This window comes from Brevundimonas sp. FG128 (assembly GCF_057809775.1).
In genome coordinates, this window is record NZ_JBMDKP010000003.1 from 1 (window position 1) to 54,229 (window position 54,229).

Annotated in this window: 60 protein-coding genes (1 of these 60 cut by a window edge); 24 read left to right on the top strand and 36 right to left on the bottom strand. The window is 67.3% G+C overall.

The annotated features are described in order from the left end of the window. Positions 1-162 precede the first annotated feature (162 nt). From ACODSC_RS08490 to ACODSC_RS08505, 4 genes are all read right to left on the bottom strand, one after another. Positions 163-363: a hypothetical protein gene (locus tag ACODSC_RS08490; RefSeq protein ID WP_488813469.1), complete on the bottom strand. Its 201-nt coding sequence runs from the start codon at positions 361-363 to the stop codon at positions 163-165. Positions 364-418: 55 nt separating this feature from the next. After that, entirely contained in the window at positions 419-709 is a 291-nt protein-coding gene (locus ACODSC_RS08495; RefSeq protein ID WP_488813470.1) for an ACR/YggU family protein, read from the bottom strand. A gap of 78 nt (positions 710-787) precedes the next feature. Further along, positions 788-1,717, bottom strand: coding sequence for an electron transfer flavoprotein subunit alpha/FixB family protein (locus ACODSC_RS08500; protein ID WP_488813471.1), 930 nt, complete (start codon positions 1,715-1,717; stop codon positions 788-790). Beyond that, complete coding sequence (locus tag ACODSC_RS08505; protein WP_488813472.1) at positions 1,718-2,482, bottom strand: electron transfer flavoprotein subunit beta/FixA family protein; 765 nt, start codon at positions 2,480-2,482, stop codon at positions 1,718-1,720. Positions 2,483-2,598: 116 nt separating this feature from the next. Between ACODSC_RS08505 and ACODSC_RS08510 the strand changes: the two genes are divergently transcribed. Further along, complete coding sequence (locus ACODSC_RS08510) at positions 2,599-2,940, top strand: hypothetical protein (RefSeq protein ID WP_488813473.1); 342 nt, start codon at positions 2,599-2,601, stop codon at positions 2,938-2,940. A gap of 21 nt (positions 2,941-2,961) precedes the next feature. Here the strand turns inward: ACODSC_RS08510 and ACODSC_RS08515 are convergent, their stop codons facing one another. Together ACODSC_RS08515 and ACODSC_RS08520 are read right to left on the bottom strand one after the other, a co-directional pair. Beyond that, the gene (locus ACODSC_RS08515) at positions 2,962-3,534 is read right to left on the bottom strand and encodes a cob(I)yrinic acid a,c-diamide adenosyltransferase (RefSeq protein ID WP_488813474.1); all 573 of its coding nucleotides are present in this window, start codon (positions 3,532-3,534) and stop codon (positions 2,962-2,964) included. A 1-nt stretch (position 3,535) separates the two neighbouring features. Then, the gene (locus ACODSC_RS08520) at positions 3,536-3,739 is read right to left on the bottom strand and encodes a twin transmembrane helix small protein (protein WP_488813475.1); all 204 of its coding nucleotides are present in this window, start codon (positions 3,737-3,739) and stop codon (positions 3,536-3,538) included. A gap of 113 nt (positions 3,740-3,852) precedes the next feature. On the opposite strand from ACODSC_RS08520, the gene ACODSC_RS08525 reads away from it, so the two are divergent. Further along, complete coding sequence (locus ACODSC_RS08525; protein WP_488813476.1) at positions 3,853-5,007, top strand: hypothetical protein; 1,155 nt, start codon at positions 3,853-3,855, stop codon at positions 5,005-5,007. Between the two features lie 140 nt (positions 5,008-5,147). After that, positions 5,148-6,158, top strand: a complete 1,011-nt coding sequence (locus ACODSC_RS08530) for a type I restriction endonuclease (RefSeq protein ID WP_488814050.1) — start codon at positions 5,148-5,150, stop codon at positions 6,156-6,158. Position 6,159: 1 nt separating this feature from the next. Here the strand turns inward: ACODSC_RS08530 and polA are convergent, their stop codons facing one another. The 5 genes from polA to ACODSC_RS08555 form a co-directional block, all read right to left on the bottom strand. Continuing rightward, a complete protein-coding gene (polA, locus tag ACODSC_RS08535; RefSeq protein WP_488813477.1) occupies positions 6,160-9,072 on the bottom strand; it encodes a DNA polymerase I in 2,913 nt (970 codons plus the stop codon). Positions 9,073-9,109: 37 nt separating this feature from the next. Next, complete coding sequence (locus ACODSC_RS08540) at positions 9,110-9,730, bottom strand: DUF6655 family protein (protein WP_488813478.1); 621 nt, start codon at positions 9,728-9,730, stop codon at positions 9,110-9,112. Continuing rightward, entirely contained in the window at positions 9,730-10,170 is a 441-nt protein-coding gene (locus tag ACODSC_RS08545; RefSeq protein ID WP_488813479.1) for a VOC family protein, read from the bottom strand. Before ACODSC_RS08545 ends, ACODSC_RS08540 begins: the two co-directional genes overlap by 1 nt. A gap of 82 nt (positions 10,171-10,252) precedes the next feature. Continuing rightward, positions 10,253-10,492 (bottom strand): zinc-finger domain-containing protein, encoded by a 240-nt coding sequence (locus ACODSC_RS08550; RefSeq protein ID WP_488813480.1) that lies wholly within the window; start codon positions 10,490-10,492, stop codon positions 10,253-10,255. A 56-nt stretch (positions 10,493-10,548) separates the two neighbouring features. Then, positions 10,549-10,842, bottom strand: coding sequence for a hypothetical protein (locus tag ACODSC_RS08555; RefSeq protein WP_488813481.1), 294 nt, complete (start codon positions 10,840-10,842; stop codon positions 10,549-10,551). A gap of 186 nt (positions 10,843-11,028) precedes the next feature. Here ACODSC_RS08555 and ACODSC_RS08560 point away from each other — a divergent pair, with 186 nt between their 5' ends. After that, the gene (locus ACODSC_RS08560) at positions 11,029-12,003 is read left to right on the top strand and encodes an ABC transporter ATP-binding protein (protein WP_488813482.1); all 975 of its coding nucleotides are present in this window, start codon (positions 11,029-11,031) and stop codon (positions 12,001-12,003) included. Here the strand turns inward: ACODSC_RS08560 and ACODSC_RS08565 are convergent. The 3 genes from ACODSC_RS08565 to ACODSC_RS08575 all read right to left on the bottom strand — a co-directional run bounded on the left by ACODSC_RS08565 (position 12,000) and on the right by ACODSC_RS08575 (position 14,544). Further along, positions 12,000-12,881: an alpha/beta fold hydrolase gene (locus ACODSC_RS08565; protein WP_488813483.1), complete on the bottom strand. Its 882-nt coding sequence runs from the start codon at positions 12,879-12,881 to the stop codon at positions 12,000-12,002. The genes ACODSC_RS08560 and ACODSC_RS08565 overlap by 4 nt on opposite strands. Positions 12,882-12,949: 68 nt before the next feature. Continuing rightward, positions 12,950-13,459, bottom strand: a complete 510-nt coding sequence (locus ACODSC_RS08570) for a D-glycero-alpha-D-manno-heptose-1,7-bisphosphate 7-phosphatase (protein WP_488813484.1) — start codon at positions 13,457-13,459, stop codon at positions 12,950-12,952. Further along, complete coding sequence (locus tag ACODSC_RS08575; RefSeq protein ID WP_488813485.1) at positions 13,456-14,544, bottom strand: AGE family epimerase/isomerase; 1,089 nt, start codon at positions 14,542-14,544, stop codon at positions 13,456-13,458. Before ACODSC_RS08575 ends, ACODSC_RS08570 begins: the two co-directional genes overlap by 4 nt. A gap of 176 nt (positions 14,545-14,720) precedes the next feature. On the opposite strand from ACODSC_RS08575, the gene ACODSC_RS08580 reads away from it, so the two are divergent. The 4 genes from ACODSC_RS08580 to ACODSC_RS08595 all read left to right on the top strand — a co-directional run bounded on the left by ACODSC_RS08580 (position 14,721) and on the right by ACODSC_RS08595 (position 18,409). Then, positions 14,721-15,878, top strand: coding sequence for a DegT/DnrJ/EryC1/StrS family aminotransferase (locus tag ACODSC_RS08580; protein ID WP_488813486.1), 1,158 nt, complete (start codon positions 14,721-14,723; stop codon positions 15,876-15,878). Between the two features lie 5 nt (positions 15,879-15,883). Next, entirely contained in the window at positions 15,884-16,816 is a 933-nt protein-coding gene (locus tag ACODSC_RS08585) for a Gfo/Idh/MocA family protein (RefSeq protein ID WP_488813487.1), read from the top strand. A gap of 48 nt (positions 16,817-16,864) precedes the next feature. After that, a complete protein-coding gene (locus ACODSC_RS08590; RefSeq protein ID WP_488813488.1) occupies positions 16,865-17,368 on the top strand; it encodes a hypothetical protein in 504 nt (167 codons plus the stop codon). Between the two features lie 243 nt (positions 17,369-17,611). Further along, positions 17,612-18,409 carry an exodeoxyribonuclease III gene (locus ACODSC_RS08595; RefSeq protein WP_488813489.1) on the top strand — a complete coding sequence of 266 codons (798 nt, stop codon included), beginning with the start codon at positions 17,612-17,614 and terminating at the stop codon, positions 18,407-18,409. Between the two features lie 6 nt (positions 18,410-18,415). Here the strand turns inward: ACODSC_RS08595 and ACODSC_RS08600 are convergent, their stop codons facing one another. Continuing rightward, complete coding sequence (locus ACODSC_RS08600; RefSeq protein WP_488813490.1) at positions 18,416-19,825, bottom strand: SLC13 family permease; 1,410 nt, start codon at positions 19,823-19,825, stop codon at positions 18,416-18,418. 89 nt (positions 19,826-19,914) lie between these two features. On the opposite strand from ACODSC_RS08600, the gene ACODSC_RS08605 reads away from it, so the two are divergent. The 9 genes from ACODSC_RS08605 to ACODSC_RS08645 all read left to right on the top strand — a co-directional run bounded on the left by ACODSC_RS08605 (position 19,915) and on the right by ACODSC_RS08645 (position 29,716). Continuing rightward, the gene (locus tag ACODSC_RS08605; RefSeq protein ID WP_488813491.1) at positions 19,915-20,751 is read left to right on the top strand and encodes a hypothetical protein; all 837 of its coding nucleotides are present in this window, start codon (positions 19,915-19,917) and stop codon (positions 20,749-20,751) included. 238 nt (positions 20,752-20,989) lie between these two features. Then, positions 20,990-21,895: a tetratricopeptide repeat protein gene (locus ACODSC_RS08610; RefSeq protein ID WP_488813492.1), complete on the top strand. Its 906-nt coding sequence runs from the start codon at positions 20,990-20,992 to the stop codon at positions 21,893-21,895. Positions 21,896-21,950: 55 nt separating this feature from the next. Beyond that, a complete protein-coding gene (locus ACODSC_RS08615) occupies positions 21,951-22,607 on the top strand; it encodes an LON peptidase substrate-binding domain-containing protein (protein ID WP_488813493.1) in 657 nt (218 codons plus the stop codon). 25 nt (positions 22,608-22,632) lie between these two features. Continuing rightward, a complete protein-coding gene (locus tag ACODSC_RS08620) occupies positions 22,633-22,827 on the top strand; it encodes a Trm112 family protein (RefSeq protein ID WP_242077553.1) in 195 nt (64 codons plus the stop codon). A 93-nt stretch (positions 22,828-22,920) separates the two neighbouring features. Then, positions 22,921-23,877 carry a glutathione synthase gene (gene gshB, locus ACODSC_RS08625; RefSeq protein ID WP_488813494.1) on the top strand — a complete coding sequence of 319 codons (957 nt, stop codon included), beginning with the start codon at positions 22,921-22,923 and terminating at the stop codon, positions 23,875-23,877. 15 nt (positions 23,878-23,892) lie between these two features. Beyond that, positions 23,893-24,579 carry a hypothetical protein gene (locus tag ACODSC_RS08630; RefSeq protein ID WP_488813495.1) on the top strand — a complete coding sequence of 229 codons (687 nt, stop codon included), beginning with the start codon at positions 23,893-23,895 and terminating at the stop codon, positions 24,577-24,579. Positions 24,580-24,639: 60 nt separating this feature from the next. Continuing rightward, positions 24,640-26,259, top strand: a complete 1,620-nt coding sequence (locus tag ACODSC_RS08635) for a YifB family Mg chelatase-like AAA ATPase (protein ID WP_488813496.1) — start codon at positions 24,640-24,642, stop codon at positions 26,257-26,259. Positions 26,260-26,343: 84 nt separating this feature from the next. Further along, positions 26,344-27,906 carry a response regulator gene (locus tag ACODSC_RS08640; protein WP_488813497.1) on the top strand — a complete coding sequence of 521 codons (1,563 nt, stop codon included), beginning with the start codon at positions 26,344-26,346 and terminating at the stop codon, positions 27,904-27,906. Between the two features lie 43 nt (positions 27,907-27,949). Further along, positions 27,950-29,716: an AmpG family muropeptide MFS transporter gene (locus ACODSC_RS08645; RefSeq protein WP_488813498.1), complete on the top strand. Its 1,767-nt coding sequence runs from the start codon at positions 27,950-27,952 to the stop codon at positions 29,714-29,716. Positions 29,717-29,720: 4 nt separating this feature from the next. Here ACODSC_RS08645 and ACODSC_RS08650 read toward each other — a convergent pair whose 3' ends face one another. Both ACODSC_RS08650 and ACODSC_RS08655 read right to left on the bottom strand, forming a co-directional pair. Then, positions 29,721-30,125 carry a YidB family protein gene (locus ACODSC_RS08650; RefSeq protein WP_488813499.1) on the bottom strand — a complete coding sequence of 135 codons (405 nt, stop codon included), beginning with the start codon at positions 30,123-30,125 and terminating at the stop codon, positions 29,721-29,723. A gap of 106 nt (positions 30,126-30,231) precedes the next feature. Continuing rightward, on the bottom strand, positions 30,232-30,369 hold the full coding sequence (locus tag ACODSC_RS08655) for an entericidin A/B family lipoprotein (protein ID WP_055754663.1): 138 nt from the start codon (positions 30,367-30,369) through the stop codon (positions 30,232-30,234). 274 nt (positions 30,370-30,643) lie between these two features. Between ACODSC_RS08655 and trmD the strand changes: the two genes are divergently transcribed. Both trmD and rplS read left to right on the top strand, forming a co-directional pair. Then, entirely contained in the window at positions 30,644-31,369 is a 726-nt protein-coding gene (gene trmD, locus ACODSC_RS08660) for a tRNA (guanosine(37)-N1)-methyltransferase TrmD (RefSeq protein WP_488813500.1), read from the top strand. A gap of 1 nt (position 31,370) precedes the next feature. Beyond that, a complete protein-coding gene (rplS, locus tag ACODSC_RS08665) occupies positions 31,371-31,793 on the top strand; it encodes a 50S ribosomal protein L19 (RefSeq protein WP_488813501.1) in 423 nt (140 codons plus the stop codon). Between the two features lie 241 nt (positions 31,794-32,034). Here rplS and ACODSC_RS08670 read toward each other — a convergent pair whose 3' ends face one another. From ACODSC_RS08670 to ACODSC_RS08705, 8 genes are all read right to left on the bottom strand, one after another. Next, positions 32,035-32,520 (bottom strand): PA2169 family four-helix-bundle protein, encoded by a 486-nt coding sequence (locus tag ACODSC_RS08670; RefSeq protein ID WP_488813502.1) that lies wholly within the window; start codon positions 32,518-32,520, stop codon positions 32,035-32,037. A gap of 73 nt (positions 32,521-32,593) precedes the next feature. Continuing rightward, on the bottom strand, positions 32,594-33,391 hold the full coding sequence (locus ACODSC_RS08675; protein ID WP_488813503.1) for a tryptophan 2,3-dioxygenase: 798 nt from the start codon (positions 33,389-33,391) through the stop codon (positions 32,594-32,596). A 40-nt stretch (positions 33,392-33,431) separates the two neighbouring features. Continuing rightward, a complete protein-coding gene (locus ACODSC_RS08680; protein ID WP_488813504.1) occupies positions 33,432-33,899 on the bottom strand; it encodes a CHAP domain-containing protein in 468 nt (155 codons plus the stop codon). A 111-nt stretch (positions 33,900-34,010) separates the two neighbouring features. After that, positions 34,011-35,138 (bottom strand): acyltransferase family protein, encoded by a 1,128-nt coding sequence (locus ACODSC_RS08685; RefSeq protein ID WP_488813505.1) that lies wholly within the window; start codon positions 35,136-35,138, stop codon positions 34,011-34,013. A gap of 58 nt (positions 35,139-35,196) precedes the next feature. Continuing rightward, complete coding sequence (locus tag ACODSC_RS08690; protein WP_488813506.1) at positions 35,197-36,303, bottom strand: serine hydrolase domain-containing protein; 1,107 nt, start codon at positions 36,301-36,303, stop codon at positions 35,197-35,199. A gap of 86 nt (positions 36,304-36,389) precedes the next feature. Next, positions 36,390-37,199 (bottom strand): helix-turn-helix domain-containing protein, encoded by an 810-nt coding sequence (locus ACODSC_RS08695; RefSeq protein ID WP_488813507.1) that lies wholly within the window; start codon positions 37,197-37,199, stop codon positions 36,390-36,392. Positions 37,200-37,419: 220 nt separating this feature from the next. After that, positions 37,420-38,106, bottom strand: a complete 687-nt coding sequence (locus tag ACODSC_RS08700) for a response regulator transcription factor (protein ID WP_488813508.1) — start codon at positions 38,104-38,106, stop codon at positions 37,420-37,422. A 69-nt stretch (positions 38,107-38,175) separates the two neighbouring features. Continuing rightward, the gene (locus ACODSC_RS08705; protein WP_488813509.1) at positions 38,176-38,886 is read right to left on the bottom strand and encodes a YggS family pyridoxal phosphate-dependent enzyme; all 711 of its coding nucleotides are present in this window, start codon (positions 38,884-38,886) and stop codon (positions 38,176-38,178) included. Here ACODSC_RS08705 and ACODSC_RS08710 point away from each other — a divergent pair. Continuing rightward, complete coding sequence (locus ACODSC_RS08710) at positions 38,885-39,532, top strand: thiamine phosphate synthase (protein WP_488813510.1); 648 nt, start codon at positions 38,885-38,887, stop codon at positions 39,530-39,532. The two genes, ACODSC_RS08705 and ACODSC_RS08710, sit on opposite strands and share 2 nt — an antisense overlap. 14 nt (positions 39,533-39,546) lie before the next feature. Here the strand turns inward: ACODSC_RS08710 and ACODSC_RS08715 are convergent, their stop codons facing one another. Further along, positions 39,547-39,840, bottom strand: coding sequence for an NtrZ family periplasmic regulatory protein (locus tag ACODSC_RS08715; RefSeq protein WP_488813511.1), 294 nt, complete (start codon positions 39,838-39,840; stop codon positions 39,547-39,549). A 456-nt stretch (positions 39,841-40,296) separates the two neighbouring features. Here ACODSC_RS08715 and ACODSC_RS08720 point away from each other — a divergent pair, with 456 nt between their 5' ends. The 4 genes from ACODSC_RS08720 (at position 40,297) to holA (ending at position 45,043) form a co-directional block, all read left to right on the top strand. Beyond that, positions 40,297-40,764: a DUF3576 domain-containing protein gene (locus ACODSC_RS08720; RefSeq protein WP_488813512.1), complete on the top strand. Its 468-nt coding sequence runs from the start codon at positions 40,297-40,299 to the stop codon at positions 40,762-40,764. Positions 40,765-40,920: 156 nt separating this feature from the next. Beyond that, the gene (leuS, locus tag ACODSC_RS08725; protein WP_488813513.1) at positions 40,921-43,500 is read left to right on the top strand and encodes a leucine--tRNA ligase; all 2,580 of its coding nucleotides are present in this window, start codon (positions 40,921-40,923) and stop codon (positions 43,498-43,500) included. Then, a complete protein-coding gene (lptE, locus tag ACODSC_RS08730; protein WP_488813514.1) occupies positions 43,500-43,994 on the top strand; it encodes an LPS assembly lipoprotein LptE in 495 nt (164 codons plus the stop codon). Before leuS ends, lptE begins: the two co-directional genes overlap by 1 nt. Continuing rightward, positions 43,991-45,043, top strand: coding sequence for a DNA polymerase III subunit delta (holA, locus tag ACODSC_RS08735; protein WP_488813515.1), 1,053 nt, complete (start codon positions 43,991-43,993; stop codon positions 45,041-45,043). Before lptE ends, holA begins: the two co-directional genes overlap by 4 nt. A gap of 16 nt (positions 45,044-45,059) precedes the next feature. Here the strand turns inward: holA and ACODSC_RS08740 are convergent, their stop codons facing one another. From ACODSC_RS08740 to hemH, 10 genes are all read right to left on the bottom strand, one after another. Beyond that, positions 45,060-45,242 (bottom strand): hypothetical protein, encoded by a 183-nt coding sequence (locus ACODSC_RS08740; protein WP_488813516.1) that lies wholly within the window; start codon positions 45,240-45,242, stop codon positions 45,060-45,062. A 25-nt stretch (positions 45,243-45,267) separates the two neighbouring features. Beyond that, positions 45,268-46,158 (bottom strand): ParB/RepB/Spo0J family partition protein, encoded by an 891-nt coding sequence (locus ACODSC_RS08745; RefSeq protein ID WP_488813517.1) that lies wholly within the window; start codon positions 46,156-46,158, stop codon positions 45,268-45,270. Between the two features lie 23 nt (positions 46,159-46,181). Continuing rightward, positions 46,182-47,003, bottom strand: coding sequence for a ParA family protein (locus ACODSC_RS08750; RefSeq protein WP_488813518.1), 822 nt, complete (start codon positions 47,001-47,003; stop codon positions 46,182-46,184). Next, positions 46,984-47,616 carry a 16S rRNA (guanine(527)-N(7))-methyltransferase RsmG gene (gene rsmG, locus ACODSC_RS08755; protein ID WP_488813519.1) on the bottom strand — a complete coding sequence of 211 codons (633 nt, stop codon included), beginning with the start codon at positions 47,614-47,616 and terminating at the stop codon, positions 46,984-46,986. Before rsmG ends, ACODSC_RS08750 begins: the two co-directional genes overlap by 20 nt. Further along, positions 47,616-49,499 (bottom strand): tRNA uridine-5-carboxymethylaminomethyl(34) synthesis enzyme MnmG, encoded by a 1,884-nt coding sequence (mnmG, locus tag ACODSC_RS08760; RefSeq protein ID WP_488813520.1) that lies wholly within the window; start codon positions 49,497-49,499, stop codon positions 47,616-47,618. Before mnmG ends, rsmG begins: the two co-directional genes overlap by 1 nt. A gap of 94 nt (positions 49,500-49,593) precedes the next feature. Further along, the gene (gene mnmE, locus ACODSC_RS08765; RefSeq protein WP_488813521.1) at positions 49,594-50,901 is read right to left on the bottom strand and encodes a tRNA uridine-5-carboxymethylaminomethyl(34) synthesis GTPase MnmE; all 1,308 of its coding nucleotides are present in this window, start codon (positions 50,899-50,901) and stop codon (positions 49,594-49,596) included. Positions 50,902-51,026: 125 nt separating this feature from the next. Next, positions 51,027-51,254, bottom strand: coding sequence for a DUF6489 family protein (locus ACODSC_RS08770; RefSeq protein WP_488813522.1), 228 nt, complete (start codon positions 51,252-51,254; stop codon positions 51,027-51,029). Between the two features lie 40 nt (positions 51,255-51,294). Continuing rightward, complete coding sequence (gene rho / locus ACODSC_RS08775) at positions 51,295-52,728, bottom strand: transcription termination factor Rho (RefSeq protein ID WP_488813523.1); 1,434 nt, start codon at positions 52,726-52,728, stop codon at positions 51,295-51,297. 207 nt (positions 52,729-52,935) lie between these two features. Then, positions 52,936-53,403: a CopD family protein gene (locus ACODSC_RS08780; RefSeq protein WP_488813524.1), complete on the bottom strand. Its 468-nt coding sequence runs from the start codon at positions 53,401-53,403 to the stop codon at positions 52,936-52,938. Next, a protein-coding gene (hemH, locus tag ACODSC_RS08785; protein WP_488813525.1) for a ferrochelatase crosses the window boundary here: on the bottom strand, positions 53,400-54,229 show its 3' portion. The gene runs 232 nt beyond the window's last position; 830 of the gene's 1,062 nt are visible here — the last part of the coding sequence; the start codon falls outside the window, past its right edge; it ends in the stop codon at positions 53,400-53,402. The genes ACODSC_RS08780 and hemH overlap by 4 nt, the downstream gene beginning before the upstream one ends.

Genomic DNA, 54,229 nt, shown 5'->3' on the forward strand with positions numbered 1-54,229 from the left:
CCGAGCGAGGCGGCTCTATACGGAGACCCCGATTTGTCAGCAAGCGGATTCTGACGGATTTGCGAAATTTCTCGCCGACTCGCGATCAACGACCCTGAATCCGGGCCGCGCCGGTCGTCAGCCCGCTATGTAAGCTGGAAGATTTTAGGCAGCTTGCCTGCCTCAGGCCCCACCCAAACGCGACATCAGCTCCGGGTCCTGCTCGGAAGCCGTGACCTCGCTGTCGAACGCCAGTTGGGCCTCGGATACATCCGTGAAGGTGAACGGCTCCGACAGGCGCAGGCTTGAGACCGCGTAGTCTTCACCCCTCTGTTCAAGAACGACGCCGCTGCGGGCGTGCAGGATACGGGCGTCCGTGGTCATGGGTCTGTTCTCCGGCTTTTTGGGAGAATGCTCCAATCACCGAAAGGGGTCGCTCTCAGTCGCCGGAAAGGATTTCGGCGATTCGTGCGCCCAGCGTCTCGTCATCCAGGCCATCGACGACAACCATCTTCGACCGCGACTGGCCGCCGCGCACCACGGTCACCGACGACTTCGACACGCCGAGGTTCTTGGCCAGCAGCCGGATCAGGGCGTCATTGGCCTCTCCGTCTATGGGACGGGCGCGCACGCGCACCTTAAGCACACGCCGTCCCTCTGCGTCCGCCTCCCAGCCTTCGATGCGATCCACCGCCGCGACGGGCTGCAGCCTTATGGGCAGGTTCGCCATCAGATCCTCTACGGGCAAGAAAAAAAGGGCGCGGCTCCATCCGGCGCCGCGCCCTCCTCCTATTGATCTAATCCAGGCTTAGCCCAAGGCCGTCATCAACTCCGGCACGATGGTCTTGTAGTCGCCGACCAAGCCGTAATCCGCGACCTGGAAGATCGGTGCGTCGGGGTCCTTGTTGATGGCGACGATGGTCTTGGAGTCCTTCATCCCGGCCAGATGCTGGATCGCGCCCGAGATGCCGATGGCGATGTACAGGGCCGGGGCCACCACCTTGCCGGTCTGGCCGACCTGGTAGTCGTTGGGGGCGTAGCCCGCATCCACGGCGGCGCGACTGGCGCCGACGGCAGCGCCCAGCTTGTCCGCCAGCGGATCCATGACGGCGTGGAACTCCTCGGCCGAACCCAGGGCGCGGCCGCCGGAGACGACGATCTTGGCGGCGCCCAGCTCGGGGCGGTCCGACTTGACCATTTCCTCGGAGACGAAGGCGGTCTTGGGCGCGTCGGCGCCGGCCACCGTCTCGACCGAAGCCGAGCCGTCGTTGGCCGCCGCATCGAAGGCGGTCGGGCGCACGGTGATCACCTTCTTGGCGTCCGCAGACTGGACCGTTTCTAGGGCGTTGCCGGCGTAGATCGGGCGCACAAAGGTATCGGCCGACACCACCTCGACGATGTCGGAAATCGGCGCGACGTCCAGCTTGGCGGCGATGCGCGGGGCGTAGTTCTTGCCGTCCGTGGTGGCCGGGGCCAGGATGGCGTCGTAGCCGTCGGCCAGCGGAAGCACGGTCGCCTCGACCGCCTCGGCCAGCGCCTTGCCCAGACCGGCGCTCTCGGCCAGCAACACCTTGCGCACGCCGGCGATCTTGGCGGCCGCGTCAGCAGCGGCCTGAGCCCCCTGCCCGACGACCAGCACGTCCACATCGGACGACAGGGCCAGGGCGGCGGTCACCGTCTTGTTGGTGGTGTCGCGGACGGCCGAACCGTCGTGATCGGCGATGACGAGGACAGCCATTTACAGCACTCCTGCGGACTTGAGCTTGGAAACCAGTTCGGCGGCATCGGCCACCTTGACGCCGGCCGAGCGCTTGGGCGGCTCGGTAACCTTCAGGACCTTCAGACGATCAGCGACATCGACGCCATAGTCGGCGACCGCCTTGACGGCGATCTCCTTCTTCTTGGCCTTCATGATGTTGGGCAGCGATGCGTAGCGCGGCGTGTTCAGCCGCAGGTCCACCGTCACCACCGCCGGCAGTTCGGCGGCGATGGTCTGCAGGCCGCCGTCGACTTCGCGGGTCACCGTGGCCTTGCCGCCTTCGATCACCAGCTTGCCGGCGAAGGTGGCCTGGGGCCAGTCCAGCAGGGCGGCCAGCATCTGGCCCACCGCATTGTTGTCGCCGTCGATCGACTGTTTGCCCATCAGGACCAGGTCGGGCTTTTCTTCCTCGACCACCGCCTTCAGCAGTTTGGCGACCGCCAGCGGCTCAAGGTCCGTGTCCGACTGAATCAGCAGGCCCCGATCCGCGCCCATGGCCAGGGCGGTGCGGATGGTTTCCTGGGCCTGGGTCACGCCGATGGAGACCACGACGATCTCGGTCGCCGTGCCGGCGGCGTGATGTTCCTTGCCTTCCTTCAGACGAACCGCCTCTTCGACGGCGATTTCGTCGAAGGGATTCATGCTCATCTTGACGTTGGCCAGATCGACGCCTGACTGGTCCGCCTTGACGCGGGCCTTGACGTTATAGTCGATCACCCGTTTGACGGGGACGAGTACCTTCATGGGTCTATCCGTGAAATCGCCTGAATGTGTGGGCAGGACATGGAGCGGTCGCGAAGGCCTGTCAACGTAACGCCGCGTCAGGTTCGCAGACCGACGCGCCTATAACGGACCAAGAGATGAAGCGTTTCCTGACCTTTCCGCGCCTGGCGATGTTGTTCGGCGCCAGCTTCGCCGTCGTCCTGGGCGGCATCTTTGTGCTGCAGACCTATTGGATCAATCCCGGCGCGCGCTGCGAGGCCAAGGGCAACTGGTACGACATCGACAGCCGCACCTGCGCCACCCCCATCTATATCCCTGACATCACCGGCCGTCCGGCCGGCATGACGCGGGCCCAGGCGTCGGCCGACAAGAACAAGGACCTGGTGAAGCTGGAGGACCAGGTGAACGCCCAGCAGCGCGCCGTTCGCGCCGAAGTCGCCCGCGAAAAAGCCGAGCTGGCCGCCCGCAAGGGGAACTGACGCAATGGGCGACGCCTCGGCTTAGCGCGTCGCTCCCGGCTTCCACTTCACGTCATTGGCGCCGTTCGCATTGGCGCGTCGGGCCGCGACGAACAGATGGTCCGACAGGCGGTTCAGATATTTGACCGCCTCCACATTCACCGCCTCGCCGGTCTCGATCAGCCGCACAGCCTCGCGCTCTGCGCGGCGGCAGATGGTGCGCGCCACATGCAGATGGGCCGACAGCGGCGCGCCGCCCGGCAGGATGAAGCTGTCGAGGGCCTTGAGGCTCTCGTTCATCCAGTCGATCTCTTGTTCAAGCCGCTCCACCTGGCTCTCGACGATCCGTAGCGCCTCCCAGGCCGGAGGCGGATCAAGCGGCGTCGCCAGATCGGCGCCCAGGTCGAACAGCTCGTTTTGGATACGGCCCAGCATGGCGTCGATGCGGTCGTTCTGGCCGCTGTTCAGCCGGGCGACGCCGATCACGGCGTTCAGCTCGTCGACCGCGCCATAGGCCTCGACCCTTCGGTCGGTCTTGGAGACCTGCGCGCCCGACGCCAGCCGCGTCTGGCCGCTGTCCCCGGTGCGGGTGTAAATCTTGTTCAGCACCACCATGTTAGCCCCCCCGCGTCGCTTTCCACATCATGCCGACGACCAGCAGCACCACCGCCAGCGCCTGCAGCCCGACACGCAACCGCATCAGCCGGTTGGAATGGGTCCGCGCATAGTCCCCGCCCCGGAACAGCGAATAAAGGCCGAAGCCCAAGGTCACGGTCACGGCGGCGATGGCGACGAGGATCAGGATGTCGAAGATCTGCATGCCGCCGTTCTAGGCTCCTGCGGTCGGGCGCGCCAGCGGGGGACGGCGCGAGCCTGTTCCGTTCCGGGACGCAGCTAAGCCATTAGTCATCATTCTGGTGCAATCTACGCGACATGACCGATCGCGCTGTCCGCAATCTCGAGCATCTTCGCAGCTCCGCCTCCACCGCCCGGGTGCTGAACCTGCTGCGGGTGTGGGAGGAGAACGGCGACAGTTCCGCCGACGGTGCGGTGCGCAACCCCGACTGGGCCGCCCGCCCGATCTTCCGCACCTCGGCCCTGAACCGGGCCCTCGTCATCAAACACCGCCTGCGTCGCAACGAGACCGACCTGTTCACGGGGCGTCGCCAGGTGGCCACCAAGGTCGTCATTCCGATCGACGACGAGGACCTGAAGACCGGCGGCCGCTACGTCTTCGTCAACCAGATCGGCTTCGAGCGGATGATGATGGAGGCGTTCGGCGTCGCGGCGACCCATCCCGACATCGAGACCCTGCGACTGATCGACAAACTGCCGTCGCTGGATCCTTTCCTGCTGCGCGAACAGCTGCGTCGCGGCGGTCTGGACCCGGCGCCCTGTTATTTCTCCATCAGCGAAAGCGACCTGCAGCGGATGCTGGCCTTCGTGCGCAGCGAGATCGAACCCCTGGTCACCCTCAGCCTGGGGGGCGACACCATCGCCGTGGGCTCGGATTCGGCCGGCCGGATGGCGGCCAAGATATTGTCCAACACCCCCGGAGACCAGCTGGAGGCCCTGCGCCTGACCCTGCGCCTGGCGCCCGAGCAGTATCAGGAGGGCGTCTTCTGCTGGAAGGGCTTCCTCTATTACAAATGGACGCTCGCGGCCCTGCTGAGCGAGGTCGCCGCCGTCGCCGAGGCCGTGCGCACCATCAAGCCCGTCGGCAAGACCGACCGCGCCGCCCGCGAATATCTGGCCCGCAGCCGCGATGTGCTGCGCGGCCGCATCATCAAGACCTGCGACGAGGTCAGCCGCACCCTGCGCGTCTATGACGACGCCTACGCCAAACTGACCCAGGAAGGTCGCCCGACCGCCTTCCGCGACTTCCTGCTGGACGCCCCGTCGATGTTCGCCAAACTGGGCGACCAGCTGGGCGCCGTGCAGCACATCGTCAGCTACTGGCGTTTCCGCTTCGGCCCCGCCGCGGCCCCGGTGAACGTGGAAGAGCTTATGGACATCTTCATGGACTTCGAAACCGGCCTGCTGGGCCGCGGCGAAGTCCCCGACGACATCGGGATGATCGCGGCCTGATCGGCCCGGCCTGCGCGCAATAAGATATATAGACTCTCTCAATGGTTGCGGCTTAGCTGTCGCCGTTCACCTAGGGGGAAGTCTTGGACATTCAAACGAAGCTCGCCGAACTCCAGAAACGCACGATGGAGCACCGGGAGGTGCTCTTGACCGAAGAGGCCGCCAAGACGGCCCTGGTCATGCCCTTCATTCAGGCTCTCGGCTATGACGTGTTCAATCCGTCGGAGGTGATTCCGGAATACACGGCCGATGTCGGCACCAAGAAGGGCGAGAAGGTCGATTACGCCATCTGCCACGGCGGAAAGATTCGCATTCTGATCGAATGCAAGCCCAGCAATGTCGCGCTGAACCTCAACCACGCCAGCCAGTTGTTTCGCTATTTCTCGGTCACGGATGCGCGTCTAGCCATCCTGACAAACGGGGTCGTCTATCAGTTTTATTCGGACGTCGAGGCAACCAACAAGATGGATGACAAGCCGTTCTTCACCTTCAGCATGGACGCGCTGAAGCCGACGGACGGTCGCACTGTGGAGAAGTTCACCAAGCTCACCTTCGACATCGACAAGATCGTTCAGGAGGCCGGGCTTCTCAAGCTGCAGTCCCTGCTCCGCAAGGAACTGGAGAAGGAGATGGCGGAACCGTCCGAGGAATTCGTGCGGATGATGGCCGCCCGCGTCCACGAAGGCCGGGTCACAGCCCAGGTCCGCGAGAACTTCGGCAAGATGGTTGTGGCGACCTTTTCCTCGATCATCCGTGACAAGGTCAATGAACGCCTGTCGACAGCCCTCAACGCCACTGGCCCCTCAATGACCGATCAGGATGAAGCGCCGCCGAGCGACCCCGAAATGGTCGTGACGACGGAGGACGAGGTTTCCGGCTTCCACATAATTCAGGCCATCGCGTCGAAGTTGGTCAAGCCTAGGCGGATCGTCATGCGAGACGCCCAGTCCTATTGCGCGATCCTATTGGACGACAACAACCGCAAAACCATCGCTCGGCTGCACTTCAACGGCGTCACCAAGAAGTATGTCGGCACCTTCTCCGACAAGGACGAAACCCGCCATCTGATCGGCGACCTGACGGAAATCTATCAACTGTCAGACCAGATTGAGAAGCGGATCAAGGACCTGGAAGGCGCTCTGCCGGCCTAGCTCAGTGGGCGGCGTCCCAGTTCGACGCCGCCCGCGCATCCACCACCAGCGGCACAGTCAGAGCCACCGCCGGATCCGAGGCGTTCTCCATCACGCGCCTGATGACGACGATGGCGCGGTCGGCTTCGGCCTCGGGGGCTTCGAAGACCAGTTCGTCGTGGACCTGGAGCAGCATGCGGGTGTTCAAGCCGGCCTCTGTCAGGGCGGCGGGCATGCGGATCATGGCGCGGCGGATGATGTCGGCGGCGGCGCCCTGGATCGGGGCGTTGATGGCGGCGCGCTCGCCGAACTGACGTTCGGCGCCCGACTTCGAATGGATGGCGGGGATGTGGATGCGCCGGCCGAAGACGGTCGAGACATAGCCCGCCTGGCGCACCTCGGCCTTGGTCTTGTCCATATAGGCGCGGATGCCGGGGAAACGTTCGAAATAGGTCTTGATATAGGCCCCGGCCTCGCCCTGATCGATGCCCAGCTGGTTGGCCAGGCCGAAGGCCGAGATCCCGTAGACGATGCCGAAGTTGATCGCCTTGGCGCGGCGTCGCGTCTCGGACGGCATGCCCTCGACAGGGACGCCGAACATCTCGCTGGCCGTAGCGGCGTGAATGTCCAGCCCGGCCTTGAAGGCGCGCTTCAGCTCGGGGATGTCGCCTATATGGGCCAGCAGACGCAGTTCGATCTGGCTGTAGTCGGCGCTGATCAGGACGTTGCCGGGCGCGGCGATGAAGGCCTGGCGGATCTCGCGGCCGGTCTCGGTGCGGATCGGGATGTTCTGAAGATTGGGGTCGCTGGACACCAGACGGCCGGTGGTGGCGGCGGCCAGTTGATAGCTGGTGTGGACGCGGTCGGTCTTGGGGTCGGCGGCGGCGGTCAGGGCGTCGGTATAGGTGCCCTTCAGCTTGGACAGCTGGCGCCAGTCCAGCAGGACGCGCGGCAGGTCGTGGCTGAGCGCCAACTCCTCCAGCACGCTGGCGTCGGTGCCCCATTGGCCCGAGGCGGTCTTCTTGCCGCCCGGCAGGTTCAGCTCGCCGAACAGGATCTCGCCGATCTGGCGCGGCGAGCCGATATTGAAGGGCCGCCCGGCGATCTCGTGAGCCTGGGCCTCCAGCTCGGCCATGCGCAGGCCGAACTCGCTGGACAGCCGCTTCAGTCGGTCAGGATCGATGCGGACACCGTTCAGCTCCATGTCCGCCAGCACCGTCGGCATGCCGCGCTCCAGGGTCTCATAGACGGTGGACAGACCCTCGCGCGCCAGTCGGGGTTTCAGGATACGCCACAATCGCAGGGTCACGTCCGCATCCTCGGCGGCGTATTCCGCCGCGGGTTTCAGGGCGACGTGCTTGAAGGATTTCTGGCTCTTGCCGGTCCCCGCCACGCTCTTGAAAGGGATCGGTTCGTGACCGAGGTGCAGGCGCGACAGCTCGTCCATGCCATGTCCATGCAACCCGCCCTCAAGCACGTAGGAGATCAGCATGGTGTCGTCATAGGGTGCGACGCGGATGCCACGACGCGCCATGACGGCGATGTCGTATTTGGCGTTCTGCAACACCTTCAGAACCGAAGGATCTTCCAGCAGCGTCTTCAGCTTGGCCAGGGTCGTCGGCTTGTCGAGCTGACGGATCGGCTCGCGCGCATCGCCGGGCTCGCCGAACAGACCGCCCTCGTTCGCCTGCGGCTCGTGCTCGTGCGTCAGGGGGATGTAGCAGGCCTCGTTCGGCCCAACGGCCAGCGACACGCCGCACAGGCCCGCATGGGTCGCCGACAAGGCGTCGGTCTCGGTGTCGAAACCGACGACGCCGACCTCGGTCGCCCGCGCGATCCAGCGATCCAGCGCCTCTTCGGTCTGGACGCATTCATAGAGGGCGTGGTCGAAGGTCTGGACCTCCGCCGGGCTTTCCACGACCTGCCCGTAACGGGGCGTGGCGACGGGGGCGTTCAGGTTAGGCGCACGCTTGGGCGCAAAGGCCGAGACCTCGCTGGGGCCGGCCTTGCCGTCGCCGACGCGGCGCTGAAGCGAGCGGAACTCCATCGTCTCCAGGAAGGCCGACAGGATCTCTGGATCGGGATCGCGCACGGCGAAGTCGTCGATCAGCTCGGGCGCCGGCGCATCGCAGGTCAGGCGCACCAGTTCGCGCGACAGACGGATCTGATCGGCGAAGGCGATCAGGGTCTCGCGGCGCTTGGGCTGTTTGATCTCGCCGGCGCGGGCCAGAAGCGTGTCCAGATCGCCGTATTCGTCCAGCAGCTGGGCCGCTGTCTTGGGCCCAATGCCGGGGGCGCCGGGGACGTTGTCCACACTGTCGCCGATCAGGGCTTGAAGATCGACCATCTTCTCGGGGCCGACGCCGAACTTCTCGAACACCTCGGCTTCGGCCAGACGGCGATCCTTCATCGGGTCCCACATCACGACACCGCCGCCGATCAGCTGCATCAGGTCCTTGTCGGACGAGACGATCACCGCCTCGCCGCCGGCGTCGCGTGCCTTGCAGGCGTATGTGGCGATCAGGTCGTCGGCCTCATAGCCGGGCAGTTCGACGCAATGGACGCCGAACGCCGCCGTCGCCTCGCGCACCAGCGGGAACTGCGGGATCAGATCCTCGGGCGGCGGCGGGCGGTGGGCCTTGTACTGGTCGTACAGGGTGTTGCGGAACGTCTTTTCCGAATGATCGAAGATGGCCACCAGATGGGTGGGGCCGTCGGCGCCCTTCATGTCTTTCAGCAGCTTCCACAACATGTTGCAGTAGCCCTGGACCGCACCCACCGGCAGGCCGTCCGACTTGCGCGTCAGGGGCGGCAGGGCGTGATAGGCGCGGAAGATATAGGCCGAGGCGTCGATCATCCACAGCCGCAGCGCGGGGCCATCCTGCGTCAGCGGGCGTTCGGTCTCGGTCGTTTCGGGCGCAGTCGTCTCGGTCATGGCCGGAACATAGGGGTCGAAAGCCCCCGCGTCAGCGTCAGAATTCGGTCCAGCTCGATCCGGGATCGCGCTGACCCGGCTGGGCCTGCTGCTGACCCCAGGCCACGACCATGAAGGCCTTGTGGCTGCGGATGCGATAGGTGCCGATCATCGGCACCACCGCGCCCAGCGGCGCGCCCGTCTTGGCCTCGTAGAGGAAGCCCGAGAACTCCGCCACGCCGACCCGGTCGCGGTGGCTGTAGACCGACAGCTCGGGCAGGGAGACGACGTTCAGCGTCTCATTGATCGGGATCCGCATCTCGGGAATGCCGAACACGCGCCGCATCTGCTCCAGCGACAGGGCGCCGGCGCGGATTTCGAACACCGCGTTGGCCTCGTCCTTGTTCCGCGCCAGGCTGAAGCCGGCGTCCGAGATCGCGCCGCGAAGGGCGCTGACGGCGTAGCGCGTGCCTTCACCCTGGAAATAGGCGTCGTCAACGAAGACAGAGGCGCCTATCGGCAACGGAAGGACCAGGCCCTCGATCGCCTTGTCGGAGGCGCGGGCCAGCAGCAGCTGTTCGGTGGCGGTGCGCCCCGGATTGGTCTCGGTGGTCGAGGCGCAGGCCGAAAGCGCCAGGGCCGCCGCAAATGTCGCGAGAAGGCCGCGCCCTGCGCGCATCACCACGTTCCGGTATTGCCCATCGAGGCCCAGGGCTCGGCCGGCGCCAGGGCCGAACCGTCCTGAAGCAGTTCGATGGAGATGCCGTCGGGCGAACGGACGAAGGCCATGTTGCCGTCGCGCGGCGGGCGGTTGATGACGACTCCGCCGTCCATCAACGTCTGGCAGGCGGCGTAGATGTCGTCGACCTTGTAGGCCAGATGGCCGAAGTTGCGCCCGCCCTGATAGTCTTCGGGATCCCAGTTGTAGGTCAGCTCGACCTCGGGGCAGCGCTCCGCCGCTGACTGGGCGAGGTTCTTGGGCGCCGCCAGGAAGACCAGGGTGAACCGGCCCGCTTCGTTCTCCATTCGCCGCACTTCCTGAAGACCCAGCAGGTCGCAGTAGAAATGCAGAGAGGCGTCGAGGTCCTTCACACGGACCATGGTGTGCAGATAGCGCAAGGCTCGTCTCCGTCCGAACAGCGTGTCAGCGGTCCTATAGCGGCCGGACGGTCACGCGGCGATTGAACTGAGGTTACGAACCTCAGTGCGCCTCGGGCGCGCGCGCCGCAGGGCTCAGATATTCGTTCTCGTCGTGCGGATGGGCCGACAGGACGAAACGCCGGTCGCAATAGCCGCACTCGACGAAGTCGTCCTCGCCCATGTCCATATAGACCAGCGGATGGCCGAGCGCGCCGCCGCCGCCGTCGCAGGCCACGCGCTTGGTCGAGACGACCATCTCTTCGGGCGGCGGGATGAGGGCTTCGGGGTGGCGGGGGGGCATGGTCCGGTCCGGGTCTGGAAGGCTTGCGGGCTTCCTAGGCGGACCGGACCCGAAGGTCAAACCTCAGCAGGCGCGGCGGGGCGGCGACGCAAGAGGCGATCCAGCATGGCCTTGCGCTTCTTGAACAGGGTCAGGCCCAAGCAGGCGGCGCCGACCCACAGGCCGACCTCCCCCACCAGCGCAAGGCCTGCTGCGGCGATCGCGGCGTGGGTCATGTCGATCTGATCGGTCTTGCCGGCTAGCAGCGCCAGGCCGGCCCCCGCATAGCCAATGGCGCAGACGCCCATGGCGGCGAACCCGATCAGACGGGTCTTTGTCAGGGGCTTCCTGGGTTTTTGAAGGTCGGTCATAGCTCATCTCCATCAAGCAAGGTTGTCTTTGTGACAAGCAAGCTAGACATCATTGCTGTTGTCGTCAAGCGTCATTGACATAACGACAGGCGCGCTTGTCGCCGGCCGTCTGGTTGCATGGCTTGGCGAACCCGACCACGCGCCCTACCTATGCCGCTCGCCGTTCCGCCTGAGTGAATTCCCGACATGCCCGAGACCCTCGCCCTGCCCGACAACGCCATCGAGGTGCGGGGCCTGAAGAAGACCTACGCCGGCTCCAAGAAGGCGGCGCCCAAGACGGCGCTGCGCGGCGTCGATCTGGTCATTCCGCGCGGCTCGGTGTTCGGCCTGCTGGGTCCGAACGGCGCCGGCAAATCGACCCTGATCAACATCCTCGCCGGGGTGGTGAAGAAGTCGGAAGGCTCGGTGACCATCTGGGGCCGCGACATCGACAGGGAGCCGCGCGACGCCGCCGCCGCTCTGGGCGTCGTGCCGCAAGAGATCGTCGCCGACGTCTTCTTCACCCCGCGTGAATCTCTGGAGGTCCAGGCCGGCTTCTATGGCGTGCCCAAGAACGAACGCCGCTCGGACGAACTGCTGGCGGCGCTGGGCCTGTCGGACAAGGCCAACGCCTATGTCCGCGCCCTGTCCGGCGGCATGAAGCGTCGCCTGATGGTGGCCAAGGCCCTGGTCCACAATCCGCCCATCCTGATCCTGGACGAGCCCACGGCCGGCGTGGACGTCGAACTGCGTCGCCAGCTGTGGGCCTATGTCCGCCGCATCAACGAAGAAGGGGTGACCATCGTCCTGACCACCCACTACCTCGAAGAGGCGCAGGAGCTTTGCGACACCATCGCCATCGTCAACCGGGGCGAGGTCGTGGCCTGCGAGCCGACGCCGCAACTGCTGCGCCGCCTGGACAGCCGCAACGTCGTGGTCACGCCGGAAACGCCCCAGGCGACGCCACCGGTTTTGGCCGGCTTCGAGGTCACGCCGCGCCCGGGCGGCGCCTTCGCCGTGGCCTACAAGAAGGGACAGTCGTCGGTGGAACAGGTCATCAACGCCGTCCGCGCCGCCGGCGTCACCATCGCCGACATCACCACCGAGGACCCGGACCTGGAGGACGTCTTCCTGGCCCTGACCTATGGCGATGCGTCCCAGGTCGATCCGACGAAGGACTAATCGATCTCGGACAGAAACTCGAAGATCGCCGCCTTGGCCTCCGGCTCATCCAGCATCGGCGCGTGACCGACGCTGGGAACCTCGACATAGGCCATGGCCGGGGCCGCCTTCTTCATCCGCCCGGCGATGTCGGCGCTCAGCAGATCCGAGTTCGCGCCGCGCACCAGCAGGGTCGGCTTCTTGCGCGCCAGTCGCCGGAACATGGGCCACAGGTTCGGGACCAGCGCCTTGGCGCCCGCCGTACGGATCGGCACGGAAATGTCGGTGTCATAGTCCAGCCCGATCTCGCCATCCGGCTGCTGGCGGAAGATGCGCCGCGCAAAGGCGTCCCAGTCCGCATCCGAATAGTGGGGGAAGGCGACGGCGTTGATCCGCTTCGCATAGGCCGCCGCATCGCCCCACGACCCGATCTCGACCGGCTGACCGCTATAGGCGGCGATGCGCGCCAGGCCCTCCGGCGCCACTTCCGGGCCGATATCGTTCAGGATCGCCGCGACCACCGCCTTGGGCTTCATCGCCGTCAGGGCCATGGTGATCAGCCCGCCCATGGAGGTGCCCAGGAAGACCGCGCGGTCGATGCCCGCCTGCGCCATCAGGGCCAGCACGTCCCGCGCATAGACGTCCGGCGTATAGGTCATGGGATCGGGCGCACGATCCGACAGGCCGCGCCCGCGCACGTCCACCGCCAGCACACGCCGTCCGCTCTGGGCCAGCATGGGGGCGATGGCTTCGAAATCGGCGCTGTTTCGGGTTAGGCCGTGGATGGCGATGACCGGCGGCCGCGCGACCCCCGGACCAGGCGCATAGTCGCGCGCGAACAACGTTAGTCCGTCCGGCGAGGTCCAGCGGCGGTCTGCAAAGGGATGTGGCGCGCTCATTGGCGATCTCCTCCGGTTTCAGCCAGAGTAATTCATCGCGCGAGGAAATGCGACGCCTCGGCCTGAAATCAGAGGCCGACGACCTCGCGCACGAAGGCGTCCAGATCACCGCCCTTGAACAGATGGCCCGCCACCCCGGCCCGTCGCCCCGCCTCCAGATCGCGTTTCTGATCACCGATGATGAAGGATCGCGCGGGATCGAGGCCATGCTCAGCGATCGCGCGAAGCAGCATGCCGGGGTTGGGTTTACGGTCCGGATGGTCGGGATGCCGATAGCGCGCCTCGACCGCCTCAGCATGGAAGGGGGCGGAATAGACGGCGTCGATGATCGCCCCACCCTCGGCCAGCCGCTCGACCAGCAAGGCGTTGAAGGCGTGCATCTGGTCTTCACTGAACAGACCCCGCGCCACGCCCGACTGGTTGGTGACGATGACGGTGCGATAGCCGCCCGCCTTCATGCGCCGCACCGCCGCCGCCGCGCCGGGGATCAGCTTCAGGTGTTCGGGCCGATGCGGATAGCCGCTGTCCTCGATCAGCACCCCGTCCCGATCTAGGAACGCTGCCGGAACGCCGGTCATGCGCCCTGTCTCAGCAGTTCGGAGAAGGCCGTCGTCAGGTGGTAGAAGCTGGAGGCAGGCACGGCCTTGTCGTGCGACCGGCCGTCGGCGTCGTAGCTGTCGATCCACAGGCCGGGAACGGCGGTGATCAGATGGGTGTCGAACGTCGCCTCGATCAGATCGACGGCGGCAGACTCGCCGAAGGCCAGGGCGGTGCGGATCGCCTCGGTCTGGGCCCACAGACGCCGCCCCGCATCAAGGGGCGCACCCGAGGCGCCCACCTCGCGGATCATGAAGCCGATCTTCATCCCCTGGGCGACCGCGCGGCGATGCAGGCCGGGAGCCGCCTCCGCCGTCCCGAGCCCGGCGGCCTCGGCCTGGCGCAGCAGCCAGGCCCATTCCTCGAAATGGCCCGGCTCGACGATATGGCCGGTGGCGGGATCGGGCGCCCAGGCCTCGGTGAAATACTCCCGGATCGCGCCGTCGATCAGAAACCGGGTGCGGCACAGCTCCAGCGATACCCGCGCCGCCGCCTCGAACGCCGGGTCGGGCGCCGTCGCCTGCCAGGCCAGCATGGCTTCCAGCAGATGCATGTGCGGGTTCTGACGACGCGGCAGGCGGGGCGGCAGCGCCTCCTGCCAGCCGCCGTGCGGCGCGGCCATCTTGGCGTCGATCGCCGCCAGCGTCTCCAGCGCCAGCGGACGCGCGCGCGGATCCTCCAGCACACGGTGCGCGGCGGCCAGGGCGAACAGCACGAAGGCCAGGTCGTAGAGATCGGCCGTCTCGTCCGTTACAGCCCCCGCGTCGTCGGTCGCGGCGACCCACAGGCCGTCGTCGCGCCGGCAGGTGGCGATCATCCCCTCCAGTCCGGCCTGCGCCACCGCCCGGCCTGCGCCCCAGCCCAGGGCGGCCGCCTCGCAGAAGACGTAGATCTGGCGGGCCTGGACGCGGGTGCGGCGGCGCGCGCCTGTCACCGGCCGGCCGTCGAAGTCCAACAGTTCGAAGAACCGCCCATCGGCGTCCACGCCCCGCTCCGCCCACAGCGGCAGGGCGTGATCGAACAGCCAGTTCGAGACCTTGGTCTGGGCAACGGAAAGCGCGGTCATGGCGCTGGCTTAAGGCGCATCCCGACAGGCGCCAAGAGGCGCAGGGCGTAGCAAAGGGCAACGCGATGTGACGCCGACCGATTTGGCCCCTGCGCGCGATCTTGCTAGGACGGCCCGACATTTTGCGGTCCATCCCCATTGGGCCGCCGCACGATCCCCCGTGGAGAGCGTCCCTCATGATCCCCTTCATCGACCTTCAGGCCCAGCGCCTGCGTCTCACCGGCAAGATCGAGGCCGCCGTCCAGGAGGCCGTCGTCGGCGGCGCCTGGGTCATGGGCCCCCAAGTCCGCCAGTTCGAATCCGACCTCGCCGCCTTTGGCAAGGCCAAGCACGCCCTGGGCTGCGCCAACGGCACCGACGCCCTGGCCCTGCCGCTGATGGCCTGGGGGATCGGGCGCGGCGACGCGGTCTTCGTGCCCAGCTTCACCTTCGCCGCCACCGCCGAGGTCGTGCCGTGGTTCGACGCCGAGCCGGTCTTCGTCGATGTGGACGAGAACACCTACAACATGGATCCCGTCGCGCTGGAGCGCGCCATCGAAGGGATCAAGGCCGAGGGCCGCCTGACGCCGCGCGTGGTCATCGCCGTGGACCTGTTCGGCCAACCCGCCGACTATCCGGCCATCAAGGCCATCTGCGACAAACATGGGCTGAAGCTGATCTCGGATTCGGCGCAAGGATTCGGCTGCACCATCAACGGCGAGCATCCGCTGAAATGGGCCGACATCACCACCACCAGCTTCTTCCCGGCCAAGCCGCTGGGCTGCTACGGCGACGGCGGGGCGGTGCTGACCAATGACGACGAACTGGCCCAGTTGATCGATTCCGTGCGCGTGCACGGCAAGGCCGTGGCCGTGGACCTGAAGGATCGCACCTTCGACCATGACCCGAAGTATCTGAACATGCGCATCGGCCTGAACAGCCGTCTGGACACCATCCAGGCCGCCGTCCTGATCGAGAAGCTGAAGGTCTTCGGCCAGGAAATCGAATGGCGAAACGCCGCCGCCGCCCGCTACAACGAAGGTCTGCGCCCCCACGTCGCCAAAGTCCCGGACGTGCCGGCCGGCCGTATCTCCAACTGGGCGCAATATACGGTCGAACACCCGGACCGCGACGGCCTGATCGCCCATCTGAAGGCCAATGACGTGCCGACCGCCGTCTATTACCCCATCCCGCTGCACCTGCAGCCGGCCTATGAGCATTTCCCGCGCGGGGCCGGCGGCCTGCCGGTCACCGAGCGTCTGAAGGACGTGGTCTTCAGCCTGCCGATGCACGCCGATCTGGACGCGGCGACGCAGGACCGGGTCATCGCCGCCGTCGCCAGCTACAAGGGTTGAACCTGATGCCGAACACCCCCGTCCTCAAGATCGGCGTCGCCGGCGTCGGCGTCATGGGCCGCAACCATGCGCGCGTCGCTTCCGAGATGCGCGAGTTCGACCTGACCGCCGTCTTCGACCCCGACGCCGTGACGGCCGAGGGCGTCGCCGCCGCCTATGGCGCCTCGCCGGTCACGACGGCCCAGGCCTTCGTCGACGCCGGCCTGGACGCCGCCGTCGTCGCCACGCCCAACCGCTTCCATGCCGAGATCGGCGTGGCCCTGCTCGAAAAGGGCGTCCACGTCCTGGTCGAAAAGCCCATCGCCGCCACCGTCGCCGACGCCCAGCGCATGATCGACGCCGCCAAGGCCAATGACCGCGTCCTGATGGTCGGCCAGGTCGAGCGCTTCAATCCGGCGGTCGAGACGGTCAAGCGCGCCGTCGCCGACGACGACATCATCTCCATCCAGATCACCCGCGTCGGCCCCTTCCCGCCGCGCATGGGCGAGGTCGGGGTCGTCATCGACCTAGCCGTCCACGACATCGACATCATCCGCCACCTGACCGGCTCGGAAATCGTCGAGGTCCAGCCGCAACTGGCCCGCACCCGCGCCGACCGCGAGGACACGGCCCTGCTTCAGTTCCGCCTCGACAATGGGGTGATCGCCCACATCACCACCAACTGGGTCACGCCCTACAAGACCCGCACGCTGCAGGTCGCCACCAAGACCAAGTTCGTGGTCGCCGACCTGATCACCCGCCAGGTCACCGAATATTTCGGCCAGCAGCCCGACGGCTCCTATTCCACCCGGATGTTGAACTCCTGGCCGGCCGAGCCGCTCAGGAAAGAGCTGGAAGCCTTCGCCCGCGCGATCGCCACCGGCGAGACCCCGGCGGTGACCGGCGAGGACGGCCTGCGCAATCTCGAGGTCGCCCTGCGTTGCCTGGGCGAGCACTGATCGGACGAAAGCCGCGTTCTCGCCGCAAAACCCGACGAAGAGGTTCGCATGCGCCGTTTCATCGCCTCCGCCCTCGCCCTGACCGCCGTCGCCTCTGCGGCGGCGCCGGCCCAGGCCGACACGCGCTTTCTGGCCTATAATGCGTCCGACCGGATCACCCAGGCCCTGACCAAGGGGGTGACGCTGGAAGTCCGGCGCGGCCTGTTCGGAGCGGTGCGGGTCGAGCGGCTGTTCTCCACCACGGCGCGCGGAACCGCCGGCTTCGAGCGCGGCGGCCCCCAGGACGCCATCCGCGCCCTGCCCGAAGGCGCCCAGGAGAGCGACATCTACGCCGTGGATCAGCAAGGCGACGGCCGCGGCCTGGCGCGCGCCCTGTGTCCCGGCGCCGATCAGGTCTGGCTGGTGATGGGCCGCGTGCGCGCGCCCCGACCTCTGACCATGCAGGCGGTGGGCCGGTGGTCCGACGGCGCCTATCGTCATTGCGTGACGCTGAGCTACGAATGGCGCGGCGAATGGGCCACAGCGCCGGTGTCGCGCACCACGCCAGACTGATCCGCGACCGGACGAAATCCCTCATGTCTCCCGGCCGCCACAGGCAAGGGAAGATTATGACAGTTTGACCTTTTCAGTTTGGCGTGACACTTTGGGCACATGAACGGCGGCGGCCGTTCTACCGCTGCGGATCATATCCCCCTCCCCGGCGGCGAGAGAGAGACGAACCTCCCAGTGCCCGGCCCGTAGCGGCCGGGCCTTTTTTATGGCGCCAAGCCCGCGCTCGGCCTGCTAGAGCGGGGCATGACCCTTCGCCTCGCCACCTGGAACATCAACTCCGTCCGCCTGCGCATCGACCAGGTCGCCCGCTTCGTCGAAGAGCGCGCGCCCGACGTCCTGGTGTTGCAGGAGATCAAATGCACCACGGACCAGTTCCCGCGCGGCGCCTTCGAAGAGATGGGCATGCCCCACCTGCGGGTGGCGGGACAGAAGGGTTGGCACGGCGTCGCCATCGCCAGCAGTCTCCCGCTCGAGGACAGCGACACCTTCCAGGTCTGCAAGCTGGGCCACGCCCGCTGCGTCTCCGCCCGCGTCGCCGGGATCGACATCCAGAACTTCTACATCCCCGCCGGCGGCGACGTGCCCGACCGGGCGCTGAACCCCAAGTTCGATCACAAGATGGACTTCTACGAACAGCTGACCGCCATCGTCGCCAGACAGGACAAGTCACGTCCCCTGGTCATGGCCGGCGACTTCAACATCGCGCCGGGCGAAGGCGACGTGTGGAACCACCGCTACATGTCCAAGATCGTCAGCCACACGCCGATCGAGGTCGAGACCCTGAACCGGCTTCAGGAGACGGGCGGTTTCGCCGACGTGCTGCGCGATCGCTTCCCCGAGCCGCAGAAACTGGCCAGTTGGTGGAGCTATCGCGCCGCCGATTTCCGCAAGTCCAACCGCGGCCTGCGCCTGGACCATATCTGGACCTCGCCCGGCCTGACGCCCGCCGTGGTCATGGACACCGCCCGCATCCACGACGACGTCCGCGAATGGGAGCGTCCCTCCGACCACGCCCCCGTGACGGTCGATCTGGACGTCTGATCCGCCTCAGAACGGGAAGAAGATCGGGATCGCCACCATGGCGGCGATCCAGGTGATCAGGTTCAGCGGCAGGCCCACGCGCACGAAGTCCATGTAGCTGTAGCCGGCCATGTTGAAGACCAACACATTGGTCTGATAGCCGAACGGCGTGGCGAACGCGGCCGAGGCGGCCATCATCACGCACACCAGGAAGGGTCGCGGATCAACGCCCAGGCTCTCGGCCAGGGCCACGGCCACCGGCGTGATCAACACCGCCACCGTGGCGTTGGACAGCAGTTCGGTGGCGAACAGGGTCACGCCGTACAGCACGATCAGCGCGCCCAGCGGCCCCATGGGCCGGATCACGTCGATCAGCCGCGAGGCGCCTGCCTGGGCCAGGCCGGTCACCTCGATAGCCGTGCCGACCACCACCATCCCGGCGATGAGCAGCAGGATCTCGGGCCGCAGCCCCGCATAGGCCTCTTCAGGCGTGATGACCCTCAGCAGGATCAGCGCCACCGCCCCGGCGAAGGCCGACGCCGCGATCGGCGCCCATCCCAGGGCCGCCGAGGCGATCACCAGGGCGAAGACGGCTATCGACAATAGCGCCGGTTTCAGCCGGAAGGGTCGATCCGCCGCGCCGTACAGTTGAACGTCGCCCAGATGGGCGTCGCCCGACCCGTCCGATTGGTTTCGCGATTCACCCAGCCGTGGCAGGCCGAAGGGCAGCAGCCGGCGTCGACGCCCGGACGCCTGAGCTTCGGTGCGGCGCTGGGCCTCTTCCATCTCGGCGATGCGCGCGGCTTCCGCTTCGTCTCGCGCCACGGACCGGCCCAATTGTCGGGCCCCGACGAAATAGAGCCAAAGACCGCCCACCACCGCGATGAAAAGGCCGACGGGCGTGATCTCGAACAGGCCGAACACCGGCTGTCCCGCGTTTCGCGCCATGTCGTTGACCAAAAGATTGGTCGAGGTGCCGATCAGGGTCAGCAGGCCGCCCATCACCGTCACATGGCTCAGCGGCATCAGGAAGCGCTTGGGCGACAGGCGCAGCGACTGGGCGACGTCTCGGATGACAGGCGCAGCCAGCACCACCACCGGCGTATTGTTCAGGAAGCCGCCGACCGAGCCGCACAGGCCGATGACGATCCAGATGCCGGTCGCGCCGATGCGGGCCGCCAGCTGCGTCGCCTGGCGGATCAAAAGGCCCAAAAGGCCTGACAGCTCGATGGCGTAGGCGATGACGAACAGGCCCGCCAGGGCGATGACGGCAGGGCTGGCGAAGGCGCCCTGCACCTCGACGGGTCGCACTACGCCCAGCAACAGCAGGACGGCGGCGCCGGTCAGGGCGACGACATCGGCGCGGACCTTGCCATGGATCAGCACGCCGACCACGCCGATGAGCACCGCCAGGGCGGCGATCTGATCGAAGGTCATGAGCCCGTGCAGACCGCCCCCCATCGCTTTCGTCAACCTTTTTCGCGCGATCCTCCCCAAAACAGCGAACCGCATGCTAGGGTGGTTCCATGCTCGAACCGACCGTGTCGCCTCGCTCGTCGGTCGTCGCGCTCGCGGCGTCCCTCCTCGTCCTGTCCGCCTGTCAGCGGGAAGATGCCGCGACGCCTGCCCCGGCGCCTGCGGCCGCGCCTGCCCAGACGCCGGTGGTGGCGGTGGCGCCCGCCCCCGTCCTCGACCGCGCCGGCCTGTTGCAGGCCATGGATGTCGCCGCCTCGGCCTATGCGGCCGGAAAGGATCCCGGCGGCGCATCCCTCGCCGGTCGCCGGTTCGTCGTTCGTCAGGCCTTCGGCTGCAACGGCCCCACGCCGCCGTCCGCCGACGCCGCGTCAGGCGACGGCCTGGCCGCCTGGTCCTGGGGTGAACGCCGCAAAAGCCTGAAACTGACCCTGGCGCCCGGCGACTGGACCGATTCGCCGCTTCTCGCGGGCGGCGCCGACAGCTGGGAGGCGGCAGAGGGCTTCTGGATGCCGCGCCCCTGGCTGCGCGCCGAAGGCTGCCCCGGCGCCCTGGGCGATCCCCTCGCCAGCGGCCCGGTCGCGCCATCGCCCCAGACCATCGGCCTGGCGGCGGTGTTCGAGGAGGATGGATCGCGCCTGGGCCGCCGCAACGGCCGCGCCTATGACTTCACCCAGCGTGGCGATGGAGACCAGCCTCCGCCGGCTCCGTCGGGCGGTTATCGTCTGGTGCTGGAAGGTCGGATGACCGCCTTCGCCGACGGCCGCGCCATCCGCTGCCGCGCCTCCAGCCCCGATCAACGCCCCGTCTGCATCGGCGCGGTCCAGCTTGACCGTGTCGCTTTCGAAGACGCCGACGGTCAGATGCTCAGCGAATGGCGGCCCGGCTGAACCTTACGGCCGCAACCGGTATCCAGCTTCTTCTTGCCCGCCGCCGCCCTGCATCTTGCTAAACCAGAGCCGATCCCTCTCGCAGGGAGGTCAATTTTCGCACACTTCAGACGATTCAGACTCTGTTCGCTGCGGCGCGAGTCTGAAATCCCGGCGCGACCAATTCGCCGCTTGATGCCGACGCATCCCGACGCCATCTGATCCGTTGACCCTGACCGACCCTGCACGGACCTCGCCTATGACCCTCGTCGATCCCACCCTGTCGCCCAAACCTTCCGACGACCTGATCAAGGAAGGCACCGACGCCTCCTTCATGACCGACGTCATCGAGGCGTCGAAGCATCAGCCGGTCATCGTCGATTTCTGGGCCACCTGGTGCGGGCCGTGCCGGACCCTGGGTCCGGCGCTGGAGAAGGGCGTGCGCGCCGCCAAGGGGGCGGTGAAGATGGTCAAGATCGATGTGGACGCCAATCCGGCCTATGCGGGCCAGCTGCGGGTGCAGTCGATCCCCACCGTCTACGCCTTCGTTGACGGCCAGCCGGTGGACGGCTTCCAGGGCGCCATCCCGGACAGCCAGATCAAGGCCTTCATCGACAAGCTGACGGGCGGCCAGGGCGGTTCGACCGAGACGGCGCAACTGCTGGAGCTGGGAGAGGAGTCGCTGGGCCTGAACGACTTCGGCGGCGCGGCCCAGGCGTTTGCTCACGTCCTGTCGATCGAGCCCGAGAACGAAAAGGCCATCGCCGGCATGGCGCGGGTCTATCTGGCGGGCGGCGACCACGAACAGGCGCTGCAGACCATCGCCATGGCCCCCCAGGACTCCAAGGAGCCGACGGTCCAGAGCGTGCGCGCCCAACTGGCCCTGGCGGCGAAGGCCCCATCAGGCGCTTCGGCCGAGCTGGAGGCCAAGGTCGCGGCCGATCCGAACGATCACCAGGCCCGGTTCGATCTCGCCGAGGCCCAGAGCGCGGCCGGCGACTTCAAGGGGGCGGTCGACAATCTGCTGTCCATCATCCAGGCCGACCGCGAGTGGAATGAACAGGCGGCGCGCAAACAGTTGCTGGTCATCTTCGAGGCGGCGGGCCTGACGTCCGACGTGTCCAAGGACGGGCGGCGTCGGCTCTCGTCCATTCTGTTTTCGTAATCCAGAACAACCGGGCCTCAAGTCGCGCGAAGCGCGGTAGGCCCCAGGAGAAGTGATGCCGCAGGGCTATGTCAGGGCGCTCGATCTGCCGCAGGTGATCCCGGTCTTTCCGCTGGGCGGGACCATCCTGCTGCCGCGCGGGCAACTGCCGCTGAACATCTTCGAGCCGCGCTATCTGAACATGGTGGACGACGCCATGGCGGGGGACCGGATCATCGGCCTTGTCCAGCCCAAGGGCGGGACGCCGGTCCTGCCCGGCCTGTCGCCGGTCGGCTGCGCCGGGCGGATCACCAGTTTCGCCGAGACCTCGGACGGCCGCTATCTGATCACCCTGACCGGTGTGTCGCGGTTCCGCATCGCCGCCGAACTGCCGTCCAAGGCGCCCTATCGCCAGGTGCGCGCCGCCTTCGAGGCCTATGAGGACGATCTGGCGACGCCGCCGGAGGAGCCGGACTTCGACCGCGACGCCTTCCTGGACGCCCTGCGCGCCTATATGGCGCATCGGTCGCTGGACATCGACTGGGACACCGCCGAGAGCGCGCCGATGGAGGCCCTGGTCAACAGCCTGTCGATGGCCCTGCCGTTCGAACCGGCCGAGAAACAGGCCCTGCTGGAGGCCATGGGTCTGATGCCCCGCGCCGAGGTCCTGACCGCCCTGCTGCGCATCGACGCCGCCGACGCCGGTGACGACGCCGCGCCGTCCATGCAATAAGCGGCCACGCTTTCAGGAAACCGCCATGAGTGATGCCTTCAACACCCCCGTTTCGGTCGATCCTCGCCTGCTTGAGGTGCTGGTCTGCCCGGTCACGCGCGGCAAGCTGACCTATGACCGCGACGCCAACGAGCTGATCTCGACGGGGGCCAAGCTGGCCTATCCGATCCGCGAGGGCGTGCCGATCATGCTGGCCGAGGAAGCGCGGCAGCTGGACTAGGGCATCAGTCCACACTGACATCGACCATCCACTGGCCTGAAGCGCGGCGCGCTCAACGGGCCTCAAGTAGCGCGAAGCGCGATAGGCCCAAGCATGACCCTCAAAGTCGCCATCCAGATGGACCCGATCGAGGCCGTCGACATCGCCGGGGACACCAGCTTCCTGATGGCTGAGACGGCCCAGGCGCGCGGGCACAAACAGTGGGTCTATGACTTCCGCACCCTGGCGCTGGAGGAGGGCCGCCTGTACTGCCGTGCCCGGCCGATCACCGTGCGGCGCGAGGTCGGAAACCACGTCGATTTCGGCGACTGGGTCCGGCTGGATCTGGCCGAGGACGTGGACGTCATTCTGATGCGTCAGGATCCGCCGTTCGACATGGCCTATGTCACCGCCACCTATCTGCTGGAGACGGTCCACCCCCGGACCCTGGTGGTCAATGACCCGGCCCAGGTGCGCTCGGCGCCCGAAAAGCTGATGGTCACCGCCTTCCCCGGCCTGCAGCCCCCGACCCTGATCTCGGCCGATCCCGTCGCCCTGACCGCCTTCCACAAGAAGCACGGCGAGGTGGTTCTGAAACCGCTGCACGGCAACGGCGGCTCGGGCGTGATCAAGCTGCGCGCCGACGATCCCAATCTGGACGCCCTGATCGAGATCCACGCCGGCGCCAGCCGCGACCCTCTGGTGATCCAGAAGTTCATCCCCGCCGTGTCCAAGGGCGACAAGCGGATCATCCTGATCGACGGCGAGCCGGTGGGCGCCATCAACCGTGTCCCGGCGGCCGGCGCCGTCCGCTCCAACCTGCACGTCGGCGGCACCGCCATGCCGGTCGAACTGACGCCGCGCGACCTGGAAATCTGCAAGGCCATCGGTCCGACGCTGAAGGAACGCGGCCTGATCTTCGTCGGCATCGACGTGATCGGCGACTATCTGACCGAGATCAACGTCACCTCCCCCACCGGCGCCCAGCAGCTGAAGACCTTCACCGGCATCGACGCCACCGCCCTGATGTGGGACGTGATCGAAAGGAAACGCGCCGACGCTGCGGCGTGACGGGAGGGAAAACCGATGAGACGACTTCAACCGGCGCCGGCCGCCCTGGCCGTCGGCCTGACGTTCTGTGCGTCGTCCGCCCTGGCGCAGGAGGCGCCGCGCCGGCCGTCCGTGGAGACCTTGGAACGGATCATCGAAACCCGCACGCCAGAGATTCGCGTCGCGGCGCCGGACCACGACCGCATCACCGCCCGCCGCATCGATATCGTGGATGAGGACGGGACGATCCGCATGACCCTGTCGGGCCAGACGCCCGCCCCGATCATCGACGGCATCCAGTACAAGCGCGCCTTCAACGTGTCCGGCCTGATCCTCTATGACGAGAACGGCAGCGAGCGCGGCGGCTTCGGTACGGCCGACGTGGACGGCGGCATGGCCGTGCTGGCCCTGGATCATCCCGCGATGGACGCCATCGGCTGGCGCGTCTCGCCCGACGGCGCGGTCAGCTTCTCGATCAATCAGGCCCCGCCGCTGGTTCGCGAGCCGGCCCTGGGCGACCGGCTGGTCCCGGGCGTCGAGACGCCGACGCGTATCCGGATGGTCGTGGCCGCAGATGGGACGCCGGCCATCGCCCTGAACGACAAGGCGGACCGGACCCGCCTGCGCCTGACGGTGACGGACGAAGGCTATGGAGCGATCGAGTTCCTCAATGCCCAGGGTCAGGTGATCCATACCCTGGCTCCCGAGGCCGATCTGCCCTGACGCCCCTTGCAGCCGAACACGGTTCGTGGTTTGTTCCTTTGATTGCAAAGGGAGGCCGTCATGGTTGCGCGAGTCGTTACGGTCGCCTTCGACGGGGTGGAAGCCCGGCGCGTGGACGTCGAGGTCCAGCTGGTCGGTCAGAACCGGGAGACGGTCTTCACCATCGTCGGCCTGCCGGACAAGGCGGTGGCCGAAAGCCGCGAGCGGGTGCGCGGCGCCTTTTCCGGCATCGGCCTGGCCCTGCCGGCGGCGCGGATCATCGCCAATCTGGCGCCCGCCGACCTGCCCAAGGAGGGCAGTCATTTCGACCTGCCCATCGCCCTGGCCTTGATAGCGGCCATGGGGGTGATCGCGCCCGACGCCCTGGACGGCTGGGCCGCCATCGGGGAGCTGGGGCTGGACGGACAGACCGCGCGGGTCGGCGGCGCCCTGCCGGCCGCCGCCGACGCCGACGCCATGGGCCTCGGTTTGATCTGTCCCGAGGCGACGGGACCGGAGGCCGCCTGGGCGGGTGGGGCGCGCATCCTGGCGCCGCGATCGCTGATCGGCCTGGTCAATCACTTCAAGGGAACCCAGGTGCTGCGCGCGCCCGAGCCCGGCCCGCTGGCCAGCGGCAAGGCCGTGCCCGACCTGCGCGAGGTCAAGGGCCAGGAAAGCGCCAAACGCGCGCTGGAGATCGCGGCGGCCGGCGGTCACAACCTGCTGTTCATCGGCCCGCCGGGATCGGGCAAGTCGATGATGGCGCAACGCCTGCCGGGCCTGCTGCCGCCCTTGACCTCGCAGGAACTGCTGGAGACCTCGATGGTCTGGTCGGTCGCGGGCCTGATCGAGCGCGGCGCCCTGACCCGCGATCGACCGTTCAGAAGCCCGCACCACTCGGCCTCGATGGCGGCGCTGACGGGAGGAGGCCATCGCGCCAAGCCGGGCGAGGCGTCGCTGGCGCACAATGGCGTGCTGTTCCTGGATGAACTGCCGGAATACAGCGCCCAGGCCCTGGATTCACTGCGGGCGCCGCTGGAGACGGGCGAGATCGTGGTCGCCCGCGCCAACGCCCATATCCGCTATCCGGCGCGGTTCCAGCTGGTGGCGGCCATGAATCCCTGCCGCTGCGGCATGGGGGGGGCCGGACGCGGCGCCTGCGGCAAGGCCCCCCGCTGCCAGCGCGACTACCAAAACCGCGTTTCCGGCCCGATGTTCGACCGGATCGACCTGACGGTGGAGACGCCGCCCGTCACCGCCGCCGACATGGCCCTGCCCCCGCCCGCCGAGGGCACGGCCGAGGCCAGGGCGCGCGTCGCCACCGCCCGCGCCATGCAGGAAGACCGGGTGCGCGAGGCGGGGCTGGAACCGGCCCAGGGCCTGAACGCCCGCGCCTCGGGCGACACCCTGGACCGGTTCGCCACGCCGGACGAGGCGGGGCGTATGCTGCTGATGCGGGCGGGCGAGGCCGGGGGACTGACGGCGCGCGGCTGGACCCGCACCCTGCGCCTAGCGCGCACCGTCGCCGATCTTGACGGTTGCACCGGCGTGCTGCGCCGCCACATCGCCGAGGCCCTGATCTATCGCCGCAACACCGTCGGCGCCGAGGCCGATTTCGACCGGCGCGTGGCGATGCGGAGCGATGCGACCTTCGGGATGCGCGAGGACGACGGAGCGCAGACGCCCTTCCTTCATTCGTGACCCCAGACCCTCCACGAGGCGGAACGGCATAGGGACATCCTTAACCCGGGGCCCCCTAGGGTCCTTCGCAACGGGAAGGCGACCATGGCGCGACGGGCGGCGGCGAAACGGATCGAGGATCAACCTCACGAAGAGGGGGCCGCGCAGGTCATCGACCCGGCGCAGCAGTTCCTGCGGCTGATGAGCCACGAGATGCGCACGCCCCTGAACGGCGTGATCGGCATGATCAACCTTCTGCAACGCACCCGGCTGGACGGCGCCCAGCGCGCCTATGCCGAGAACGCGCGCCAGTCGGCCGAACATCTGCTGGGCCTGGTCAACGACCTGCTGGACTATGCGCGGCTGGAGGCCGGGGCGCTGGAGTTCGACCTGGCCCCGGTCGATCTCGAAGGGCTGGTGCGCGGCGTCGCCGAACTGCTCAGCCCGCGCGCCCACGACAAGGGACTGGAGATCGTCTGGTCAGTCGCCGCCGACGCGCCCGACGTCATGGCCGACGAAGGCCGTTTGCGGCAGGTGCTGTTCAACCTCGCCGGCAATGCGGTGAAGTTCACCGAGACCGGCGGGGTGCGCATATCGGTCGAACGCGTCGGGGGCCCCGCCAGCCGGCCGCGCCTGGCCTTCCTGGTCGACGACACCGGCCCCGGCGTGCCGCCCGAGGCGCGCGCCCGCATCTTCGAGGAGTTCGGCCACGCCGATTCGTCCGACGCCGTGCGTCAGGACGGCGCCGGCCTGGGGCTGGCGGTCGTGCGCAAGCTGGCCGAAGCCATGAACGGCGCGGTCCGGGTCGAGGACCGCCCCGCCGACGCCAAGCCCGACAAACCCCGACGCGCCGGCGCCCGTTTCCGCTTTGAGGCCGCCTTCGCCGCCGTCCCCGGCGCGCGGGACCGACCGCTGGCGAACCAGACGGTCGCCGTGCGGTCGCCCGACCCCTTCGTCCTGTCCGCTGCGACCGCCCAGATCGAGGCCTCGGGCGGCAAGGTGGCGGCCAAGGCGCCCGTGACCCTGATCGACCACGCTTCGGCGCCCGCCGGCGATATAGCCGCCCTGCCGGCAGCCGGGCGCGGCGTCATCCTGCTGAAACCGTCGGAGCGAGACCTGGTCGCCCGCTATCGCACCGCCGGCTTCCATGGCTATCTGATCAAGCCGCTGCGGCGCGCCTCCCTGGCCGAACGGGTGCTGGCCGCCGTCGGCGCCGCCGCCAGCGATCAGGGCGCTCCCGTCGCTACGCCCCCCGAGGACGACCGCGTCGCCCCCGTGCAGTTCGCCGGCGTCCGCGTCCTGCTGGCCGAGGACAATCCGGTCGGGGCCCTGCTGGCCCGCACCCTGCTGCGACGCGAGGGCTGTATCGTCGAGACCGCCGCCACCGGCGACGAAGCCGTCGCCGCTATGAAACGCGCCCGCTACGACGTCATCTTCATGGACATGCGGATGCCCGGCATGGACGGCCCGGCCGCCGCCCGCGCCATCCGCGCCACCGGCGACGAGACCCCCATCCTGGCCCTGACCGCCAACGCCTTCGCCGAGGACCGCCGCGCCTGTCTGGAGGCCGGAATGGACGACCATATCGTCAAGCCGCTGGACGCCGAGGCCCTGCGCGCCGCCCTGGCCCGCTGGACGAAACGCGACATCCGCGCCAAGGTCGGCTGAGTTACAGGCGCCCGTGTTTCCGGCCGCCGCGCCGGAGCCGTGCATGACCGACCAAGCCCATCCCCCCGCCGACGGCGGGTCCGCCGAACGTTTCGGCGGGCTCGCCGTCTATGGCGAACGGCGCGTCTTCATCATGCTGCTGCTGGGCTTTTCGGCGGGCCTGCCCAATCTGCTGATCTTCGACACCCTGTCGACCTGGCTGCGCGAGAGCGGTCAGACGCTGGAGGTGATCGGCTTCTTCGCCCTGGCGACGCTGTCCTATTCGCTGAAGTTCGTCTGGGCGCCGCTGATCGACCGGACCGCCGTGCCCTTGCTGACTGCGCTGCTGGGCCATCGCCGGGCCTGGATGCTGGTGACCCAGGCGGTGATCATCTTCGGGCTGTGGTCGATCTCGACCCTGAACCCGTCCAACGCCCTGATCGCGGTGGCGGGCTTCGCCGCCCTGGTCGGCTTCTTCGGCGCCACCCAGGACATCGTCATCGACGCCTGGCGGATCGAGGCGGCCGACGATACCCGCCACGGCGCCATGGCCGCCGCCTATCAGATGGGTTACCGCGTCGCCATGATCGTGGCCGGAGCCGTGCCCCTGGTGCTGGCCGATCTCTACAACTGGAACCTCTCCTACGCCGTGATGGCCGCCCTGATGGGCGTCGGCATCGCCGGCGTTTTGTTCGCGCCGCGAGAGAAGGCGCATTCGATCCGCGCCATTCCGGTCGGGGACGTGCCGTCGCGACCGAAGCTGGAGATCTTCGAATGGATCGCCCGCCTCGCCGTTATCGGGATCGCCGCCATGTTCCTGGGTTCGGGCCTGACGGGGCAGTCGGCGCCGCTGAACGCCCTGTTCGGCCTTTTCGGCCTGGGCGTGGACGGCAAGGCCGCGGTGGCCGCCGCCCTGTCGGCCAGACCCGAGGGCGTCTATCTGCAGTTCGCCCTGGTCTTCGTGGGCCTGGCCGTCATGGTCCTGGCCTGCTGGCCCCTGCCGGGCACGAAGACGCGGCCCGGCGCCTATCTGGCCGGATCGTTCGGCCAGCCCCTGGCCGATTTCTACCGACGGTTCTCAGGCGTCGCGACCCTGATCCTGGCCCTGATCTGCGTCTATCGCCTGGCCGACTTCGTGCTGAACATCATGCCGCCCTTCTATATCGACCTGGGCTTCTCCAAGACGGAGCTGGCTGAAGTGCGCAAGGTGTTCGGGGTGATCATGACCACCCTGGGGGTCGTGATCGGCGGCTGGTCGGTGGCCAGGCTTGGCCTGATCCGCACCATGGTCATCGGCGCCTTCATGAGCCCGGTGTCGAACCTGATCTTCGCCTGGCTGGCCACCCAGGGCCACAGCCTGTCGGCCCTAACCGTCGCCATCGGCGTGGACAACATCTCCAGCGGCTACGCCGGGACGGCCCTGATCGCCTATATGTCCAGTCTGACCTCGATCGGCTTCACGGCGACCCAATACGCCCTGTTCACATCGCTGTACGCCCTGCCCGGCAAGCTGATCGCCTCGCAATCGGGCCGGATCGTAGAGGCCTCGGCCCGCGCGGCCGAGGGGACAGGACCGTTCGCCGGCCTGCGCGCCCTGTTCGCCAACCTGCAGCCCGGCGTGCTGACCACCGGGGCGGCGACCAGCGGCGTCACCCCGGCCGCGCTCGGCGCCGGCTATGTCGCCTTCTTCCTCTATTCGGCGATCATCGGCGTGTTCGGCATCGTCCTGGCCTTCATCGTGGCCGGCAAACAGACCGCCTTGCAGGAACGCCAGAAGGCGACGGCCGAACAGGACGCAGCCATCGCCGCGACCGAGGGCCAGCCGTCCTGACGCCTCAGCGCTTCAGAAAGCCGCCGATCATGTCGCCCAGCCCGCCGGCAAGCCCACCCGGCAGCTTGCCCAGCAGGTCGTCGGCGCCGTCGATCTGACCGCCGGGGGTCAGGCGGTCGATGGCCTCGGGCAGCAGGCCCGCCAGGGTCTCGCCGGCCTGTTCGGGAGAGACGCCCATCTTGGCGGCGATGTCGGCGATGGGGCCGTGGCCCAGGACGGCCGTGATCTGCTCGGGCGAGATATTGGCGTTGGGCCCCGTGCCGACCCACGAGCCGATCACGTCGCCCAAGCCCGCCTGGCCGAACTTTTCCGCCAGCCCGCCGACGCCGCCCTGGCCCTTGAGCAGGTCGGCGAGGCCCCCGGCCGCATCGTCGCCGAGGCCGTTCAGCACATTGTCGAGAAAGCCCATGGTCGGTCTCCTGTCTGGGCGCCGACGATAACACCGCCGTGCGACGGATACGAGAAAGGCCCGCCGGGGATCCGACGGGCCTCTTCAGGTTCGGCGGACCGAAACCTTAGTTCTTGGCGTCGTTTGCGCCGGTGGTGACGGCCGAACCGGCGGCCGAGACATCACGGCCGGCGCCGGCGATGGTGTTGCAGGCCGACACGGCCAGAGCGGCGGCGACGATGGTCAGAGTGATGATCTTGCGCATGGTGAAAACCCCTTGTTGTTATGGTCAAGCTCCGTCCAAACGCCGATCCCGGCCTTGGGTTGCATCGGCGTGAAATCCGAGCGCTTCACGGGCTCGGCCGTGTCGGAACGCCGCAACACCTGGGGCTCGCGACGCTGGGCGACCGTTCGACATCACGGGCTTCCATCCGACCCTCACCCTTTCGCCTTTCCGATCGCTGCGCTCTCGGAGGCTCAAGCCCTCTCCCATTGGGAGAGGGAGGCAATAGCGCGCTTTTCGTGTAAGAGCCGCCGCCATGCCCTTCACCGCGACCGTCCTGACCATGTTTCCCGAGGCCTTTCCCGGCCCGCTCGGTGTGTCTCTGATCGGCACGGCCTGGCGCGAGAAGGGCTTGTGGAGTCTGGATACGGTTGACATTCGCGCCTTTTCCACAGATACGCGCGGCTTCCTGGACGACACCCCTGCGGGTGGCGGCCCGGGAGCTGTGCTTAAGGCGGACGTGGTGGCTCGGGCGGTGGATAGCCTGCCGGGACCAAAGCGGCCGCTTTTGTACATGAGCGCCAGGGGTCGGCCCCTGACCCAGGCGCGCGTCAAGGAATGGGCGAAAGCAGACGGAATCGTCGTGCTTTGCGGTCGTTTCGAGGGGGTGGATCAGCGGGTGCTGGACGCGCGCGGGTTCGAGGAGGTCTCGGTCGGAGACGCGGTTCTCGCCGGCGGCGAGGCGGCGGCGATGGTCGCGATCGAGGCGTGCGTAAGACTGATCCCCGGCGTGCTCGGCTCAGGCGACAGCCTGTCGTCCGAAAGCTTCGAGGATGGACTTCTGGAACACCCGCAGTACACGCGACCGCGGACGTTCGAGGGGCTTGAGATACCCGAGGTGCTGGTGTCGGGCGACCACAAGAAGGTCGCACAATGGCGCGAGGCGCAGCGGGAGACGACAACGCGGGAGCGGCGGCCGGACCTCTGGCAGGCGCATCTCGCCAAATCACAGCTAAAGGGCGCGAAGCCCGAGGAGAAATGACATGAACATCGTTCAACAGCTGAACGCCGAAGAAAAAGCCCGCGTCCTGGGCGAACGCAAGATCCCGGACTTCCAGCCCGGCGACACCCTGCGCGTCAATGTGAAGATCAAGGAAGGCGAGCGCGAGCGCGTCCAGGCCTTCGAAGGCGTCTGCATCGCCCGTGACGGCGGCGGCATCAGCGAAACCTTCACGGTCCGCAAGATCTCGTTCGGCGAAGGCGTCGAACGCAAATTCCCCATTCTGTCGCCGAACGTCGAGTCGATCGAAGTGAAGCGCCGCGGCGTCGTGCGTCGCGCCAAGCTGTATTACCTGCGCGATCGTCGCGGCAAGTCGGCCCGGATCGCCGAACGCCAGACGGTCCGTCCCGTCAAGGGCGCCGTGGTTCCGGAAACCGGCTCGGCCGCCAAGGGCGACGACGCCTAGGTTCAGGCACGACACTGAAATGACGAAGGCCCCGGCGGAAACGCCGGGGCCTTTTTCGTATCACCTCCCCGCCCGCGAAGGCGGGTGGGGAGGACAGACCGCGTCAGCGGTCAGGAGGGGGCGACTCGGTGGAGGACGTCGAGCGTCGCCTTCATCGGCCGACACCCCGTCGCCCCCTCCTGGCGACCTGCGGCCGCCTGTCCTCCCCATGCGCCTTCGCGCATGGGGAGGTGAGCGTTGGCTACTGCGGATACAGCGGGTTGTCCGCGTCGCGCTGGCCTTCCAGGCTGTGCTTCAGCGCCTCCATCTGCTCATGCTCGGTCTTCACCGCCGCATAGGCGCGGCGCACCGTTTCGCGCGTGGTGGCGGAGATGCCGGTGTCCTCCAGCGCCTTTTCATACTTGCCGGTGATGAAGCCCTCGCCCGAGTTGATCGAGCCGACGACGGAATCGTCGTTGCGTAGCAGGGCGTGTTTCACGTCCAGGAAGGCGCGGTGAGCCTTGGCCAGGATCGAACCGTGCGGCTCGGGATCGCCGCCCAGGCCGCGCACGGCGGCGGACAGGTCCTCGACCACCTGCTGGCGCTCGGTGCTGCGGCGCTCGAACAGGGTGCGATAATGGGGGTCCTGGGTCTGTTCGGCGGCCTCGCGATAGCCGTCCGCGCTGTCCAGCGTCGTTTCGATCAGGCCGTTCAGAACCTTGATGTCGTGGGCGTTGGGGTTGGTCATCTCGTCTATTCCTTCCGCTGTGGCGGTTGAACGGCGAAATGGGCGGGCGGGGCGTTGGTTGCCCCCTGCGACATCAAAGTTTGGTGCGAAGCGACCACAGCTCGGGGAAGCAGCGCTTGGTCAGGGTCGAGGCCAGATAGGCTGCGCCCTCCGTCCCGCCGGTGCCGCGACGCCGGCCGATGATGCGCTCAACCGTGACCACATGCTTGTGCCGCCAGGTCAGCAGGGCGTCGTCCAGATCGACCAGCTTCTCGGCCAGCTGATACAGCACCCACCAGCGCTCGGTGTCGCGATAGACCTCCAGCCAGGCCGCCTCGACGGCCTCTGACGGTTCATAGGGCTGGGTCACGTCGCGGTTCAGCACCGCGTCCGGCACGGGCAGGCCGGCCTTGGCCAACTGCGCCAGGGCGTCGTCATACAGGCTGGGGGCGGCGATGGCGGCCTGAAGCGCGGCCAGGGCCTCGGGTCGGTCCTCGTGGAACTTCAGGAAGCTGGAATCCTTGAGCCCCAGCATGGCCTCGAACCGGCGGAACTGGTCGCTCTGGAAGCCAGAGGACGAGCCGAGCGCCCCCCGGAACCGCAGATAGTCGGCCGGGGTCATGGTCGACAGGATGTCCCAGCTGTGGGTCATCACCGCCTGGATGCGCGAGACCCGCGCCAGGCTCTTGTAGGCGGGGACCAGATCGCCGGCCCGCACCAGCCGCTGGGCCAGGGCCGTCTCGTGCAGGATCTGCTTGAGCCACAGTTCCTTGGTCTGGTGGATGACGACGAACAGCATCTCGTCGTGCTGGTCCGACAGCGGATGCTGGGTCGAAAGCAGGTCGTCCAACGCCAGATAGCCGGCGTAGGTGATGTCGCTGGATTGGGTCATGCCCGCCTATCGCCCGACGGGGCGGGCGGCGCAAGGCGGCTTAGTGCTGGCTCTGGCCCGTGGCGTTCGACGCGATCTGGCGACCCGCGTCGAAGGCGTCGCGCGCGCCTTTATAGATGAAGCCGTAGGTCGGATAGACGGTCGTGCCCAGGTCGTTGATCGGATTGTACCAGACCTTGACCTGCGACCAGTCGTTGGACGGCGAGACGTCGACGACGGTGACGTTCTCTTCGACCTTGCCGCGGCTGCCGCCCCAGTTGGCGTGGGTCACGCGCACCACGCGGTCGGTCAGGATGTCGGAGACGACGGCGACGTGGCCCCGGCTCATCCGGCCCTCGGGACGGAACACCAGAACCGAACCGGTCTCAGGCGCGTCGCCGGTGCGGAACTTCGCGGCGGCCTGACGCCACCAGGTCCAGGCGTCGCCGAAGATGTTGATGCCCGAGAACATGCGGGCGAAGGTCACGCACTGCCAATACGGCTCGTCGGCCTTTGCAGAAGAGGGCACGGCGCCCAGTGCAAAAAATCCGAGGGTCGCCGCAACCGCGGCGGCTTTGAGCCGTTTAATCATGCTGTGGCGTATCCCGACTGCCGATGCGTCGAGTTACACCATACGAATCTAGGATTGAAAAACCCTTTCCGGCGTACCGCCGTCAGGCGTATCGGCGCTTGACGCCGTTTTCCGGCGGGCGGCCATCCCCCTCAAAGCCTTGCGAGCCGGGTGTTCCACCAGATGGTAGGACGCCGCCGCCACGACCGGCAACAGGGCCAGAATCGCCAACCACACGAAAACGTGAAGCTGCTTGTCGGGCGCATCCGTCAGCTTGGCGGCCAGGCCGACGGCCAGCAGCTTCCACGGCACGCAGACCATATAGACCGAATAGCTGATCTCCCCGAGATAGACGGCCGGCCTGGACGCCAGCCACCCGGCGCGTTCATTGGGCAGCGAGGCCAGCGACAGGATCAGGCCGCCGGCCAGCAGCACCGTCAGCCCGTCCCACAGGCTAAGCGCCGCGCTCAGCACCATCAGGCCGAAGGCGACGGCAGCGCACAGCCAGGGCGCCTTCAGCGGCGCCTTGCGATAGACCAGGTAGAGGGCGCACCCCAGGGCGAAGCACGGCACGATCCGCAGCGCGCCCCAGCGGATGGTGGCCTCGGTCAGCGCAAATCCGGCCAGCTGCTCGAACGCGAAATAGAGGATGGCCAGGAAGGCGGCCGCGCCCACCACCGCCGCGATCGGCCGCTCCCTGACGCGCCAGAAGACGAAGGCGAACAGCGGGAAGCACAGATAGGCGAACCACTCCGCCGAGATCGACCAGGACGGATGGTTCCAGCCCGCCACCGGCGCCAGGCCCCAGGCGTGGACCATGAACAGATTGGCGGGCAGCGACGCCCAGCTCAGCACATTGCCGTCCACGCTCATCCCCGCGAACAGGGCGGCGGCCGCCAGCAGGCCGACCCCGATCAGGGTGGCGACATGCAGCGGATAGACCCGCGCCACCCGCGCCCACAGGAAACTTTTATACGAGAACGACTTCTCGCCCGCCGCCTGCAGATAGACGTGGCTGAGGATGAAGCCGGACAGGACGAAGAACAGCTCGACCCCCAGATACCCCTTGGCCACCAGCCCGGACTGACCCGCCCCGGCCAGGTTTTCCCAGAAGGAATAGACAGCCACCCAGATCGCCGCGCCGAAGCGCAGGGCGGTGATGGGGCGAAGATCGGCGGGAGTCTGAACCGGGGTCATGGTCTCACCTTGGCACGTCAGGCTTTTCGAACCGTGAAGGCCCGCAAGGGTCGTGCCTTCAGCGCATGGCCGCCAGCGCATGGTCCGCGATCAAGGTGTCGGCCAGCCCGTGCGGATTGCGGACATTGTAATTCTCGGTCGTCACCACCACGACGGCGTCGAGGTCAGGCACGATCACCACCTTGTTGCCGCCCGTGCCCGCCATCGCCCAGGCCGGATGCGGCCGTCCCCCGACCTGATAGGTCGGCAGCCAGACCAGATAGCCGTAGTCGCCCCTTTCCGGGGACACCGTCGAATGCGGGGCGACCATGGCGCGCGCGAAAGCCTCGGGCAGGACCTGACGTCCCTCCCACCGCCCGTGGTTCAGCAGCAACTGCCCCAGCGCCAGCAGGTCGCGGCTGCGCAGGCCCAGGCCGCCGCCGCCTTGGGCCAGACCCGTCGGCGACATCTGCCATTGCTCTCCCTCGATCCCGAGCGGGCCGAACAGGGCCTCATGCGCGAAGTCCTGAAGCGGCTCGCCCGTCGCCTTCTGCACCACGGCGCCCAGGGTGGTCACGCCGGCGGTGCAATAGCTGAAGGCCCGGCCATAGGGCTGGTCCTCAGGCTTGGGGATCCAGGCGGGAAAGCCGCGAAGCGGCAGGTCCATGGCGAACTTCACCCAGTCCTCGATCAGATACATCCGTTCCTCATTGCCGCGCGAAAACGAATTGTCGTCGTCGCATTCCAGCAGCGAACTCATGGTCAGCAGGTCTTCGACCGTGATCGCGGCCTTGCGCGGGTCGGGATTGTCGAACGGGCCGTGATCCGCGACGAAGGGCATGACCGGGGCGTCCACGCTAGCGATGTCGCCGCGCCCGACGGCGGCGCCGACCAGCATGGCGGTGACCGTCTTGGTCACCGAACGGGTGTTGCGACGGCTCTCGCGGCCCGCCCCCTCGGCACTGGCCTCGTCGAAATAGACCTCATGGACCAGCCGGCCGTGGCGGGCGATCAGGACGCTGGTGATCTTCTGGAAGGTTCCGGCGCGGACGGCGGCGTCCATGGCCGCCAGCCCCTCGGCCGAAACCGCCTGGGTTTCAGGTGCGGCGACCGGCCAGTTCGGCTCGGCCATCACGGGTGCGGAGACAAGTGCGAGCCCGAGGGTCGCGAAAAGCAGATGACGCATGACGGTCCTTGAAAGGGGAGAAGACGACGACCCTGTCCCACGTCGGCGAAGGGGCGTCTTGAACAGGTGAAACCGGCGGGCAGGCTTCAGGCGAACAGGGCGCGATAGCGGGCGGGCGTCAGGCCGTAGAGGGCGCCGAACTCGCGCGTCATATGGCTCTGGTCGGCATAGCCCGCGCCCAGGGCCAGTTCGGCCAGATCGCGCCCGCGCGCCATCAGGGCCGCCGCCCGGTCCGCCCGCGCCCGGCGAATGGCGACGGCGGGCGAACAGCCGAAATGCCGGCGATAGCGGCGGGCCAGGGAGACGGGATGCACCCCCACCAGGCGGGCGACCGTCGCCACCTCCAGCCCCGGCCGGTCGGCGAGGTCGTGCAGCACCTCATGGGCGCGCAGCAGCCACTCCGGCGCCGGATCCTCGTCCAGCTCCCCCGGCGACAGGACCGCGGCCGCCAGGTCCAGGGTCAGCCCTTCCATCACCACCGCGTCGCCCGTCGCAAACCGCCCGGCCACCCCGACCAGCCGTCGCGCGGCGCCCTCGGCCCGCAGTCCCCGAAGACGCAAAGGATCGCCGCGCCCGGCCCCCTTGGGCGGATCGAAACTGATCGACAGAAAACGACCGCCCGCCACGTCGAAACAGTCGCGGTGTTCGACGCCCGGCGGGTTCCACACCAGGGCGCCGGGGCCGAAGGCGGCGTCCCTTGGCGTCAGGGGATCATGGGCCAGGCTGCGGTATCCGCCGTCCAGGGCCAGGACGAAATGGGCGTCGTCATGGGCGTGCAGCTCCACGCCCTCGGGCGGCCGGCTGGCGACCCACAGGCCGACGCGAAAGCCCCCGGCCTCCACCGTCCGCGAAGCCGCGCCGAAGAAGTCGCCGGACGACAGATGGGGTCTGGCCATGACACGAACCTCGCGCGGCGTCTGCGGCCACGCTTGGCATCATGCGCGGGGTTTGGAAAAAAAGAAAAGGCTAGGAACCGTGGCCATCGCTCCCACGACGCCGATTACTGATCCAGAAACGCCTAGGGGTGCAGTCCGCCTCGACGCTACCGTCTCCACAATTACCTCGCCGGGTTCAGCATCGTCCCCGGTAGCAAGCTCTGGACCACCGAGCCCCGCCCTACGGCTGAAGCCGGTATCCGCCGGCGTCGGTCAGCAGCAGCCGCGCCTGACCCGGCTCCGGCTCGATCTTCTGGCGCAGGCGATAGATGTGGGTTTCCAGCGTGTGGGTCGTGACCCCGGCGTTGTAGCCCCAGACCTCGGTCAGCAGCTCTTCGCGCGACACCGGCTTGGCCCCGGCGCGATAGAGATACTTCAGGATGTTGGTTTCCTTCTCCGTCAGCCGAACCTTCTTGCCCTTGGCGTCCATCAGCACCTTGGCGGCGGGGCGGAACTCATAGGGGCCGATCGAGAAGACGGCGTCCTCGGACTGTTCGTGGCTGCGCAGATGGGCGCGGATGCGGGCCAGAAGCACGGCGAACCGGAAGGGCTTGGTGACATAGTCGTTGGCGCCCGCGTCCAGCCCCAGAATGGCGTCGGCGTCGGCCGCCTGGGCCGTCAGCATGATGACCGGGGTCGAAACCCCGTCCTTGCGCAGCAGGCGACAGGCCTCTCGCCCGTCCATGTCAGGCAGGTCGACGTCCAGCAGAATCAGGTCGGCGCGAACCTCGCGCCCCATCCGCACCCCGTCCGTGGCGGTCGAGGCCTGAAGCGTGCGAAACTCCTCGTGCAGATTCAACTGCTCGGCCAGGGCCTCGCGCAGGTCGTCGTCGTCGTCGATGATCAGGATCGTCTTGGGTGTCGGCATGGTTCAGACAATGGCGAGGCTTGGCCCCCGCGCCAAGGCTTGGGGACGCGAATTCACGTCAGGTTACGGCTAAGAGGCCGTTTCGGACCGATTTCGTTCCCCGAACAACGCGGTTCCCACCCGCACATGGGTCGCCCCGTGTCGAATCGCCGCTTCATAATCGCCGCTCATCCCCATCGACAGCACCGACAGCCCGTGGCGTGCGGCCAACGCGTTCAGCAGCACGAAGTGCGGGCCGGGATCGCCCTCAGCCGGCGGAATGCACATCAGCCCTTCCAGGCTCAACCCCTTCAGGGCGCGCACGGACGCGACCAGGGCGTCGGCGTCGGCGGGCAGAACGCCGGCCTTCTGCGGTTCAGCCCCGGTATTGACCTGAACAAGCACCCGCTGAGTCTTGCCCTGTTTGCGCGCCGCCTTGTCCAAGGCGTGGGCCAGCTTGTCTCGGTCCACCGTCTCGATCACGGCGAACAGGGCGACGGCGTCTTCGGCCTTGTTGGTCTGGAGCGGGCCGATCAGCCGCAGTTCCAGGTCCGGCCGATCTGCCAGCCGGTGCGTCCAGCGCCCCTGCGCCTCCTGCACCCGGTTTTCGCCGAACACCCGCTGGCCCGTCGCTAGAATCTGATCGATAACGGCCGTTTCCTGGGTCTTGGACACGGCGGTTAGGGTCACGCTCGCCGCATCACGGCCGACTGTTCGGCAGGCGGCGTCGATACGGGCGCGCACGTCCGCGACCCTTTCGGCGATGGACGTTTGCGTGTCGGCGGGGGAAGAAGAGGTCATGATCCTGCCGGACGATTACAGCGACGAGGCGCGCGCGCTCTGGGATGCAGCCCTGGCTCTAAACCGCGCCGCCGCCGCTGTCAGCCCGCATGCCGCCGGCCTGCCGCCGCTGCTCTTCTTCACCGACCCCGAGCGCACACCCCGACCATGGGAGACGGCCGCTCGTCTGCCTGCCGGATCAGCGGTGGTCTATCGCGCCTTCGGCGCCGCCGAAGCGCGCGAGACGGGCGGGCGGCTGCGCGAGGCGACGCGTGGGGCGGGCGTGAGGCTTCTGGTCGGCCTGGACGCCGATCTCGCCGAAACGATCTCGGCCGACGGCCTGCATCTGCCGGAACGCGCGGCGGCGCGGGCCATGGCGCTCCACGCGGCCCGCCCCGAATGGATCCTGACCGCCGCCTGGCATGGCGCAACTGCGCCGGAGACCGAGGGCCTGAACGCCCTAGTTTTGTCGCCGATCTTCCCTGCAGGTGGTCGTTCTGCGGACAAGCCCTCGCTGGGCGTCGCGGATTTCAAGCGTAAGGCGGCCACGGTCCGCCTCCCGATCTATGCGCTCGGCGGCGTCAGGGCGCAAAACACCGTGGCGCTCAGGGGCTCTGGGGCCTGTGGGCTGGCGGGTGTCGAGGCGATCCAGTCAGCCTTCGGCTGACGCCCGAACCGAGATCAGAACTTGAAGATCGTTTCCAGCCGCACGCGCGGTTGAGCTCGGCCGTTGGTTTGCGGCGCGCGGGCCGGATCGGCCTCGGGCGCCCCGACGGCGGCGGCGGCGCCGACGCGCAGGCGGTCGTTCAGGCGGTAGTAGGCGCCCGCTTCGACATCGCCCCAGTCGGTCTCGCGACCCACGGGCTGGTTCAGGTTGAAATCCAGGCCCCAGCGGCCGTTGTCGTTCAGGCGAAGACCGCGACGCTGCGGAGCCGGAGCGTTGCGTTGGGCCGCCTGGGCTTCAGAGAGGGACACGGTGGGCGCGGCCGATTGCGCGAGCGCAGGAGTCGATACGGCAAGCGCCGTCATCGCCATCACCACAGCAGAGAAACCGCCGAAACGCATACCCAAACCCTTCGAACCCCGCCGTGAAGGCGACGTTTCAACCCCGATCCGACCTTATATGGTCGTGAACCCGGCGATTAGACACCGGGCGTCCTTGCGGTCAACGGAATGAAGTCCGGATAACAAGGTTCCCGGTCATTGTTGTCCTCGCATGTGTCTCAAGCGTCACGGGATTTCGGCGAAATCCCGCCCGGTGACATGCCTCTGTCGCAAAACGCCGCGACGCGTGAAGGCGCGGGAACAGACTTCGCCTTGTCATCGCCCCTTTTCGCCGTGTTATAGAGCCCCGCAGTCGGCATTCACCCATGCCGCGCGCGCGTGTGGGCGAGGGCTCTCACGTCCCTGAGTTTACGGAGACTTCTCTTGATGAGCCTCAACAAGGCCCTGGTTCGGAACGTCGCGGCCGTCCTCGTCTCGGGCGTGGCCCTGGGCGCGTCCCTGACGGCCTGCTCGAGCATCCCCTTCGTCGGCGGCGGCGACAAGACGGCGCCCAAGACCAACGCCCAACAGGGGATCGGCGTGAACGCCTATCTCTGGCGCGCGTCGCTCGACACCCTCAGCTTCATGCCGCTGCTGACCGCCGATCCGTGGGGCGGCGTCATCAACTATGACTGGTACGTCAATCCGCAGACGCCGAATGAGCGTTTCAAGGCCACCGTCTTCATCCTGGACACCCGTCTGCGCGCCGACGCGCTGAACGTCACGGTGACCAAGGAAGTGAAGGGCGCCGATGGGCAATGGACCGCCGCCCCGGTCGCCGCCCAGACCGAGGCCGATCTGGAAAACGCCATTCTGACCAAGGCGCGCCAGCTGAACCTGTCTAACGCAGGCTAAAGCCTGCGTTAGTTTCTTTAGGCGCTACCGCCCTTCGGGCTACTTGAGCGCGACGCGCCCAAGAGTTTGTGGGACGCATTACTTCTTGGGCGCTGTCGTCCTTCGGGCTAGTTCAGTCGGGAGGGCGTCAGCGCCCTTCTGACTTTCAGGACGACCGTGGCCCGTTACGAACCCAAGACCGCTGAACCTCGCCAACAGGCCCGCTGGGCCGAGGCCTCCGCCTTCGTGACGAAGGATACCGGCCGTCCGAAATACTATGTGCTGGAGATGTTCCCTTATCCGTCGGGGAACATCCACATGGGCCACGCCCGCAACTATGTGATGGGCGACGTCGTGGCGCGGTCCAAGCGCGCCCAGGGCTATGACGTCCTGCACCCGATGGGCTGGGACGCCTTTGGCATGCCGGCCGAGAACGCGGCCATGGAGCGCGGCATCCACCCCAAGGGCTGGACCTACGACAACATCGCCCAGATGCGCGACCAGCTGAAACTGCTGGGCCTGTCGCTGGACTGGTCGCGCGAGTTCGCCACCTGCGATCCCGAATACTACGGCAAGCAGCAGGCCTGGTTCCTGGAGCTGTATCGGCGCGGTCTGGTCTATCGCAAGGACGGGGTGGTCAACTGGGACCCGGTCGACAACACGGTCTTGGCCAATGAGCAGGTCATCGACGGACGCGGCTGGCGCTCGGGCGCCCTGGTCGAGAAGCGCAAGCTGAACCAGTGGTTCCTGCGCATCACCGACTATGCGGACGACCTGATCGACGGCCTCAAGACCCTGGACCGCTGGCCCGAAAAGGTCCGGCTGATGCAGGAGAACTGGATCGGCAAGTCCAAGGGCGCAACCCTGTGGTGGCCCATCGCCGAGGCTCCCGATTTCCTGCCGGCCTCGCCAGAGGGCGAGCCGAACCACGCCCGCGACCCCATCGAGGTCTATACCACCCGCCCCGACACCCTGTTCGGCGCCAGCTTCCTGGCCCTGGCTCCCGACCACCCCCTGACCAAGGCCATCGCCGAACATCGGCCGGAGGTGGCGGACTTCATCAAGGCCTGCGCCCAGACCGGAACCAGCGAGGCCGACATCGAAAAGGCCGAGAAGCTTGGCGTAGACCTGGGCGTCCACGTCTGCCATCCCTTCGATGCCGACAAGACCCTGCCCGTCTGGGCGGCCAACTTCGTGCTGTCCACCTATGGCTCGGGCGCCATATTCGGCTGCCCCGCCCACGACCAGCGCGACCTCGACTTCGCCCGCAAATACGACCTGCCGGTTACGCCGGTGGTCAAGCCGGACGACGTCGAGACCATCGAGATTGGGACAGAAGCCTACGTCGGCCCCGGCCGGATCTTCAATTCCGGCTTCTTGGACGGGATGGACGTGGAAACGGCCAAGGCCGCCGCCATCGCCAAGGTCGAGGCCGCCGGTCAAGGCCGAGCCGAGACCATCTATCGCCTGCGCGACTGGGGCGTTTCGCGCCAGCGCTACTGGGGTTGCCCGATCCCGATCATCCACTGCCCGTCCTGCGGCCCGGTGGAGGTTCCCGCCGATCAGCTGCCGGTCGTCCTGCCCGACGACGTGACCTTCGACGTGCCTGGCAATCCGCTGGATCGCCACGCGACCTGGAAACACGTCAAATGCCCGTCGTGCGGCGCGGATGCGACGCGCGAGACCGATACGCTCGACACCTTCGTCGATTCCAGCTGGTATTTCGCCCGCTTCACCGACCCGACGGCCGAGGCGCCGATCAACAAGGCCGCCGCCGATCGCTGGCTGGCGGTGGATCAATATATCGGCGGCGTCGAGCATGCGGTTCTGCACCTGCTCTACGCCCGCTTCATCACCCGCGCCCTGTCCGACGCCGGCATGCTGTCGGTGAAGGAGCCGTTCGCCGGCCTGTTCACACAAGGCATGGTGGTCCACGAGACCTATCGCCGCGCCGACGGCGCCTGGATCGAGCCTACCGACGTGGACCTGAGCCACGAAAACGGCGTCCGTTCGGCGCGCCAGCTATCGACCGGCGAGACCCTGGTCATCGGCGACATCGAGAAGATGTCCAAGTCCAAGAAGAACGTCGTCGCCCCGGCCGAAATCCTGGAATCGCACGGCGTGGACGCCGGCCGTCTGTTCGTTCTGTCCGACAGCCCGCCCGAACGCGACGTGCAATGGACCCCCGGCGGCGTCGAGGGCGCCAGCCGCTTCGTCCAGCGCGCCTGGACCCTGTTTGATGCGTACGATCCCGCCTTCGCCGGCGAGGACAGGGCCAACGCCGACCTGCTGCGTGAGGCGCATAAGGCCATCAAGGCCGTGTCCGAAGGGGTCGAGGGCTTCCGATTCAACTCGGCCATTGCAAAGCTCTACGCCTTCGTCGCCACCATCCGCGACAACGCCCAGGCCGGCGGCGACGCCAAGCGCCAAGCCCTGTCGGCCCTCGCCCGCCTGATCGCCCCCTTCACCCCGCACCTGGCCGAGGAAGCCTGGACCCGGCTGGGTGAAGACGGGATGGTTCTGGACGCGCCGTGGCCCGTGTGGGACGCTGCGCTGGCGGCCGACGACGAGGTGGTCCTGCCCATTCAGATCAACGGCAAGCGTCGCGCGGAAATCCGCGTGCCGCGCGGCATGGAGCCCGCCGAGGTCGAGGCCATCGTCCTGGCCGACGAGACCGTGCAGGCGCGGCTGGAGGGTCTGAGCGTGAAGAAGATCGTCGTGGTCAAGGACCGGATCGTCAATCTGGTGGCCGGCTGATGCGCGCCCCGATGGCCCAGGTCGCGGCGGTCCTTGCGATCGTGTCGGCCGTCGCCGTGTCGGCCTGCGGTTTCACGCCTCTGTACGCCGACCCCGCGGTCGGATCGCCCCTGCGCCGCATCGCCGTCGCGACCCAGGACGACCGGATGGGCTATCGTCTGCGCGAACAGCTGGAGGACGCCCTGGCCTGGGATCGGTCCTCCACCCCCTTGTATCGCCTCACCACCCAGGTCGAGCAGGACCGCCGCCCTCTGGGCCGCCGGATCGACGACACCGCCACGCGATATGAGCTGACGGTCAAGGCCGCCTGGACCCTGACGCCGGCCTCGGGCGGAACGCCGATGACGGGAACCGAGACCGTCACCACCACCTATTCCTCGGCTGACCAGCCCTATGCCGCCATCGCCGCCCAGCAGGACGGCGAGGAACGCGCGGCGTCCGAACTGGCGCGGCTGATCCGGCTCGACCTCATGCAGGCGCTCGCGAGCCGGTGATCCTCGCCAAACGCCCGGAAATCGATCGCTTCCTGAAGGCGCCCGATCCGGCGATCCGGGCGGCGGTCATCCATGGCAAGGACCGATCCGGTGTCGCCGAACGGGCCGAGGTGCTGTGCCGCACGGTCACCCCCGACCTGAACGACCCCTTCAACGTCACCGTCCTGACCGACAGCGACATCGACGGCGACGAGACGAAGCTGGAAGAGGCCCTGACGGCCATGTCCCTGATGGGCGGCCGTCGCCTGGTGCGGATCCGCCTGTCCACGCTGAAGCCCGGCGTGGACAAGGCCGTCGCCGCCGCGCTCAAGATCCACGCCGAGGGCGGCTACAATCCCGACGCCATGCTGGTGGTGGAGGCCGACCAGCTGGGTCGCGAATCCGCCCTGCGAAAGACGGCTGAAAAGGAGAATGGGGCCGTCGGCATCGTCTGCTACGAGGACGAGACCGGCGATGTCGCCCGCATGGTCCGCGAGGCCCTGGCCGCCGACAAGGTCGGTCTGACCTCCGACGCCCTGGACCGGTTCGTCGCCCGCCTGCCCCGCGAGCGCGGCCTGATGCGTCAGGAAATCGAGCGGCTGGCCCTGTTCATCGGCCCCGGCTCGGGCAAGACGCTGGATATGGACGCGCTGGAGCTGCATATGGGCGTCGAGCCGGACGCCTCCTTGTCCGACGCCGCGCTCCAGGCCTTCGGCGCCCGGCCCGGCCCGGCGCAAGCGGGTTTGAGACGCGCCTTTGCCGAGGGCGAATCCTCGGTTCTGGCCGTCCGTTCGGCCGCAATACACCTGGGAAAGCTACGTAGAATCAATATCTTGCAGGCCAACGGCGCAAACGCCAAGGAGGCCGCCAAGGCCGCCGGCGTCTTCTGGAAACAGGAGGCCGAAATGCTGCGTCAGGCGCGGTCCTGGCGGCTCGAAGCCCTGGACGAGGTGCTGGACAGCATCAACACCGCCGATGTCGCCACCAAGACCACTGGCATGCCGGATCAACTGATCGCCGAACGCCTGCTGCTGGAGATCGCTGGGCGAGCGCGACGACTCGGGCTTTAAGCCCGAGTCCCCCAGCCTACCCTCGCTTTGACGCCTTACGGAACGCCGGCTGCGCCATGGCGACGTTGCGCGCCGAGACGCTCTTCTCTTCGGCCTTGGCGCCGACCTGGGCGTTGAAGCCGTGGCCCGCCTTGGCCTTCTTGGCGGCAAGCGCCTGTTTCAGCTTTTCGGCGGCGGTGGGTGCGTTGTCTTCGGTCATACCCCCTCCTAGCACACCAAGCCGTTCAACCCCGCATCAAACGGCGGCACAGATCGTCCAGCTGCTCCAGCGAGCCGTAGCGGATGGTCAGGTCGCCCTTGCCGCCCTTGTCCGCCAGTTGAACCTTCAGGCCCAGGGCGTCGGCCAGATCCTGCTGCAGCGCGACCACATCGGCCGCCCCCTCCCCGCCCGAAGACGCGGATGCGGACCTGGGCTTGACCGGCTTTGGACCCTCGACCGCGCGGCGGGCCAAGGCCTCGGTCTCGCGCACGCTCAAACCATCGACGAAGGCGATGTCCGCCAGCTGGCCCGGATCCGGCGTATTGATCAGGGCGCGCGCATGGCCCGCCGACAGCTTGCCCTCACGCACATAGAACAGCACCCGCTCGGGCAGTTGCAGCAGGCGCATGGTGTTTGCCACGTGACTGCGACTCTTGCCGACGACGCCCGCCACTGCATCCTGGGTCCGACCAAACCGCTCCATCAGGACGCGGTAAGCCTCGGCCTCCTCTAGCGGATTGAGGTCCGCGCGCTGCACGTTCTCAACGATGGCGACCTCGAACACCTCCACGTCGTCCATCTCGTGGATGACGATCGGCACCTCGGTCAGGCGCGCGGCCTGAGAGGCGCGCCAGCGCCGTTCGCCGGCGATGATCTGCCAGACGCCGTCCTCGCCCGGATGGGTCCGAACCAGGATGGGCTGCAGCACCCCCTTGTCGCGTATCGAGGCGGTCAGCTCCTCCAGGTCCTCCTGGCGGAAGGTCTTTCGCGGCTGATCAGGGTTGGGCTTCAGGCTCTCGATCGGCACGCGTTGCACACCGGCAGGCGCGGGCGCGTCAGACGCCACCGGCGCCTCAGCGTCCTGCCCCATCAATGCCGACAGGCCGCGGCCCAGCCCTCTTTGTCGTTCAGCCAAGATACTGTTCCGTTTCTTCTAATTCAGGCGGCCAGCTTCAGCCGCTGGCGTTCGCGCTTCACCACTTCCTTGGCCAAGCGCAGATAAGCCTGGCTGCCGGCGCATTTCAGATCATAGATCAGGGCCGGCTTGCCGAACGACGGCGCCTCGGCGACGCGGACGTTGCGGGGGATGACGCTCTCATAGACCTTGTCGCCGAAGTGGGCGCGCACGTCGTTGGCCACCTGCCCCGACAGGGCGCTCCGTCGATCATACATGGTCAGAACCAGACCCTGGATTTCCAACGACGGGTTCAGGCTGTGCTTGACCATGTCGATGGTCCGCATCAACTGGCTCAGGCCCTCCAGGGCGAAGAATTCACACTGCAGCGGCACCAGAACCGCATCCGCCGCCGCCATAGCGTTCAGCGTCAGCAGGTTCAAGGACGGCGGGCAGTCGATCAACACATAGTCATACGCGGTAGGGCCATCGTCATGCGCCCGCAATGCGTCACGAAGCCGATAGGAACGGCGATCCGCCTGGCTCAGCTCGATCTCCACGCCCGACATGTCAGCATCAGCCGGCACGATCCAAAGCCCAGGCACAGTCGTCTGCACCGCAGCGTCGTCGATAGACCGCTTGTCGACCACCACATCGTATATCGTCACGCGGCGTGTTTCACGTGGAACACCCAAGCCGGTGGAGGCGTTGCCCTGCGGGTCCATGTCCACGATCAGCACCTTCTCGCCGATCGCGGCCAGCGCGGTGCCCAGGTTGATGGCCGTCGTGGTCTTGCCCACCCCTCCCTTTTGGTTGGAGACGGCGAGGACCCGAGCGGGCTGCTTGCTACGACCTGATGCGGGCACGTCGAACACTCCGGACTGTCACGATGCGGCCGCGCGGGTCGCTCTGCGACGGGGCCAGTTCAGCTTCGAGATGCCAGGATTTCCGCGCCTCGATCAACTCGGATTCGGCCTTCTCCCCCTTCAGGAACAGACCTTGTGCACCCCTTTGGAAGTAGGGCTGTGCATAACCCAGCAGCTTGTCCATCGGCGCGACTGCTCGGGCGGTGACGATCTCACAAGAAATCGCCTGCTCCTCCGCCCGCCCGTTGATCACCGTCGCCGGCAGGTCGAGGGCGTCAACGATTTCCTGAAGAAAGCGGCAGCGTTTGCCAAGGCTATCGACCAACCAGACATGAGCGCCGTCGCGGCCTTTCAGCAGAATGGTCAGGACGACGCCGGGAAAGCCCGCCCCGGCGCCAAGGTCGGCCCAGGTCAGGGCCTGGGGCGCATGACCGAGCAGTTGCGCGCTGTCGCAGGCGTGCCTGTTCCAGAAGTCCGGCAAGCTGTCCGGCCCCACCAGGTTCATCACCGCGTTCGCCTCGACCAGCCTCAGGCGAAAGGCTTCCAGGTCCGCCATCTGCTGCGGCGTCGCCCCGGTTTTGGCCTGAAACGCGACCCGTTCATTCTCCAGCATCACGCGGCGACCGCAGCGGTCTTCGGAGACTTCTTCACATGGGCCAACAGGGCCGTCAGCGCGCCCGGCGTCATGCCCTCGATCCGACCGGCCTGCCCCAGTGTGCGTGGCTGAACCCTGGCCAGCTTTTCCTTCACCTCATTCGACAGGCCGCCGATGCTGGCATAGTCGAGGTCGGTCGGCAGCATCAGCCCTTCCTCGGTCTGCAGCGCTTCGGCGTCCAGCGTCTGACGGTCCAGATAGTTGGCGTAACCGGCGTCGATCAGAATCTGTTCGCGCACATCCTCGCTCCAGCCCGCAATTATCGGCACAGCCGATATGAACTGCTCCAGCGCCACATTCGGAAAGGCCAGCAGTTCCCGCATGGAGCGGCGGCGTCCGTCTGCATTGACTGCAATGCCCAAGGCGCCGGCGTCATTCGGGGTGAATACCGTTTCACGTGAAACAGCGGATGCTAGTGCCAGTTCTTCGGCCTTGGCTTCAAACCGTATCCGGCGACCTTCGGACACCAATCCCAATGCGATGGCCAAGGGGGTCAATCTCTGGTCCGCGTTGTCCGACCGCAAGGTCAGTCGATACTCGGCCCGACTGGTGAACATCCGGTAGGGCTCAGTCACGCCGCGGGTAACCAGATCGTCGATCATCACCCCGATATAGGCTTGGTCCCGCCCGAGGATCACCGGCGGTTTTCCGGCGGCGGCCCGTGCCGCATTGAGCCCCGCCATCAGTCCCTGAGCGGCGGCCTCTTCATATCCCGTCGTGCCGTTGATCTGACCGGCGAGGTAGAGTCCAGGTCGCTTCTTCACTTCCAGCGCCGTGCTCAGCTCTCGCGGATCGACGTAATCATATTCGATGGCATAGCCATACCGGAACACTTCCACGGCTTCGAGCCCGGGGATGGTGCGCAGGAAGGCCAGCTGGGTCGGCTCGGACACCGACGTCGAGATGCCGTTGGGATAGACCGTCGGATCGTCCAGGCCCTCGGGTTCGAGGAAGATCTGATGGCTGGTCTTGTGGGCGAACCGCACCACCTTGTCCTCGATCGACGGGCAATAACGCGGTCCCCTGCCCGACAACTTGCCGCCATAGACGGCGCTCTCGCCCAGATTTTCGGCGATGATCCGGTGCGTCTCTTGAGTTGTGTGGGTCACGCCGCAGGCGATCTGCGGCACGGTGATCTTGTCGGTCAGGAAGGAAAAGGCTGACGGCGTCTCGTCCGCCTGCTGCATCTCCAGCCGATCCCAGGCGATGGTGCGCCCATCCAGCCGCGCCGGCGTGCCGGTCTTCAGCCGCCCCATTTGCAAGTCAGCGGCATGCAGATCGGCGGCCAGGCCGGTCGAGGGCTCCTCGCCATGACGGCCGGCCGGGATGCGTTCATCACCACGATGGATGACGCCATTCAGGAAGGTGCCGGTCGTCAGCACGACGGCCCCGGCCTGCACCGTCTCGCCCGCTCCGGTCGTCACGCCGACGACCCGGTCGCCCTCCAGGATCAGCCGCTCGGCCGTGCCCGCCAACAAAGTCAGGTTCGGCGTGTGCGACAGCTCCGCCTGCATGGCTTCGCGGTACAGGCGGCGGTCGATCTGGCTGCGCGGGCCTCGCACGGCCGCCCCCTTGGACCGGTTCAGCAGGCGGAACTGGATGCCCGACGCGTCGGCCAACCGCCCCATGATCCCGTCCATGGCGTCGATCTCGCGCACAAGATGCCCCTTGCCCAGACCGCCGATGGCCGGGTTGCAGGACATCTCGCCGATGGTCACCAGCTTTTGGGTCAGCAACAGGGTGTTCGCCCCCGCGCGCGCCGAGGCCGCCGCCGCTTCGCAGCCGGCGTGGCCGCCGCCGATGATGATGACGTCAAACAGATGATGGGAGGGGGAGCTCATGCGCGACCACATAGTCCAGATGGTCTGATTTCGCCAGCCTGTCGTGGCTCACCGCCACTAGGTGTCGCCCGGTGTTTCACGTGAAACGTCGGTATTACTTGCCGATGCAGAAGGTCGAAAACACCTGCCCGAGTATGTCCTCGACACCGATGGCGCCCGTCACGCGCGACAAGGCGTCGGCCGCTCGGCGTAGATCGTCCCCCGCCATTTCGGGCGCGACCTCCAGCGCGGCCTGCCCTGCCTCTACCGCTGCCAGCGCCTCCATCAGGCGCAACCGGTGTCGCTCTCGGGTGACGGCCGGGAAATCCGACCCGGCGAGATCACGCGCCAGTCGCGCAGCGATCCAGTCGTGAAGATCGGACAATCCCTCTCCAGTCCGAGTGCTGACCCGCAGGCTTTCGAATTCCCCGCCCGAAACGTCGTCGCCAAGATCCGCCTTGTTGGCGACGACCAGATCGCCCGGCTGAGCATAGGCGGCCGCAACCCCATCCGGGTCGCCGGGCGCCCGCACCCATAGGCGCAGGTCCGCCTCTTCGGCCCGTCGCCGCGCGCGGCGCACGCCTTCCGCCTCGACGGGATCGTTGCTCTCGCGCAGACCGGCGGTGTCGGACAGGGTCACGGCATAGCCGCCGATGACCAGATCGGCGTCCAGCACATCCCGCGTCGTGCCCGCGATGGGCGTGACGATGGCCGCCTCGCGCGCCACCAGGGCGTTGAAAAGCGACGACTTGCCCGCATTGGTGTCGCCGATCAGGACGACGCGATAGCCGTCCCGCACACGTTCGCCGCGTCGGCCGGTATCGACCGCGCGACGCAGATCATCGGCCAGACGGTCCAGAACCGGGCCGGCCGTGCGCGCCAGATTGTCCGGGACCTCCTCATCGGGAAAATCGATCTCGGCCTCGACCAGGGCCAGGGCGTGCAATAGGTCGCGCCGGAACCCGGCGTAGGTTTCGCTCAACCTGCCTTCCAGCTGGCCTAGCGCCTGTCTCGCCTGGGCGCCGGTCTCCGCGTCGATCAGGTCGGCGACCGCCTCGGCCTGGGCCAGGTCCATACGCCCGTTCTGGAAAGCGCGCCGCGTAAACTCGCCAGGTTCGGCCGGTCGGAGGCCGAGGGCGATCAAGGCCTGGCTCGCCGCTTCGATCACCGCCCGACCGCCATGCAGATGCAGCTCCGCGCAGTCTTCGCCGGTGTAGGAATTGGGCGCTACGAACCGCAGGACCAAGGCCTGGTCGATATGGTCCCCGGCATGGGACAGGTTCCGAACCGAGGCCATACGCGGTTTGAGGCGGGCGGCGCCGAGGGCGGTCAGGGTCTCTTCGACCGCCGGACCCGACAGGCGGATCACGGCGATGGCGCCTCGACCGGGCGGCGTGGCCAGGGCGAAGATGGTGTCGGTCATTATCCTCGCCTAATGCTGGAGAGAAGCCGGAGAGCGGCAGACGGGTGTCCGCATCGTGATTGGGTTGGGCCCACTCCACCCTGCTGCGCATGTTCCCCCTCCAGACGAGGAGGGCGTCATGGGGATCACGGCTTGACGGCCGCTTCCATCATCCGGCGGAACTGATCCTGGGCCTGCATTCCAAAGCTGGTCCAGGTCTTCATCAGCTCGTCGGGCTGCATGGCGGCGACATTGGCCTGCATCCGCTTCTGCATCTCGGCGACCATGGCGTCATTCAGTGGTGTCACGTCGGGCAAGCCCAGGAAGGCGCGCGCCTCCGCCGGGGTGCAATCGACTTCGACATTGACCTTCATCGCGCCGTCTCCTGTTTCACGTGAAACGTCCGAAGACGGATCAGGTGTTCATCGACTGGAAGAAGTCCGAGTTGTTCTTCGACTGGCGCAGCTTGTCGAGCAGGAATTCGATCGCGTCCTGCGGGCCCATGGGGTTCAGGATACGGCGCAGAACATAGGTCTTGGCCAGCTGATCCTTCGGCGTGATCAGATCTTCCTTGCGGGTGCCGGACTTCAGCACGTCGATGGCCGGGAAGATGCGCTTGTCCGCGACCTTGCGGTCCAGCACAATTTCCGAGTTGCCGGTGCCCTTGAACTCTTCGAAGATCACCTCGTCCATCCGGCTGCCGGTGTCGATCAAGGCCGTGGCGATGATGGTCAGCGAACCGCCCTGCTCCACATTCCGCGCGGCGCCGAAGAAGCGCTTCGGCCGTTGCAGGGCGTTGGCGTCCACACCACCGGTCAGCACCTTGCCCGACGAGGGGACGGTGGCGTTGTAGGCACGGCCCAGACGGGTGATGGAGTCCAGCAGGATCACCACGTCCTTCTTGTGCTCGACCAGGCGCTTGGCCTTTTCGATCACCATTTCGGCGACGGCGACGTGGCGCGTGGCCGGCTCGTCGAAGGTCGAGGCCACGACCTCGCCCTTCACGGTGCGCTGCATGTCGGTCACTTCTTCCGGGCGTTCGTCGATCAGCAGGACGATCAGAATGACTTCCGGGTGGTTCTTCTCGATCGACTTGGCGATGTTCTGCAGCATCACCGTCTTGCCGACGCGCGGCGGCGCCACGATCAGGCAGCGCTGGCCCTTGCCGAGGGGGGCGACGATGTCGATGACGCGGCCAGAGCGATCCTTCAGCGTCGGATCCTGAATTTCCATGTGCAGCCGCTCTTCGGGATAAAGCGGCGTCAGGTTGTCGAACAGGACCTTGGTCTTGACCATCTCCGGGTCTTCGAGATTGATCGTATCGACCTTCAGCAGGGCGAAATAGCGCTCGCCTTCGCGCGGCGCCCGCACGGCCCCGTGGACCGTATCGCCCGAGCGCAGGCCGAAGCGGCGGATCTGAGACGGCGACACATAGACATCGTCCGGACCCGGAAGATAGTTCGCGTCCGAACTTCGCAGGAAACCGAATCCGTCGGGCAGGATTTCCAGCACCCCGTCGGCGATGATCTCGACTTCCTCGTCGGCCAGGGCCTTCAGGATGGCGAACAGCAGATCCTGTTTACGCAGGTTCGAGGCGTTCTCGACCTCCAGCTGTTCGGCGAAGGCGACCAGGTCGGCCGGCGTCTTCTCGTTCAGCTCGGCCAGGGTGATGCGGCCGTTGGCGACGACGGGCTCGCCGTCGTCCTCGTCATCGGCCGTGGTGTCCACGCCGGAATCGGCGCCCGCGGCCTCGCCGGCTTCGTGCTCGGCGCCGTGATGGGTCGGGGCTTCAGCCTCGACGCCTTCGTTCTCGGGGGTGTCGGTGTTGGTGTCGCGGACGTCGGTCATGATGCAGGCTCGCGGGCGCACACGGCCAAGAGGCTGCGGCGCGGGTCTCTGAAAATGTCTGGCCGTAAGGCCGAAGGGAGGCGTGACGGGCTCCCGCTGGCTCAAGGCCTGCAGGCGTCACGAAAAGAGAGGGACCGCCGACGGCAGATGCCGAACGGTTCACCGCCAGCGGAACCACAGGCGGCGGGTCAGGTCAAGCGGAGCCGCTTAACCGAACGTCCACTCCGTCGTCACCGACAGCACCATGACGATGGCCAGGACGAAGGGAACCTCATTGGTCATACGCCAGAACTTGCCGGAATATTTCGACGTCCCCGCCGCGATCTTCTTCCTCTGCGCCGAAAGGAAACCATGCCAGCCGCTGAGCAGGAAGACGCCTGACAGTTTGGCGATCATCCACGGCTCGGCCAGGAAGCCCGCGCCGCGCGCGGAGACATCGATGTGGATCAGCCACAGCCCGAACACCCAGGACAGGATCATCGCCGGATTCAGGATGATGCCCAGCAGGCGCGTCTGCCACAGACGCAACAGGCCCTGCATCTCGCTTTTCAGCGGCTCGGACTTGGACTGCTGTTCGGCGTCATAGGCGTAGAGGCGCGGCAGGAACAGCAGGCCCGCCATCCAGGCTATGACGGCCAGGATGTGCAGGCCACGCGCCAGGTCGTAGGTGTTCATGCCGCCTGTCTCCCATTGCGATACGGACAGGCCTTCCAGTCCGCCTTGCAGCCCTGACCGAAGGGGGCGACGCCGGTTCGGTCCAGGGCGCCCAGGGCCGCCTCGGCCAGGGCGTCGATGAACAGCGGCGCGATCCCCACGGCCGGCGCTCGAAGATAGGGACTGACCCCGATCTCGTGGGCCAGTTCGCCGTATTCGATGTCCAGTTCGACCAGGGTCTCGATATGTTCGGAGACGAAGGCGATTGGGGTGACGACCACCCCAACCCCGTCCTCGGCCGCCTGGGCGATGGCGTCGGGCGTCGAGGGTCCCAGCCATTTCATCGGCCCGACCCGGCTCTGATAGCACAGGGTGTGGTCAATCGGTCCCCGGTCGCGCTCCAGCACGGCGACCACGGCGGCGACGGTCGTCTCGACCTGTTCCTGATAGGGGTCGCCCTTGCCGGTAACCAGTTTCTCGGGAATGCCGTGGGCCGAGAACAGCAGGCGGATCGGCTGACCCACGGCCTCATCCAGCTTCTCGCCAATCGCCTGGGCCTGGGCCTGGGCCAAACCCGTCGCGGCTGGATAGCAGCAAACGGCGCGGCTGACGCCCGACCCGGCATAGGCCGCGTTCCAGGCCTTGAGCGAAGACTGCGTCGTGGTGGTCGAGAACTGCGGATAGAGGGGCAGCAGCACGACCTCGTCCGGCCCGAAGGCGGCGACCTCGGCGGCCGTCTCCTCGGTCAGGGGATTCCAGTAGCGCATGGCGATGAAGACCCGCACCGTGTCCCCGTGCAGACGGCCGTTCAGCACGGCCTCCAGCGCCTGGGCCTGGGCCTTGGTCT

Bases quoted from the DNA above. Each gene is read 5' to 3' on its own strand.
- gshB (WP_488813494.1), top strand. From the start codon at position 22,921: ATGACCCTCAAAGTCGCCATCCAGATGGACCCGATCGAGGCCGTCGAC.
- ACODSC_RS08520 (WP_488813475.1), bottom strand. From the start codon at position 3,739: ATGCAGATCTTCGACATCCTGATCCTCGTCGCCATCGCCGCCGTGACC.
- polA (WP_488813477.1), bottom strand. From the start codon at position 9,072: ATGACCGAGACGACTGCGCCCGAAACGACCGAGACCGAACGCCCGCTG.
- ACODSC_RS08710 (WP_488813510.1), top strand. From the start codon at position 38,885: ATGATCCTGCCGGACGATTACAGCGACGAGGCGCGCGCGCTCTGGGAT.
- mnmG (WP_488813520.1), bottom strand. From the start codon at position 49,499: ATGAGCTCCCCCTCCCATCATCTGTTTGACGTCATCATCATCGGCGGC.
- ACODSC_RS08500 (WP_488813471.1), bottom strand. From the start codon at position 1,717: ATGGCTGTCCTCGTCATCGCCGATCACGACGGTTCGGCCGTCCGCGAC.
- ACODSC_RS08555 (WP_488813481.1), bottom strand. From the start codon at position 10,842: ATGACCGACCTTCAAAAACCCAGGAAGCCCCTGACAAAGACCCGTCTG.
- ACODSC_RS08595 (WP_488813489.1), top strand. From the start codon at position 17,612: ATGACCCTTCGCCTCGCCACCTGGAACATCAACTCCGTCCGCCTGCGC.
- ACODSC_RS08635 (WP_488813496.1), top strand. From the start codon at position 24,640: ATGGTTGCGCGAGTCGTTACGGTCGCCTTCGACGGGGTGGAAGCCCGG.
- ACODSC_RS08695 (WP_488813507.1), bottom strand. From the start codon at position 37,199: ATGGCCAGACCCCATCTGTCGTCCGGCGACTTCTTCGGCGCGGCTTCG.
- trmD (WP_488813500.1), top strand. From the start codon at position 30,644: ATGCCCTTCACCGCGACCGTCCTGACCATGTTTCCCGAGGCCTTTCCC.
- ACODSC_RS08640 (WP_488813497.1), top strand. From the start codon at position 26,344: ATGGCGCGACGGGCGGCGGCGAAACGGATCGAGGATCAACCTCACGAA.
- rplS (WP_488813501.1), top strand. From the start codon at position 31,371: ATGAACATCGTTCAACAGCTGAACGCCGAAGAAAAAGCCCGCGTCCTG.
- lptE (WP_488813514.1), top strand. From the start codon at position 43,500: ATGCGCGCCCCGATGGCCCAGGTCGCGGCGGTCCTTGCGATCGTGTCG.
- ACODSC_RS08495 (WP_488813470.1), bottom strand. From the start codon at position 709: ATGGCGAACCTGCCCATAAGGCTGCAGCCCGTCGCGGCGGTGGATCGC.
- ACODSC_RS08565 (WP_488813483.1), bottom strand. From the start codon at position 12,881: ATGAGCGCGCCACATCCCTTTGCAGACCGCCGCTGGACCTCGCCGGAC.
- mnmE (WP_488813521.1), bottom strand. From the start codon at position 50,901: ATGACCGACACCATCTTCGCCCTGGCCACGCCGCCCGGTCGAGGCGCC.
- ACODSC_RS08550 (WP_488813480.1), bottom strand. From the start codon at position 10,492: ATGCCCCCCCGCCACCCCGAAGCCCTCATCCCGCCGCCCGAAGAGATG.
- ACODSC_RS08705 (WP_488813509.1), bottom strand. From the start codon at position 38,886: ATGACCTCTTCTTCCCCCGCCGACACGCAAACGTCCATCGCCGAAAGG.
- ACODSC_RS08675 (WP_488813503.1), bottom strand. From the start codon at position 33,391: ATGACCCAATCCAGCGACATCACCTACGCCGGCTATCTGGCGTTGGAC.
- ACODSC_RS08610 (WP_488813492.1), top strand. From the start codon at position 20,990: ATGACCCTCGTCGATCCCACCCTGTCGCCCAAACCTTCCGACGACCTG.
- ACODSC_RS08720 (WP_488813512.1), top strand. From the start codon at position 40,297: ATGAGCCTCAACAAGGCCCTGGTTCGGAACGTCGCGGCCGTCCTCGTC.
- ACODSC_RS08700 (WP_488813508.1), bottom strand. From the start codon at position 38,106: ATGCCGACACCCAAGACGATCCTGATCATCGACGACGACGACGACCTG.
- ACODSC_RS08600 (WP_488813490.1), bottom strand. From the start codon at position 19,825: ATGACCTTCGATCAGATCGCCGCCCTGGCGGTGCTCATCGGCGTGGTC.
- ACODSC_RS08570 (WP_488813484.1), bottom strand. From the start codon at position 13,459: ATGACCGGCGTTCCGGCAGCGTTCCTAGATCGGGACGGGGTGCTGATC.
- ACODSC_RS08630 (WP_488813495.1), top strand. From the start codon at position 23,893: ATGAGACGACTTCAACCGGCGCCGGCCGCCCTGGCCGTCGGCCTGACG.
- ACODSC_RS08580 (WP_488813486.1), top strand. From the start codon at position 14,721: ATGATCCCCTTCATCGACCTTCAGGCCCAGCGCCTGCGTCTCACCGGC.
- rho (WP_488813523.1), bottom strand. From the start codon at position 52,728: ATGACCGACGTCCGCGACACCAACACCGACACCCCCGAGAACGAAGGC.
- ACODSC_RS08670 (WP_488813502.1), bottom strand. From the start codon at position 32,520: ATGACCAACCCCAACGCCCACGACATCAAGGTTCTGAACGGCCTGATC.
- ACODSC_RS08560 (WP_488813482.1), top strand. From the start codon at position 11,029: ATGCCCGAGACCCTCGCCCTGCCCGACAACGCCATCGAGGTGCGGGGC.
- ACODSC_RS08515 (WP_488813474.1), bottom strand. From the start codon at position 3,534: ATGGTGGTGCTGAACAAGATTTACACCCGCACCGGGGACAGCGGCCAG.
- ACODSC_RS08615 (WP_488813493.1), top strand. From the start codon at position 21,951: ATGCCGCAGGGCTATGTCAGGGCGCTCGATCTGCCGCAGGTGATCCCG.
- ACODSC_RS08770 (WP_488813522.1), bottom strand. From the start codon at position 51,254: ATGAAGGTCAATGTCGAAGTCGATTGCACCCCGGCGGAGGCGCGCGCC.
- ACODSC_RS08690 (WP_488813506.1), bottom strand. From the start codon at position 36,303: ATGCGTCATCTGCTTTTCGCGACCCTCGGGCTCGCACTTGTCTCCGCA.
- ACODSC_RS08505 (WP_488813472.1), bottom strand. From the start codon at position 2,482: ATGAAGGTACTCGTCCCCGTCAAACGGGTGATCGACTATAACGTCAAG.
- ACODSC_RS08620 (WP_242077553.1), top strand. From the start codon at position 22,633: ATGAGTGATGCCTTCAACACCCCCGTTTCGGTCGATCCTCGCCTGCTT.
- ACODSC_RS08655 (WP_055754663.1), bottom strand. From the start codon at position 30,369: ATGCGCAAGATCATCACTCTGACCATCGTCGCCGCCGCTCTGGCCGTG.
- ACODSC_RS08740 (WP_488813516.1), bottom strand. From the start codon at position 45,242: ATGACCGAAGACAACGCACCCACCGCCGCCGAAAAGCTGAAACAGGCG.
- rsmG (WP_488813519.1), bottom strand. From the start codon at position 47,616: ATGCTGGAGAATGAACGGGTCGCGTTTCAGGCCAAAACCGGGGCGACG.
- ACODSC_RS08490 (WP_488813469.1), bottom strand. From the start codon at position 363: ATGACCACGGACGCCCGTATCCTGCACGCCCGCAGCGGCGTCGTTCTT.
- ACODSC_RS08645 (WP_488813498.1), top strand. From the start codon at position 27,950: ATGACCGACCAAGCCCATCCCCCCGCCGACGGCGGGTCCGCCGAACGT.
- ACODSC_RS08525 (WP_488813476.1), top strand. From the start codon at position 3,853: ATGACCGATCGCGCTGTCCGCAATCTCGAGCATCTTCGCAGCTCCGCC.
- ACODSC_RS08650 (WP_488813499.1), bottom strand. From the start codon at position 30,125: ATGGGCTTTCTCGACAATGTGCTGAACGGCCTCGGCGACGATGCGGCC.
- ACODSC_RS08510 (WP_488813473.1), top strand. From the start codon at position 2,599: ATGAAGCGTTTCCTGACCTTTCCGCGCCTGGCGATGTTGTTCGGCGCC.
- ACODSC_RS08605 (WP_488813491.1), top strand. From the start codon at position 19,915: ATGCTCGAACCGACCGTGTCGCCTCGCTCGTCGGTCGTCGCGCTCGCG.
- ACODSC_RS08540 (WP_488813478.1), bottom strand. From the start codon at position 9,730: ATGCGCGCAGGGCGCGGCCTTCTCGCGACATTTGCGGCGGCCCTGGCG.
- ACODSC_RS08575 (WP_488813485.1), bottom strand. From the start codon at position 14,544: ATGACCGCGCTTTCCGTTGCCCAGACCAAGGTCTCGAACTGGCTGTTC.
- ACODSC_RS08685 (WP_488813505.1), bottom strand. From the start codon at position 35,138: ATGACCCCGGTTCAGACTCCCGCCGATCTTCGCCCCATCACCGCCCTG.
- ACODSC_RS08585 (WP_488813487.1), top strand. From the start codon at position 15,884: ATGCCGAACACCCCCGTCCTCAAGATCGGCGTCGCCGGCGTCGGCGTC.
- ACODSC_RS08780 (WP_488813524.1), bottom strand. From the start codon at position 53,403: ATGAACACCTACGACCTGGCGCGTGGCCTGCACATCCTGGCCGTCATA.
- ACODSC_RS08590 (WP_488813488.1), top strand. From the start codon at position 16,865: ATGCGCCGTTTCATCGCCTCCGCCCTCGCCCTGACCGCCGTCGCCTCT.